General features: G+C 66.3%; 50 protein-coding genes, 2 tRNA genes and 1 pseudogene (2 of these 53 only partly in view). 40 read left to right on the top strand and 13 right to left on the bottom strand.

Going from position 1 to position 57,671, the window contains the following annotated elements:
• The 6 genes from CQ039_RS01365 to CQ039_RS01390 form a co-directional block, all read right to left on the bottom strand.
• Nucleotides 1-359, bottom strand: the beginning of a protein-coding gene (locus CQ039_RS01365) for a monovalent cation/H+ antiporter subunit D (RefSeq protein ID WP_105562091.1). The gene continues 1,237 nt to the left of window position 1, outside the view; only the first 359 of its 1,596 coding nucleotides appear in the window; it begins with the start codon at nt 357-359; its stop codon lies off the left edge, out of view.
• The gene (locus CQ039_RS01370) at nt 356-700 is read right to left on the bottom strand and encodes a Na+/H+ antiporter subunit C (RefSeq protein ID WP_105562092.1); all 345 of its coding nucleotides are present in this window, start codon (nt 698-700) and stop codon (nt 356-358) included. The genes CQ039_RS01365 and CQ039_RS01370 overlap by 4 nt, the downstream gene beginning before the upstream one ends.
• Nucleotides 700-3,615 carry a monovalent cation/H+ antiporter subunit A gene (locus CQ039_RS01375; protein WP_105562093.1) on the bottom strand — a complete coding sequence of 972 codons (2,916 nt, stop codon included), beginning with the start codon at nt 3,613-3,615 and terminating at the stop codon, nt 700-702. Before CQ039_RS01375 ends, CQ039_RS01370 begins: the two co-directional genes overlap by 1 nt.
• A gap of 414 nt (nt 3,616-4,029) precedes the next feature.
• Nucleotides 4,030-4,488, bottom strand: a complete 459-nt coding sequence (locus tag CQ039_RS01380) for an IPTL-CTERM sorting domain-containing protein (protein WP_199188035.1) — start codon at nt 4,486-4,488, stop codon at nt 4,030-4,032.
• A 90-nt stretch (nt 4,489-4,578) separates the two neighbouring features.
• Nucleotides 4,579-4,653, bottom strand: a tRNA-Val gene (locus CQ039_RS01385).
• 86 nt (nt 4,654-4,739) lie between these two features.
• Nucleotides 4,740-6,029, bottom strand: coding sequence for a dicarboxylate/amino acid:cation symporter (locus CQ039_RS01390; protein WP_105562094.1), 1,290 nt, complete (start codon nt 6,027-6,029; stop codon nt 4,740-4,742).
• 692 nt (nt 6,030-6,721) lie between these two features.
• On the opposite strand from CQ039_RS01390, the gene CQ039_RS01395 reads away from it, so the two are divergent.
• Nucleotides 6,722-7,258 (top strand): T6SS immunity protein Tdi1 domain-containing protein, encoded by a 537-nt coding sequence (locus CQ039_RS01395; protein ID WP_105562095.1) that lies wholly within the window; start codon nt 6,722-6,724, stop codon nt 7,256-7,258.
• A gap of 490 nt (nt 7,259-7,748) precedes the next feature.
• On the opposite strand, the gene CQ039_RS01400 is transcribed toward CQ039_RS01395, so the two are convergent.
• Nucleotides 7,749-8,435, bottom strand: a complete 687-nt coding sequence (locus CQ039_RS01400) for an HAD-IA family hydrolase (protein WP_105562096.1) — start codon at nt 8,433-8,435, stop codon at nt 7,749-7,751.
• A gap of 73 nt (nt 8,436-8,508) precedes the next feature.
• Here CQ039_RS01400 and glmU point away from each other — a divergent pair, with 73 nt between their 5' ends.
• Nucleotides 8,509-9,870, top strand: a complete 1,362-nt coding sequence (gene glmU / locus CQ039_RS01405; RefSeq protein ID WP_105562097.1) for a bifunctional UDP-N-acetylglucosamine diphosphorylase/glucosamine-1-phosphate N-acetyltransferase GlmU — start codon at nt 8,509-8,511, stop codon at nt 9,868-9,870.
• The gene (gene rpiA / locus CQ039_RS01410) at nt 9,867-10,550 is read left to right on the top strand and encodes a ribose-5-phosphate isomerase RpiA (protein ID WP_105562098.1); all 684 of its coding nucleotides are present in this window, start codon (nt 9,867-9,869) and stop codon (nt 10,548-10,550) included. The genes glmU and rpiA overlap by 4 nt, the downstream gene beginning before the upstream one ends.
• Here rpiA and CQ039_RS01415 read toward each other — a convergent pair.
• A complete protein-coding gene (locus CQ039_RS01415; RefSeq protein WP_105562099.1) occupies nt 10,540-11,493 on the bottom strand; it encodes a hypothetical protein in 954 nt (317 codons plus the stop codon). The genes rpiA and CQ039_RS01415 overlap by 11 nt on opposite strands.
• Before the next feature lie 254 nt (nt 11,494-11,747).
• Between CQ039_RS01415 and gor the strand changes: the two genes are divergently transcribed.
• The 5 genes from gor to CQ039_RS01440 all read left to right on the top strand — a co-directional run bounded on the left by gor (nt 11,748) and on the right by CQ039_RS01440 (nt 16,903).
• Nucleotides 11,748-13,130: a glutathione-disulfide reductase gene (gene gor, locus CQ039_RS01420; protein ID WP_105562100.1), complete on the top strand. Its 1,383-nt coding sequence runs from the start codon at nt 11,748-11,750 to the stop codon at nt 13,128-13,130.
• Between the two features lie 76 nt (nt 13,131-13,206).
• Nucleotides 13,207-13,953: a class I SAM-dependent methyltransferase gene (locus CQ039_RS01425; RefSeq protein ID WP_233190102.1), complete on the top strand. Its 747-nt coding sequence runs from the start codon at nt 13,207-13,209 to the stop codon at nt 13,951-13,953.
• 28 nt (nt 13,954-13,981) lie between these two features.
• Nucleotides 13,982-14,728 (top strand): class I SAM-dependent methyltransferase, encoded by a 747-nt coding sequence (locus CQ039_RS01430; protein WP_105562102.1) that lies wholly within the window; start codon nt 13,982-13,984, stop codon nt 14,726-14,728.
• Between the two features lie 82 nt (nt 14,729-14,810).
• The gene (gene mmsB / locus CQ039_RS01435) at nt 14,811-15,710 is read left to right on the top strand and encodes a 3-hydroxyisobutyrate dehydrogenase (protein ID WP_105562103.1); all 900 of its coding nucleotides are present in this window, start codon (nt 14,811-14,813) and stop codon (nt 15,708-15,710) included.
• 26 nt (nt 15,711-15,736) lie between these two features.
• On the top strand, nt 15,737-16,903 hold the full coding sequence (locus CQ039_RS01440) for a sialidase family protein (protein ID WP_233190108.1): 1,167 nt from the start codon (nt 15,737-15,739) through the stop codon (nt 16,901-16,903).
• On the opposite strand, the gene CQ039_RS01445 is transcribed toward CQ039_RS01440, so the two are convergent.
• The gene (locus tag CQ039_RS01445) at nt 16,900-17,988 is read right to left on the bottom strand and encodes an agmatine/peptidylarginine deiminase (RefSeq protein ID WP_105562105.1); all 1,089 of its coding nucleotides are present in this window, start codon (nt 17,986-17,988) and stop codon (nt 16,900-16,902) included. The two genes, CQ039_RS01440 and CQ039_RS01445, sit on opposite strands and share 4 nt — an antisense overlap.
• Before the next feature lie 180 nt (nt 17,989-18,168).
• On the opposite strand from CQ039_RS01445, the gene hemA reads away from it, so the two are divergent.
• Nucleotides 18,169-19,395, top strand: a complete 1,227-nt coding sequence (gene hemA, locus CQ039_RS01450) for a 5-aminolevulinate synthase (RefSeq protein ID WP_105562106.1) — start codon at nt 18,169-18,171, stop codon at nt 19,393-19,395.
• Complete coding sequence (locus tag CQ039_RS01455) at nt 19,392-19,580, top strand: hypothetical protein (RefSeq protein WP_105562107.1); 189 nt, start codon at nt 19,392-19,394, stop codon at nt 19,578-19,580. The genes hemA and CQ039_RS01455 overlap by 4 nt, the downstream gene beginning before the upstream one ends.
• Nucleotides 19,581-19,589: 9 nt before the next feature.
• Here CQ039_RS01455 and CQ039_RS01460 read toward each other — a convergent pair whose 3' ends face one another.
• Nucleotides 19,590-20,342 (bottom strand): IPTL-CTERM sorting domain-containing protein, encoded by a 753-nt coding sequence (locus CQ039_RS01460; protein ID WP_158255968.1) that lies wholly within the window; start codon nt 20,340-20,342, stop codon nt 19,590-19,592.
• A gap of 177 nt (nt 20,343-20,519) precedes the next feature.
• On the opposite strand from CQ039_RS01460, the gene glyA reads away from it, so the two are divergent.
• The 10 genes from glyA to CQ039_RS01510 all read left to right on the top strand — a co-directional run bounded on the left by glyA (nt 20,520) and on the right by CQ039_RS01510 (nt 29,475).
• Complete coding sequence (gene glyA / locus CQ039_RS01465; RefSeq protein ID WP_105562109.1) at nt 20,520-21,803, top strand: serine hydroxymethyltransferase; 1,284 nt, start codon at nt 20,520-20,522, stop codon at nt 21,801-21,803.
• Nucleotides 21,804-21,815: 12 nt separating this feature from the next.
• The gene (gene nrdR / locus CQ039_RS01470) at nt 21,816-22,292 is read left to right on the top strand and encodes a transcriptional regulator NrdR (RefSeq protein WP_105562110.1); all 477 of its coding nucleotides are present in this window, start codon (nt 21,816-21,818) and stop codon (nt 22,290-22,292) included.
• Nucleotides 22,292-22,924 carry a bifunctional diaminohydroxyphosphoribosylaminopyrimidine deaminase/5-amino-6-(5-phosphoribosylamino)uracil reductase RibD gene (ribD, locus tag CQ039_RS01475; RefSeq protein WP_105562111.1) on the top strand — a complete coding sequence of 211 codons (633 nt, stop codon included), beginning with the start codon at nt 22,292-22,294 and terminating at the stop codon, nt 22,922-22,924. The genes nrdR and ribD overlap by 1 nt, the downstream gene beginning before the upstream one ends.
• A gap of 60 nt (nt 22,925-22,984) precedes the next feature.
• Entirely contained in the window at nt 22,985-23,575 is a 591-nt protein-coding gene (locus CQ039_RS01480) for a riboflavin synthase (protein WP_105562112.1), read from the top strand.
• Nucleotides 23,575-24,708, top strand: a complete 1,134-nt coding sequence (ribB, locus tag CQ039_RS01485; protein ID WP_199183534.1) for a 3,4-dihydroxy-2-butanone-4-phosphate synthase — start codon at nt 23,575-23,577, stop codon at nt 24,706-24,708. Before CQ039_RS01480 ends, ribB begins: the two co-directional genes overlap by 1 nt.
• Nucleotides 24,702-25,166: a 6,7-dimethyl-8-ribityllumazine synthase gene (gene ribH, locus CQ039_RS01490; RefSeq protein ID WP_369831537.1), complete on the top strand. Its 465-nt coding sequence runs from the start codon at nt 24,702-24,704 to the stop codon at nt 25,164-25,166. Before ribB ends, ribH begins: the two co-directional genes overlap by 7 nt.
• A 41-nt stretch (nt 25,167-25,207) precedes the next feature.
• On the top strand, nt 25,208-25,702 hold the full coding sequence (nusB, locus tag CQ039_RS01495; protein ID WP_105562194.1) for a transcription antitermination factor NusB: 495 nt from the start codon (nt 25,208-25,210) through the stop codon (nt 25,700-25,702).
• Nucleotides 25,689-26,678 carry a thiamine-phosphate kinase gene (gene thiL / locus CQ039_RS01500; RefSeq protein WP_105562115.1) on the top strand — a complete coding sequence of 330 codons (990 nt, stop codon included), beginning with the start codon at nt 25,689-25,691 and terminating at the stop codon, nt 26,676-26,678. Before nusB ends, thiL begins: the two co-directional genes overlap by 14 nt.
• Before the next feature lie 39 nt (nt 26,679-26,717).
• Nucleotides 26,718-27,143, top strand: a complete 426-nt coding sequence (locus CQ039_RS01505) for a hypothetical protein (RefSeq protein ID WP_105562116.1) — start codon at nt 26,718-26,720, stop codon at nt 27,141-27,143.
• 181 nt (nt 27,144-27,324) lie between these two features.
• A complete protein-coding gene (locus CQ039_RS01510) occupies nt 27,325-29,475 on the top strand; it encodes a sodium-translocating pyrophosphatase (protein WP_105562117.1) in 2,151 nt (716 codons plus the stop codon).
• Between the two features lie 54 nt (nt 29,476-29,529).
• Here CQ039_RS01510 and CQ039_RS01515 read toward each other — a convergent pair whose 3' ends face one another.
• Nucleotides 29,530-30,009, bottom strand: a complete 480-nt coding sequence (locus CQ039_RS01515; protein ID WP_105562195.1) for an outer membrane protein assembly factor BamE — start codon at nt 30,007-30,009, stop codon at nt 29,530-29,532.
• A gap of 87 nt (nt 30,010-30,096) precedes the next feature.
• On the opposite strand from CQ039_RS01515, the gene CQ039_RS01520 reads away from it, so the two are divergent.
• From CQ039_RS01520 to CQ039_RS01560, 10 genes and pseudogenes are all read left to right on the top strand, one after another.
• On the top strand, nt 30,097-30,624 hold the full coding sequence (locus CQ039_RS01520) for a ubiquinol-cytochrome C chaperone family protein (RefSeq protein WP_105562118.1): 528 nt from the start codon (nt 30,097-30,099) through the stop codon (nt 30,622-30,624).
• The gene (locus CQ039_RS01525) at nt 30,621-31,154 is read left to right on the top strand and encodes a DUF177 domain-containing protein (protein WP_105562119.1); all 534 of its coding nucleotides are present in this window, start codon (nt 30,621-30,623) and stop codon (nt 31,152-31,154) included. Before CQ039_RS01520 ends, CQ039_RS01525 begins: the two co-directional genes overlap by 4 nt.
• Nucleotides 31,155-31,252: 98 nt before the next feature.
• Nucleotides 31,253-32,326 carry a phosphate acyltransferase PlsX gene (plsX, locus tag CQ039_RS01530; RefSeq protein WP_105562120.1) on the top strand — a complete coding sequence of 358 codons (1,074 nt, stop codon included), beginning with the start codon at nt 31,253-31,255 and terminating at the stop codon, nt 32,324-32,326.
• Complete coding sequence (locus CQ039_RS01535; protein ID WP_105562121.1) at nt 32,323-33,300, top strand: beta-ketoacyl-ACP synthase III; 978 nt, start codon at nt 32,323-32,325, stop codon at nt 33,298-33,300. The genes plsX and CQ039_RS01535 overlap by 4 nt, the downstream gene beginning before the upstream one ends.
• A 71-nt stretch (nt 33,301-33,371) precedes the next feature.
• Nucleotides 33,372-33,680 (top strand): integration host factor subunit alpha, encoded by a 309-nt coding sequence (locus tag CQ039_RS01540; protein ID WP_105562122.1) that lies wholly within the window; start codon nt 33,372-33,374, stop codon nt 33,678-33,680.
• 6 nt (nt 33,681-33,686) lie between these two features.
• Complete coding sequence (locus CQ039_RS01545; protein WP_105562123.1) at nt 33,687-34,103, top strand: MerR family transcriptional regulator; 417 nt, start codon at nt 33,687-33,689, stop codon at nt 34,101-34,103.
• A gap of 71 nt (nt 34,104-34,174) precedes the next feature.
• A tRNA-Pro gene (locus tag CQ039_RS01550) sits at nt 34,175-34,251 on the top strand.
• Nucleotides 34,252-34,955: 704 nt separating this feature from the next.
• A pseudogene (locus CQ039_RS16940) lies at nt 34,956-35,081 on the top strand (helix-turn-helix domain-containing protein); the annotation flags it as partial.
• A gap of 3 nt (nt 35,082-35,084) precedes the next feature.
• Nucleotides 35,085-35,552: a hypothetical protein gene (locus tag CQ039_RS16750; protein ID WP_233190103.1), complete on the top strand. Its 468-nt coding sequence runs from the start codon at nt 35,085-35,087 to the stop codon at nt 35,550-35,552.
• A gap of 259 nt (nt 35,553-35,811) precedes the next feature.
• A complete protein-coding gene (locus tag CQ039_RS01560; RefSeq protein ID WP_158255969.1) occupies nt 35,812-36,918 on the top strand; it encodes an alpha/beta hydrolase in 1,107 nt (368 codons plus the stop codon).
• Between the two features lie 254 nt (nt 36,919-37,172).
• Here CQ039_RS01560 and CQ039_RS01565 read toward each other — a convergent pair whose 3' ends face one another.
• Both CQ039_RS01565 and CQ039_RS01570 read right to left on the bottom strand, forming a co-directional pair.
• Nucleotides 37,173-37,400, bottom strand: a complete 228-nt coding sequence (locus tag CQ039_RS01565; protein ID WP_105562126.1) for a hypothetical protein — start codon at nt 37,398-37,400, stop codon at nt 37,173-37,175.
• 217 nt (nt 37,401-37,617) lie between these two features.
• On the bottom strand, nt 37,618-38,667 hold the full coding sequence (locus CQ039_RS01570) for a LacI family DNA-binding transcriptional regulator (protein ID WP_105562127.1): 1,050 nt from the start codon (nt 38,665-38,667) through the stop codon (nt 37,618-37,620).
• A 118-nt stretch (nt 38,668-38,785) separates the two neighbouring features.
• On the opposite strand from CQ039_RS01570, the gene CQ039_RS01575 reads away from it, so the two are divergent.
• The 10 genes from CQ039_RS01575 to CQ039_RS01620 form a co-directional block, all read left to right on the top strand.
• Nucleotides 38,786-39,727 carry a LacI family DNA-binding transcriptional regulator gene (locus CQ039_RS01575; RefSeq protein WP_105562128.1) on the top strand — a complete coding sequence of 314 codons (942 nt, stop codon included), beginning with the start codon at nt 38,786-38,788 and terminating at the stop codon, nt 39,725-39,727.
• A gap of 1,132 nt (nt 39,728-40,859) precedes the next feature.
• The gene (locus tag CQ039_RS01580; RefSeq protein WP_199183535.1) at nt 40,860-42,938 is read left to right on the top strand and encodes a glycoside hydrolase family 3 protein; all 2,079 of its coding nucleotides are present in this window, start codon (nt 40,860-40,862) and stop codon (nt 42,936-42,938) included.
• A gap of 61 nt (nt 42,939-42,999) precedes the next feature.
• A complete protein-coding gene (locus CQ039_RS01585; RefSeq protein ID WP_105562130.1) occupies nt 43,000-45,174 on the top strand; it encodes a glycoside hydrolase family 3 protein in 2,175 nt (724 codons plus the stop codon).
• 97 nt (nt 45,175-45,271) lie between these two features.
• Entirely contained in the window at nt 45,272-46,960 is a 1,689-nt protein-coding gene (gene dld, locus CQ039_RS01590; protein ID WP_105562131.1) for a D-lactate dehydrogenase, read from the top strand.
• A 222-nt stretch (nt 46,961-47,182) separates the two neighbouring features.
• Entirely contained in the window at nt 47,183-48,973 is a 1,791-nt protein-coding gene (locus CQ039_RS01595) for an IlvD/Edd family dehydratase (RefSeq protein WP_105562132.1), read from the top strand.
• Nucleotides 48,970-49,905 carry a Gfo/Idh/MocA family protein gene (locus CQ039_RS01600; RefSeq protein ID WP_105562133.1) on the top strand — a complete coding sequence of 312 codons (936 nt, stop codon included), beginning with the start codon at nt 48,970-48,972 and terminating at the stop codon, nt 49,903-49,905. Before CQ039_RS01595 ends, CQ039_RS01600 begins: the two co-directional genes overlap by 4 nt.
• Before the next feature lie 84 nt (nt 49,906-49,989).
• The gene (locus tag CQ039_RS01605; RefSeq protein ID WP_105562134.1) at nt 49,990-51,396 is read left to right on the top strand and encodes an MFS transporter; all 1,407 of its coding nucleotides are present in this window, start codon (nt 49,990-49,992) and stop codon (nt 51,394-51,396) included.
• An 81-nt stretch (nt 51,397-51,477) separates the two neighbouring features.
• Nucleotides 51,478-53,562 (top strand): beta-galactosidase, encoded by a 2,085-nt coding sequence (locus CQ039_RS01610; protein ID WP_105562135.1) that lies wholly within the window; start codon nt 51,478-51,480, stop codon nt 53,560-53,562.
• 267 nt (nt 53,563-53,829) lie between these two features.
• Nucleotides 53,830-56,133: a TonB-dependent receptor gene (locus tag CQ039_RS01615; RefSeq protein WP_158255970.1), complete on the top strand. Its 2,304-nt coding sequence runs from the start codon at nt 53,830-53,832 to the stop codon at nt 56,131-56,133.
• Between the two features lie 120 nt (nt 56,134-56,253).
• Nucleotides 56,254-57,671, top strand: partial view of an acyl-CoA dehydrogenase gene (locus CQ039_RS01620; RefSeq protein WP_105562137.1) — the 5' portion only. It continues 385 nt past the right edge of the window; only the first 1,418 of its 1,803 coding nucleotides appear in the window; the start codon lies at nt 56,254-56,256; its stop codon lies beyond the right edge, outside the window.

The raw sequence follows: 57,671 nt of genomic DNA on the forward strand, positions 1-57,671 counted from the left end.
GCGTGGAAGCGCGGCCCGGCCCGGTCCCAGCGGGCATAGGAGAACATCAGCCCCCCCGCCGCCAGCGTGGCCGTCAGCGCCAGCATCAGGGTCGACAGTCGGTCCGCAACGAGGGTGATGCCGAAAGGCGCGGCCCAGGCGCCGAGGTTGTAGATGCGCGCCGTGTCGTCGCCCGCCGGTCCGCCGACCGCCGCTTCGTGGAGCAGGGCATAGGCCACGCCGACCAGGGCGATCAGGGTGCACAGGCTGATCAGGGCCTTCAGGCCATAGCGCTGCTCCTTGAGCAGCAGCATGCTGGCCGCCGCGATCAGCGGCAGCACCACAGGCACGACGATGAGATGGTCTTGCCAGTCGGTCATTCGCCCGGCTCCCGTCCGTCGATGTGGTCGCTGCCGGTGATGCCTCGGCTGGTCAGCAGCACCACCAGGAACAGGGCCGTCAGGGCGAAACTGATGACGATGGCGGTCAGGACCAGGGCCTGGGGCACAGGGTCGGCGTAGGCGGGGGGATCAACCGGACCCTCGCCCTTCAGCACCGGCGGCGCCCCCGCGCGCAGACGGCCCATGGCGAAGATGAACAGGTTGACGGCATAGCCGAGCAGGGACAGCCCGATAATGACCTGGAAGGTGCGCGGGCGCAGCAGCAGCCAGACGCCGGCGGCGGTCAGCACGCCGATGCCGAGAGCGAGAACCAGTTCCATCAGACGGTCTCCTCTTCGGTGGTCGCAGGCGCGACCGTCCGCGACTTGCGCAAGGACTGGTGGGCGATAGCAACCAGCATCAGGACCGTCGCCCCGACCACCAGCAGGGCCACGCCCGCGTCGAACACGACCGCCGACGCCAATGGCGTCTTGCCGATCAGCGGTAGGTCGACATAGCGGAACCACGAGGTCAGCAGGGGATAGCCGAACAGCCACGAGGCGACGCCCGACAGGGTCGCGATCAACAGCCCCCCGCCGATCCAGACCAGGGGCCGAATCTCCAGCCGCTCTTCGACCCAGCGGGCGCCCGAGGCCATGTATTGCAGGATGAAGGCGATCGACAGGGTCACGCCCGCCGCGAAACCGCCGCCGGGCAGGTCGTGCCCGCGCAGGAAGAGGTGCAGCGCCAACAGCACGATGAAGGGGAAGAGCCAGCGCATGACCACGCGCGGGATCAGCATGGTCTCGGACAGGGTGTCGCCCAGCTTGCGGTCTTCACGGCGGTCGTCGCTGTCGTCCTGAATGCGCTTCTGTTCGGTATGGCCGAGACTGTCGGAGGCCGGACGGAAGCGACGCAGCAGGGCCCATATCGTCAGGCCGACAATGCCCAGGACCGTGATCTCGCCCAGGGTGTCGAAGGCGCGGAAGTCGACCAGCAGCACGTTCACCACATTGCGCCCGCCGCCCTCGGAATAGGCATGATCGAGGAAGTATTGCGCCAGCGGCGACGCTGACGGCCGGGTCATGACGGCGAAGGCGATCAGGGCTACGCCGGCGCCGGCGATGATCGCGATGGCGAGGTCCGTCACGCGCCGTCGGCGGGCCTTGGCCTCCTGCCTGGGCGAGGCCAGGTCGGGCAGGCGTTTGGGCAGCCAACGCAGGCCCAGCAACAGCAGGACCGTGGTGACGATCTCGACCAGCATCTGGGTCGTGGCGAGATCGGGGGCCGAGAACCAGACGAAGGTCAGGCAACTGACCAGTCCGGCCCCTCCGACCAGAACGACGGCGGCCAGACGGTGATACTTGGCCTGCCAGGCGGCGGCGACGGCGCAGGACCCGCCGATGATCCACAGCAGGGTGAAGCCCAGGCCGGGACGCTGAACCGTCAGACCCGCCTCTTCAAAGCCCAGACCAGCCATGCCGCTGGCCAGCACACCCGCGAGCATACAGGTCAGGATAATGGCCCGCAGACGCGCCTGCTGCCGTGAGGCGCCGAGGCGTCGCACGATCCATGCGGCGCCGTTGTGGAAGGCTCGCATGACCCGATCATAGGCGCGGGCGCCGTTGAAACGACCGACCACCCAGGGCCGCTCGCTGGCATTGATGCGCGGGCCCAGCAGCTTGTAGGCGATGACGCCGCCCACAAGGGCGATCGCGCTCATCACCAGCGGCAGGTTGAAGCCGTGCCAGACCGCCAGACTGTAATAGGGGACGTCGTCGCCCAGCACCGAGCGAACGGCGACGGCCAGCACTGGCCCGATGGTGACGCCCGGCAGGACGCCGACCAGGATGCACAGGCCGACCAGGACCTCGATGGGGAAGCGCATCCAGCGCGGCGGCTCATGCGGGGTCTTGGGCAGATCGACGGGCGGCGGGCCAAAGAAGGTCTGGTGGATGAAGCGCACCGAATAGAGCACGCTCAGCAGGCTGGCGACCGTGGCCAGGACGGGCAGGGCCAGGTTCAGGTGCCGCCCACCCGATTGGGCGACCGCCTCCGCCAGGAACATCTCCTTGGACAGGAAGCCGTTCAGCAGGGGCACCCCTGCCATCGCTGCGGCGGCGACGATAGCCAGGGCCGCCGTGACCGGCATGGAGCGTCTAAGGCCGCTGAGCTTACGCATGTCGCGCGTGCCGGTCTCGTGGTCGATGACCCCGGCGGCCATGAAGAGTGAGGCCTTGAAGGTGGCGTGGTTCACGGTGTGGAAGATGGCCGCCACCGCCGCCAGCGGGCTGCCCAGCCCCAGCAGGAGCGTGATCAGGCCCAGATGGCTGATGGTGGAATAGGCCAGCAAGCCCTTGAGATCATTCTGAAAGACCGCGCTCCAGGCGCCAAACAACAGGGTGGCCATCCCCGCCGTGCTGACAATGACGTACCAGGCGTCGGTGCCCGCCAGCACGGGCCACAGGCGGATCATCAGAAAGACGCCGGCCTTCACCATGGTCGCCGAATGCAGATAGGCGCTCACCGGCGTCGGGGCGGCCATGGCGCGGGGCAGCCAGAAGTGGAAGGGGAACTGCGCGCTCTTGGTCAGGGCGCCGGCCAGGATCAGGATCAGGGCCGTCAGATACCAGGGGCTGTTCTTGATGACGTCGCCCGACGCCAGCACGACGTCCAGGTCGAAACTGCCGACGATGCGGCCCAGCACCACGACCCCGGCCAATAGGCATAGCCCGCCCGCCGCCGTCACCGTCAGCGCCATCCGCGCGCCGTCGCGCGCCGCCGCATTGTGGTGCCAATAGCCAATCAGCAGGAAGGAGAAGAGGCTGGTCAGCTCCCAGAAAATGGCCAGCTGGATCAGGTCGCCGGCCATGACCATGCCGGTCATCGCCCCCATGAAGGCCAGCAGGAAGGCGAAGAAGCGCGGGACTGGATCGTCCGCCGACATGTAGTAGCGGGCGTAGAGCACCACGAGGGCGCCGATGCCCTGGACCATGACCGCGAACAGCCAGGCCAGACCGTCCAGCCGCAGGGTGAAGTTGACGCCGAGCGTGGGCAGCCAGGCCATCGACCAGCGCACAGGTTCTGCGCTGGCGACGGCGGGGAACAGGGCCACCAGGCAGAGCAGACCCGCCAGCGACGTCAACCATGCCAGTGCTGCTGCGGCGTTCCGCGCGCGTGATGGCAGGAAGAGAGCCATCATGGCCGCCACAAAGGGCGCCCCGAAGGGAATGAGCAGCAGCAGGGTATGGGACATGCGTGGCGGAGATCCTGTCGCTGCGGCGCTTCAGCGCCACCCTAGACAAGGGATCACGCCAGAACCATAGGCGGTGCTAGCCTGCGGCCATCCGACCCAAGCCCTATCCGTCGCTCGAGGTCACTCCCACAGGGGCAGAACACGGCCCGCAACCGGGGGCGATTCAATGCCGATGACGGGCAGGCGTCGGTGGTCCTTGTCGACGACGATCAGGCCGCTGGACCCGGAAAGAACCAGGCCTTCAGGGCCTCGTCGTCAACCATGCCTGTGTCATCCCGCCAAGCCCGGCCGGATCGGCGCGCAGCACATGTTCAGACAGTCCTGAACCGAATTTCCCCTACACGAGCCGGATCGGATTGTGAGTGAGAAATCTGACCCAGCCTCGCGCTGGGCTGGGCGAAACGAAATCGAAGGCTAGGCGAGACGTTTGCGTCTCTGCAGCAAAAGCGCGGCGCCGCCCGCCAGGCTCGCTCCGAACAGGATCATGGCCCACTCGGACAAGGTCGGGACCGCCTCGGGCCGCAGGACGAGATGCAGCGTGCTTTCCTTCTGGATGCTGTAGTCGGCCAGGGTTCGCCCGTCCTCAAGCTGTTTTCCAGCGAAGATCAGTCGTTGTCGTTCCGGAGGAATGCCCTCCTTGTCCTGGATCTTCTCTTTCACCTGCTGGATCGAATCGCTTCCCTCGACCTCCAGCGTGATCGTCTTGCCCGCCAGGGTCTTGACGAAGATCTGCATGGCGAACGCCGGCGGGGCCAGGCTGAGGCTCAAAAACATCGCCAGAAGCATCGGGGCGAACTTGGGCAAAGCTGAACTCCGGCGCTGGCGAGAATGAGGGGGCGGGGTCTCACTATACGAACCAAAGAACGGCGTCATTCGATTTTGCCAGCGATCACAACGTCGCGCGAAAGGGCGCGGCGATAGCCGGGAATGCGGTCGCTGGCAGAGGTTGAGTTTTGAAAAGGATGGTGGACGCGACAGGGATTGAACCTGTGACCCCCTCGGTGTGAACGAGGTGCTCTCCCGCTGAGCTACGCGTCCAGCGCAGTAACGGCCAAATCAGAAAGGCTTGGGCCGTCGGGAGGCGCGATGTAGCCCGCGATTCCGACGACGGCAAGCCTCTTTGATCAAATACCGGCGGTGCGGACCCCTTCGGGCGTTTCCGCCTCGGGATCGCCGGGCAGCCAGGCGACGTGACCGTTATAGATGTCCTCGTTCAGGATGCCTTCCTCCTTGGCGACCAGGACGGGCACCAGCATCTGCCCCGTGACGTTGGTGGCGGTGCGCATCATGTCGATGATGCGGTCGATGGCGACGATATAGCCGATGCCTTCCAGCGGCAGGCCCGCCGTCGACAGGGTCAGGGTCAGCATGACGATGCTGGTGCCGGGCACCCCCGCCGTGCCCAGCGACCCCAGCACCGCCGTCAGGCCGATCAGGATGTATTGGGTCAGGCTCAGGTCGATGCTGAAATACTGGGCGATGAAGATCGAGGCGATGGCCGGATAGATGGCGCCGCAGCCGTCCATCTTCACATTGGCCCCCAGAGGCACGGCGAAGGCGGCATAGGCCTGCGGCACGCCCAGACGCTCGACCGTCTGGCGCAGGGTGATCGGCAGGGTGCCCAGCGACGAAGAGGTGGCGAAGGCCGTCTGCTGGGCCGCAAAGGCCCCGCGGAAGAAGCTGCGGATCTTGAGGCCGTGCAGCTTCAGCAGACCCGAATAGACGATCAGGATGTGGAACAGGCAGGCCGCATAGATGGCGAAGATGAACTTGCCCAGCGGCAGCAGCGCCTCCCAGCCATAGCCGCCGACGACCGAGCCGATCAGGCCGAACACCCCGAACGGCGTCAGCTGGATCACCCAGCGGGTGATGCGAAACACCAGGGCCGCGCCTTCGTCCACCAGCCGGCGCGCCGTCTGCGCCCGGTCGCCCAGCGCCACCAGCGCCGCGCCCATCAGGGCCGAGAAGAAGATGATCTGCAGCACCTTGCCTTCGCTCAGCGCCGCAAAGGGGTTGGTCGGCACAATGCCCAGCAGAACATCCAGCGGCGTCGGGATCACCCGCTCGCGCACCTCGCCCAGCGGCAGGTTGGACAGACCGACGCCCGGATTGATCAGGTGCCCGAAGGCAAACCCGACCAGCACCGCCAGCAAGGACGTGATGGCGAACCACACTAGGGTCCGCACTCCCAGCCGCACCGCACCCACGCCTTCGCCCAGCTTGGCGATGGAACTGGCGATGGTGAACAGCACCAGGGGCGCCACCACCATGCGGATCAGGTTCAGATAGACGTCGCCGATCGGCTGCAGCCAGACCGTCGCCTGCTCGCGCAGGATCAGGCCGGCGATGATGCCCAGGGCGAAACCGGCGGCGGTGCGCTGCCAGAGCGGGATAGCGAAGAAGCGACGAAGCATGACGACCTTTGGGGAGGAGCAGTCGTCCTATGTGTTTGGCGCAAGCGGTGACGGCAACCGCAACGGGAGCGATTGAGGGTTAGAAGTTCTGGCCGGTCGTTTAGTTTTTCTGCATCACCCCAACCCGCTCATCCCGGCGAAGGCCGGGATCCAGATTGTAGGGCGCTGCGTCAGAACACCGTCGCAGTTCAGCGATTTCAAAGCCGCCGGTTTGAGGCTCCTTCTGCCGTCTGGCGAACATCTGGAAGGGGCGCGGAGAGCGAGGACCGCTCACGACCCGTTGCTGACGCCTACTTGCTCCCATTAAAAGTTTAAGGCGGGAGAGATGACAATGCGCGCGCATATTGAATGGATGAGATCCGACGAGGGCGGAAGGGATAGGCCACCGTCAGGCGAAGGATCATCGCCCTACACCACAGTCGTTAGGTTTGACGGGGAAAGTGACACCTGGCCGTCTACCAATGCCTGGTCCTTGGTCGTGGAAAAGATAGAAGCGCCCGCCCCCTACACATGGACAGCTGACGTCAGGTATCTCGTAGACGAAGCCCCCAAAGAGCTTCTGACGTCTGGACGTCGATTTGAGCTTTACGAAGGGAAGAGGCTTGTAGCTGTGGGCACCCTTGAATAAGCGCTGGGTCCGCTTCCCACCCTTAGCGGACATTGACGGCGGCCGCTTTCGAGCCGGAGGGCCAATGTCCGCTTTCGGCGCCGAAACCCAGGACCGCAATCGACCCATTGCAGACGTCAACGTCGTAGGCCAGCCTGCTCCTATGAGCGCCTCCGACTACTTTCTGCCTGACCTAGCCAACGAGGCTGACCTCTCTTCGTGGTCGCCGATCATGCCTAGCCCCGTTCATGTTTTGAGGACGAACCTGTTCGGCGACGCATTTGTGCTCACTGGTGATGGCGCAGTGCGGATGCTCGAGCGAGCGGCTCATTCGGCCGAGCTCATAGCTTCGTCTGAGGAGGAGTTTTGGCGGGAAGTGGAAGGCGACGCCCACGGCTGGCAGCTACGTCGCCTTGCCGACGAGTGCCGTAGCGCTGGGAAATTCTTGGGTGAAGGTGAGTGCTACGCCTTCACCACATTGCCCATCCTGGGTGGTGCCTACACGCTAGAGAACGTCTGGATCGCCTCATGGGAAGAGTGGTTCTCATTCACGGCCGACGTATTCCATAAGATTAGCGATCTCCCCGACGGAACGACGATGCGTTTAAGCGTGAGGGAATAGAATGTCCTCGAAAGCGAAACGTATGGAAATTCGGCGCGAGATTGGGAGCCGGGTCATCCCGACGCCTTACGTGCCTCAGCGACATCGAGGTGCAGACTGCCTCTGGCCCCATGCCTGTTTCGGATGTCGAAAGTCCTGGAAACTAGCCGATGGTTCCACAGCCAAGTGCCCCGAATGCGGCGAGCCCCTTAAGTGGATGGGCCGAAACTTCAAAGTTCCAAGGAAAGCTGACAACGAACAGTGGGACAAGGTCCATGCCCTGTGGTCAGCTGGCTTTCGCTTTTTCAACTCGCCTACTCGGAAAGGCGCCGCTGAGCCGTTTCCTGAGCGCCTACGAGACGTCGATGATTTTGTACGGCGAAATCCCGAACACCCATTTCGCGTGAAAAGCTAAAGGCCGCCTTCCACCTCCAGCCGACTTCAGAGCGTCCGCTTCCGGGGCGCACGCGGCCTTCGCCGGGATGAGCGATGGAGGGGCGGGCGAGGGGCCTTAGCCCATCACCTCGGCCAGCGCCGCCTCGAACCCGTCGTAGTGGTCGATCACCACATCCCCGCCCAGCTCATCCCGCGGCACGTCGTTGTAGCCAAAGCCGACGACGATGCAGGCCACGCCCGCGTCTTTCGCCGCCTTCGTATCTGTCGTGCTGTCGCCGACCATGACGCAGCGCGCCGGATCACCGCCGGCCTCCTGCACCGCCTCATGGATATGCGCCCCGCTCGGCTTGCGGGCCGAAACCGCGTCCGGCCCGGCGATGAAGGCGAAGTGCCGGGTCAGGTCCAGCGCCTCGATCAGGGCCACCGACAGGTCGGTGCGCTTGTTGGTGGCGACACACAGGATGGCGCCGCGCGCGGCCAGCCGCTCCAGCGCCGGGACCACGCCGTCAAACACGACGCTCTCGTCGGCGATGTGGGCCAGATAGTCCTCGATAAAGCGCTCGAACAGGCCGGGCGCATGGGCCTCGTCCCAGGCCGCGCCCGCCTCCATGAAACCGTGACGCAGCAGGGCCATGGCCCCATGCCCGACCAGATGCCGGGCCGAGGACATGGGCACGGGCGGCAGGTCGTACTGGGCCAGCATCCGGTTCAGCGTGCCGATCAGGTCGGGCGCCGAGTCCACCAGGGTCCCGTCCAGGTCAAAGGCGATGGTCCAGCCTTCCAGGTCGCGTTCGATGCTCACTCTTGTCTCCCGGCTCGCGCAGACCCCGGCAATGGGCTAGATCGCGCAGGACGACAAGCCGCCGGATCGATTCATGACCGCACCACATCCCCAGTCTCATCCCAGGGCAGCCATCATCCTTGCCGCAGGCCAGGGGACGCGGATGAAGTCGCCGCTGCCCAAGGTTCTGCACCCGGTGGGCCAGCGCGCCATGCTGGATCATGCCATCGACGCCGCCGAGGCCCTGGGCTGCGAACGTATCGTCGTTGTCGTCGGCAGCCATTCGCCCGAGGTCCGCGACCACGTCGTGCGCCGTCTGGGCGAAGACTCCATCGCTGTTCAGGACCCGCCGCTCGGCACCGGCCACGCCGTGCGCGCCGCCGAGGCCGTTCTAGGCGACTTCATCGGCCATGTGGTCGTCACCTATGGCGACGTGCCCCTGCTGAAGGCCGCCGACATCGAGCCGGTCTTCGCCGACCACCATGAAGGCGTCACCGTCATCGGCTTCGAGGCCCGCGATCCCGGCGCCTATGGCCGCCTGATCCTGCAGGGCGACGACCTGCTGGCCATCACCGAGGCCAAGGAGGCTTCGGCCGAGGTTTTGGCCGTCACCGCCTGCAACTCCGGCGTCATGGCGGCCCCGGTCGGCCTGCTGTTCGACCTCCTGGCTCAGGTGAAGAACGACAACGCCAAGGGCGAATACTACCTGACCGACGTGGTCGAGCTGGCCCGCAAGCGCGGCGCCCCGACCCGCGCCGTCTTCGCCGCCGAGGACTCGGTCATGGGCGTCAACGCGCAGTCCGAACTGGCCCAGGCCGAGGCCCTGTTCCAAGCGACCCAGCGTGAGCACTTCCTGGCGGCGGGCGTGACCATGAGCGCCCCCGATACCGTCCACTTCGCCTGGGACACAGACATCGGCGCCGGCACGACCATCGAGCCCTTCGTCGTCTTCGGCCCCGGCGCGGTCGTGGCCGAGGGCGCGCGCATCCGCAGCTTCAGCCATGTGGAGGGCGCCAAGGTCGCCGCCAAGGCCGAGGTCGGCCCCTACGCCCGCCTGCGCCCCGGCGCGGACCTGGGCGAGGGCGTCAAGGTCGGCAACTTCGTCGAGGTCAAGAACGTCCGCATGGACGCCGGCGCAAAGGCCAACCATCTGGCCTACCTCGGCGACGGGCATGTCGGCGCGAAAGCCAACATCGGCGCCGGGACGATCTTCTGTAACTACGACGGCTTCTTCAAACACCGCACCACGGTGGGCGAGGGGGCCTTCGTCGGCTCGAACAGTGCGCTGGTCGCCCCCGTGACCATCGGCGCGGGCGCCATGGTCGGCTCCGGCTCGGTGGTGACGAAAGATGTCGCACCCGGCGATCTGGCGCTCGGCCGCGCCGAACAGACGACCAAGCCGGGCTGGGCCGCCCGCTTCATGGCCACCATGCGCGCAAAGAAGGCAGCGAAATGAGCGACCTGCAAAAGAAGAACGCCGGCGAAGCTGCCGCCGCCTATGTCGAGGCCGGCATGGTGGTCGGTCTGGGCACCGGCTCCACCGCCGCCTGGTTCGTCAAGGCGTTGGCGGCGCGCAACCTGCCGGACCTGCGCTGCGTCCCGACGTCGGAGCGCACCGCCGATCTGGCCCGCGAGCTAGGTCTGACCCTGTCGACGCTGGAAGACACCCCCCGCATCGACCTGACCGTTGACGGCGCCGACGAGATCGGCCCGGGCCTCGCCCTGATCAAGGGCGGCGGCGCGGCCCTGCTGCGCGAGAAGCTGGTGTGGGAGGCGTCTGAGCGCTGCATCTGCATCGCCGACGCGGCCAAGGTTGTGCCCGCTCTGGGGACCTTCCCCCTGCCGATCGAGGTCGTCGCCTTTGGTCACAAGACGACCGCCAACCGCATCGCCGACGTCCTGGCCGACCACGACATCCCGATGCCCGCCCGCGTCCGTCAGGCCGAGCGCGGTCTGGTCCGCACCGACGGCGGCAACCTGATCTACGACGCGGCCTGCAAGCTGATCGCGGACCCGGCCCGCCTCGCCGCCGACCTGAAGAGCCTGACCGGCGTGGTCGAACACGGCCTCTTCCTCGACCTCACCGACCTGGCCGTCATCGGCACGGATGCCGGGTTCGAGACGATTAATCCGTAGTCGTCTCGGCTTCAGCGGCCAGACGGGAATGCGCCCGGCGGATGGAGGATTCGATCTCTGTCGTGCCGGCGCGCAGGTTCTTTTGGGTGCGTTGCGCGTCGTACAGGCCTTCGAGATAGGCCTTGTCCCACTCGGTCAGAAAGGCGGCGCTGTTCGGCTCGCTGAACACGTTGAGGATCGACGCATAGGCGCTGGTGTCCGCCGTCGGGTCGATCTGCGCCAGCGACACCATGGCGATGTAGTCCGCCAGTTGGGCTGAGTTGACGTCGCCTGTCTTGGTCACATCCACGACGACGATGGCGCGGAAGATGTTGTCGATGACCTGGGTAGCCAGTCGCGACGCCGAGGCCACATTGAACGCCGGGGCGTAGTCCATCGGTCCCGAGCATGCGTTGGTGCACTCGCCCGGAAGTCGGATCGCGCGCTGACCTGTCTCAGAGTCTGTCGGCATGCTGACCTGCCACCAGCGAACGGGGCGGCTGGCGTCCTGGAAATCTTTCAATGCCGTGGAGCCGCGGTCCATGCCTGTGCCGCCCATGCGCAGCGCGCGACGACGTTTTTCGACCAACTCCCGCGCAAAAGCGTCTCCGTCGGCGGTCGCGACGATAAGCAGATTGGGCGTGCAGCCCGGATCGCCGGCGTTCAGGCCCAGATCTTCGGCCACGGTCGAGACGCGATCGACCAGGTATTGCGCAACGTCGCGGCGAAGGTTGACGGCTCCCACGCAGACGCTGCGATCCCACCGCGCAATGCCGCGTCCTCGATTGGGCGCTGCGACTTCATCGACAAAACTCTCGATAAGGCTGTCAAGGCGTCGCCCGGTGACCTGGATGTCCTCAAGGCGGACCGCCTGATCCTCCTGGGGCGGCGGGGCGGGCTGCGTCGACGCCTGATCTGACGGCGCGCTGACGCCAAGTGCAAGAGCGAGAATGGCGGCGATCATCGACGTGCCTCACGACATAGGTATGGACTGATGCAAGGTATCATCGAACGGCGTCCTCTAAAAGGTTCGCCAGGCTTCGGCGAGACCTCATGTCCGCCTGCCGTTCCGGCTTCCTTCGTCGGAGGGCGGTCTGTCGCCTTGCCCCCTCGCGCCCAGGCGCCTAAGTCGGGTCAGCGCTGCGGTTCAGCCGCACGGATTTCAGACGATTCAGACGAATTGGACTCATCTTTTCGAGTCCATTCCCGGAGACCCCGATGACCCAGTACGACTACGACCTCTTCGTCATCGGCGCCGGTTCCGGCGGGGTGCGCGCCGCGCGCCTGACCGCTCTGGGCGGCAAGAAGGTGGCCGTGGCCGAGGAGTATCGCGTCGGCGGCACCTGCGTCATTCGCGGCTGCGTGCCCAAGAAGTTCATGGTCATGGCCTCGGAAGTCAGCCACGCCCTGGAGATCGCCGAGGGCTACGGCTGGTCCTTCGACAATGCCAAGTTCGACTGGCCGACCTTCCTTCAGGCCAAGGACGTCGAGATCGCCCGCCTGTCGGGCATCTACGCCGCCAACCTGGGCAAGGCGGGCGTCGATCTGGTCCACGGCCGCGCCGTGATGAAGGACGCCCACACCGTCGAGATTGTCGGCAAGAACCAGACCTTCACCGCCGAGAAGATCCTGATCGCCACCGGCGGCCGACCGTGGAAGCCCGAGGACCTGCCGGGCGTCGAACACGCCATCACTTCGGAAGAAGCCTTCCACCTGCCGGAACTGCCCAAGCGCATCCTGATCGCGGGCGGCGGCTATATCGCGGTCGAGTTCGCGGGCATCTTCGCCGGGCTCGGCGTCGACACCACCCTGATCTATCGCGGCCCCAACATCCTGCGCGGCTTTGACGACGACGTGCGCGCCCACCTGGCGGGCGAGATTGAGAAGCGCGGGATCAAGGTCATCCTGGGCTGCCAGCACACCTCGATCGAGAAGACCGAGACCGGTCTGGTCAGCCACCTCGGCAACGGCATGACGATGGAGCATGACGCCATCATGTTCGCCACCGGCCGCGTCCCCTACGTCAAGGGACTGGGGCTGGAGAACGCCGGCGTCGAACTGAACGACGAGGGCGCCATCGCCGTTGATCCCTACTCGAAGACCTCGGCGGACAACATCTGGGCCATCGGCGACGTCACCGACCGCATGAACCTGACCCCGGTGGCCATCCGCGAGGCCGTCGCCTTCCATGAGACGGTTTACAAGAACAACCCGCAGCACTTCGACTACGAAGCCGTCGCCACCGCCGTCTTCAGCCAGCCGCCGGTCGGTGTCGTCGGCCTGACCGAGGCCGAGGCCCGCCGCGCCTGTCCGGGCGAGGTCGATGTCTATGTCACCCGCTTCCGCCCGATGAAATACGCCTTCACCGGCTCGGAGGAGCGGGTGCTGATGAAGCTGGTGGTCGACGCCGACAGCCAGCGTGTCGTCGGCGTCCACATCGTCGGCCCGGAAAGCCCCGAGATGATCCAGCTGGCCGCCATCGCCGTGAAGGCGGGCCTGACCAAGGCCCAGTGGGACGCTACCTGCGCCGTCCACCCGACCATGGCCGAGGAACTGGTCACGCTGAAGGAGAAGCAGTCGCCGTCCGCGATGGCCGGCTGATCCTGCTGTCCGGGGCCGCTTGCCAGCGGCTCCGGACGCGCGCCTTATGCGGCCCAGCTGTTTCGGAGGTCGTCTTATGAAGTCCCGCCTGCTCGCCGCCGCCCTGTCCGCCCTGCTGGTCGCCGCCGCCTCGCCGGTCCTGGCCCAGAACGCCCCTTCGGCCCTGGTGCAAAGCGCCGTCGCCGACACCTTGCGCCCCGCCGACGAGGTCGCCCGCGACCCCCTGCGTCACCCCGCCGAAATCCTCGCCTTCGCCCAGCTTCAACCCGGCCAGCGCGTCGCCGACATCCGCCCCGGCGCCGGTTATTTCACCCGCCTCTTCTCCCGCGTGGTGGGCGAGGGCGGCCACGTCTACGCCTTCGTGCCGAACAAGACCGCAGAGCGTGAAAACCCGCGCGCCGACGCCCTGGTCGCCGCCTATCCCAACGTCAGCCGCGTCAACGGCGACCTGGACGCCATGACTTTCGACCAGCCCCTGGACGTGGTCTTCATGAGCCAGGAATACCATGACTTCCACATCCCCCGTTTCGGTGTGGATGTGACCAAGATGAACGCCGACATCTTCAAGGCGCTGAAGCCCGGCGGTCTGTTCGTGGTCATCGACCATCAGGCCGCGCCCGGCGCCGGCAACACCGCCGTCGAGACCCTGCACCGCATCGAGGGGGCCCAACTGCGCAAGGAAGTCGAGGCCGCCGGCTTTGTCTTCGACGGCGAGACTACCGTCGTTGCGAACCCCGCCGACGACCACACGTTGAACGTCTTTGACGAGGCCATTCGCGGCAAGACCGACCAGTTCGTCTATCGCTTCAGAAAGCCGCGCTGAACCGGCTGAAATCAAAGGAGGAGTAGCTGTGCGTCCCTTCCTCGCCCTCGTTGTCGCCGCCTCGCTGGCGGCCACCGCGCCGGTCGTCTCGGCCCAGACGGCGCCCGCCTATGAAGCCGCTTTGGCCAGTCCCATCCGCACGACCGAGGACCGGGCGCGCGACACGACCCGCCACGCCGCCGACACCCTGGCCTTCGCCGAGGTGAAGCCGGGTCAGAAGATCGCCGACATGATCATCGGCGGCGGCTACTTTACCCGCCTGTTCTCCGCCGCTGTCGGACCCGAGGGCCATGTCACTGCCTGGCAACCGGCCGAGTTCATCGGCTTCCAGGCCAGCTATGGCGAGGCCCTGGCCGCCGCCGCCACGCTCGACAACGCCGACGGCATCAACTCGCCCATCGGCGCGCCGGAATGGCCCGAAGGTCTGGACCTGATCTTCACCGCCCAGAACTACCACGACCTGCACCTCAAACCCTTCGCGGCGGACACGGCGGCCAGGGTCAACGCCGCAGCCTTCAAGGCCCTGAAGCCGGGCGGCCTCTATGTCATCATCGACCATGAGGCGGCGGCGGGCGCCGGGCCGGAGGCCCCCGACAGCCTGCACCGCATCGAGGTCGATCAGGTCAGGCGCGAGGTCGAGGCGGCGGGCTTTGTCCTGGACGGCTCCAGCGACCTTCTGGCCCGCGCTGACGACCCGCGCACGGCCAATGTCTTCGACCCGTCCATTCGCGGCAAGACCAGCCAGTTCATGCTGCGGTTCAGAAAACCCGCCTGAACCGAAACTGTCGAACAGGTGACTGGCGAAGCGGGCGGGGAGGGGCTAACCCTGCCCCAAAATCCATAAGGGAAACGCTCAGATGACTCGCATCGCCTTCATCGGTCTCGGCAACATGGGCGGCGGCATGGCCGCCAATCAGGCCAAGGCAGGGCATGACGTCGCCGCCTTCGACCTGTCGCCCGCCGCGCTGGAACGCGCCGCCGAGGCCGGTTGCCGCACGGTCGCCTCGGTCGCCGAGGCCGTGAAGGACGCCGAGATCGTCATCACCATGCTGCCCGCCGGTCCCCACGTCCTCAGCGTCTATTCCGAACAGATCATCGGCGCCGCCCCGTCCAGCGCCCTGCTGCTGGACTGCTCGACCATCGACGTGGAGACGGCGCGCAAGGTCGCCGGCCTGGCCAAGGACGCCGGCTACGCCTTCGCCGACGCCCCCGTCTCGGGCGGCACCGCCGCCGCCGACGCCGGGACTCTGGCTTTCATGGTCGGCTGCGACGAGGGTGACTTCGCCCGCGTCGAACCGGCGCTGGACCCGATGAGCCGCATCACCATCCGCGCGGGCGACCACGGCGCCGGTCAGGCGGCCAAGATCTGCAACAACATGCTTCTGGGCATCTCCATGGTCGGCACCTGCGAGGCCATCGCCCTGGCCGAGAAGCTGGGTCTGGAGCCGGAACGCTTCTTCGAGATCGCGTCCAAGTCCTCGGGCCAGTGCTGGTCGGTCAGCAACTACTACCCCTGGGCCGGTCCGGTCCCGACCGCTCCGTCGAACCGCGACTACGAAGGCGGCTTCGCCACCGCCATGATGCTGAAGGACCTGAAGCTGGCCCAGGACGCCGCCGCCAAGGCCGGCGCCACCACCCCGCTCGGCGCTCAGGCCGAGGCCCTCTACGCCCTGTTCAACGGCCTCGGCTACGGCGGCAAGGACTTCTCAGCCATGGTCCAGATGCTGCGCGGGCGGCTGGACACGCTGTCGCAGTGAAGGGGCCGGGGGGGCTTTCTTTGCTGGTGTGCCTGGCGGCGGTCGGTCTGATCGCCGCTGCTCCGGCTGATCCGCCCTATCGCGCGGCGGTGGGCCTATTTCAGGCGGGGGAGCCTGATCTGGGCCTGACGCCCGCGCCGGGAACCCAGACCTTCACCGTCTTCGCTCCGGGCGAGACGACGGACCGGTTCAGCAACGGCGTGGTGCTGACGCCCTTCAAGGGGCGGCTCTACGCCCAGTGGCAGAGCTCGGCGCGCGACGAGGATGCGCCCGACACCTGGGTCGCCTACAGCGTCAGCGACGACGGCGAGACTTGGCGCGCCCCCGTCGCCCTGGCCCATGCGGGCGAGGGCGGGGTGATGCGTTCCAGCGGCGGGTGGTGGACGGATGGCGAAACCCTGGTCGCCTATGTCAACGTCTGGCCCGACGGTTTCCAGTCGGGCGCAGGCGGTTACGCCGAATACCGGCTGAGCCAGGACGGCGAGACCTGGAGCGAGCCGCGCCGCGTCATGGGCGCCGATGGCCGCGCGGTCGAGGGCGTCATCGAACAGGACCCGCATCTGATCCGCGGGCGGCTGATGACGGGCTTCCATCTGCGGCCGGGCATGATCGCCAAGCCCTTCTACACCGACGATCCTCTGGGCCTGACGGGTTGGGCGCAGGGGCGAATGCAGAACCTGCCGCGCGACGCCAGCGGTGCAGCGGCCGAGCATGAAAAGCGCCTCAGCCGCGAGATCGAGCCCAGCCTGTTCCAGCGCGGCGACTGCGCCGTCATGGTCTTCCGCGACGAGGAGCTGAGCTTCCGCCAACTGGCGTCCGAGAGCTGCGACCGGGGCGTCAACTGGACCAACCCGGTCCTGACCGACATGCCTGATGCCCGCGCCAAGCAGAGCGCGGGCAATCTGCCCGACGGAACCGCCTATCTGGTCAATGCGCCCAATACCGACCGTCCCCGCATGCCGCTGGCCGTGACGCTGAGCGACGACGGGCGGGTGTTCGACCGTAGCTTCCTCTTGCGCGGGGCGGGGGACCTGCAACCCCTGCGTTACGAAGGCCAGTACAAGCGGCCCGGCTATCACTACCCCAAGAGCATCGTCTGGAACGGCGCGCTCTACGTCGGCTACGCGACCAACAAGGAGGACGTGCAGGTGACGCGCGTTCCCCTGTCAGCCTTGAGCAGCGATCGGCCCTAGGCTGGCTGCTGCTGCGTGGCGCAGTGAATGCCGCCGCCCGAGGCGCCCAGGGCGTCGATGTTGAGCTGCACCACCTCGCGTCCCGGATAGAGGGCGGCCAGGATCTCGCGCGCCTCGGCGTCGGCGCGGCGGTCGCCGAACTGGGGCGCGATCACCGCCCCGTTGCAGACGTAGTAGTTGACGTAGCTGGAGACGAAATCGTCGCCCGTCGCGCGAATGTCGATCGGCTCCGGCAGACGGGTGATGTCCAGCGGACGCCCGCGCGCATCCGTCGCCTGTTGCAGGATGCCCAGGGTTTCATGGGCGGCGACCGACCAGGGGTCCTCGGGGTCCAACTCGTCGTCGATCTGGATCAGCACCTGTCCCGGCCCGGTGAAGCGGGCCAGCGAGTCGATGTGATAGTCGGTGATGTCGGCGTCCTTGACCCCCGGCGCCCAGATCATCTTGCTCGCGCCGATGGCGGCGCCCAGGCGTTCTGCGATCTGATCCGCGCTCAGGCCCGGATTTCGGTTGTCGTTCACCCAGCAACTGGCGTGGGCCATCATGGTCCCGGCGCCGTCGTGCTCCAGCCCGCCCTGTTCCCCGATCACCCCGCTGTCGATCAGCGACAGGCCCAGCCGCGCCGCAACCCGCTCAGCGATCAGGCCGTCATTGCCGTGGCGCTGCTTGTCGCCCCAGCCGTTGAAGCGGATGTGGGCTATGGCCAGTTCGCCGTCCGCATCCTTGACGAAGGTCGGACCGCTGTCGCGGCACCACAGGTCGTCGGTCGGAATGTCCCAGAACTCGACCCCCTCGCCGAAGCGATCGCGGTTCAGACCGCGCGCGCCGGGGGCGGCCATCATGGCCACGGGCTCATGTTCACTGATGGCGTTGGCGATGGCGAGGATGTTGGCCTGAACCGCCGCCAGATCGCGCGCGCCATAGACATCGACGCTGACCGGCCACTGCATCAGGGTTCGGGTGTGGCGCTCGCTTTCCATCGGCATTTCATAGCGCGGGGCCGAGGCGAGGGTGGGGGCGGCGCAGCCGGCGGCTCCCACGCCAAGAGCGGCGATTCCAGTCTGGATGGCGTGTCGTCTGTTCATGACGCCCGAGCCTAGGCGGGGCTGTCAGACGGTCAAGTCGCAAGCCTGTGTGAAATGCGTGAGGTGAGAATCGTTATCAATTAAGGGGTTGGGACGTTTTGTCCGGCTCAGAACATGGACAACGCTGAGCGGCGAGCGCAATTAGGCGCACAAAGCTGTATAAGCGAAAGAACTACCGTCTTGTTCGACTATAAAGCCGCCTTTCAGAACTCGGTGGAGCAGGTCCGCAACGAAGGGCGTTATCGCGTCTTCGCTGACCTGAAACGCGTGCGCGGTCAGTTCCCGCAAGCGGTGCGCCGCCGCGAGGACGGCTCCGAGCAGGACGTCGTGGTCTGGTGCTCCAACGACTATCTGGGCATGGGCCAGCATCCGATGGTGCTGGACGCCATGACCGCCGAGATCGAGTCCGTGGGCGCCGGCGCTGGCGGCACGCGCAACATTTCCGGCACCACCCGTTCGGCGGTCGATCTGGAAGCCGAGCTGGCCAGCTGGCACCAGAAGGAAGCGGCCCTGCTGTTCACCTCGGGCTATGTGGCCAACGAGGCGACTCTGTCGACCCTGCAGAAGATCCTGCCGGGCCTGATCATCTTCTCCGACGCCCTGAACCACGCCTCGATGATCGAGGGCATCCGCCACGGCGGCGGTCCGCGCCACATCTTCCGCCACAACGACCTTGAACACCTCGAAGAACTGCTGGCCGCCGCGCCGGTTGATGCGCCCAAGCTGGTCGCCTTCGAGAGCGTCTATTCGATGGACGGCGACATCGCCGACATCGCCGGGACCATCGCCCTGGCCAGGAAATACGGCGCCATGACCTATCTGGACGAGGTCCACGCGGTCGGCCTCTACGGCGAAACCGGCGCGGGCGTGGCCGAGCGCGACGGCGTGCTGGACGGCATCGACATCGTCGAATGCACCCTGGGCAAGGCCATTGGCGTCATGGGCGGCTACATCGCCGCCGACGCGGTGATCGTGGACGCGGTGCGCAGTTGGGCCTCGGGCTTCATCTTCACCACCAGCCTGCCGCCCGCCCTGACCGCCGGCGCCCTGGCCTCGGTGCGCCACCTCAAGGCCCACCCGGAACTGCGCGTCGCCCATCAGGAACGCGCCGAGACCCTGAAGCGCCGCCTGCTGGAAGCCGGCATCCCGGTCCTGCCCAGCGTCAGCCACATCGTCCCGGTCCACGTCGGCAACCCGGTCCACTGCAAGCTGATCTCGGACATGCTGCTGGAAGAGCACGGCATCTACGTTCAGCCGATCAACTACCCGACTGTGCCCAAGGGCACCGAGCGCCTGCGTTTCACCCCGTCGCCGAACCATGACGACGGCATGATCGACAAGCTGGTCGATGCGATGGACAAGCTGTTCTCGCACTGCAACGTCGCGCGTCGCCCGGTCGCCGCATGACGACCGATGCCGAACTCGGCGAAGTCATCGTCGAGTTCGTCCGCAACGGAACCTATGTGAAGTGCTCGGCCGTTCACACGGCCACAGGCGTCGAGGTCTCGGCTATGGGCCCGGCGCTGGAACCGCGCGCGGTCGAACGGGTCGCCATCGCCAAGCTGAAACGCGCCCTGGCGACCCGTCGCTGATCTCGGGCGTCAGGCGGTCTGACGACGACGGTGCAGGTTCAGCGCCGCGCCGCCGGCCAGCAGGACGCCCAGCAGGATCATCGCCCATTCCGACAGGGTCGGCACCGGCGCGGGCGGCGAGGGCGGGGTGAGCGACATGGTCACGGCGCTGGCCTGAGCCTGAGACGCCCCCTCGGCAGGAGTGACTGTTGTCTGCAAGCATCCGGCGCCCGGCGTATTGGTGGGCGCATTGCTGACGGTGTGTCGCGTCAGGCATCGCGCATTGTTGTCGACCGAAACCGCCGGGTGGACCGAGGTGAAATAGATCGTCGCGACACGGGCCTGCACATCGTTCGACGGCACAGCCGAGACATTGAACGGCGCGCCGTTCGTCTTGTCGAACTTGAACTCAAAGGCCGTAATGACGCCGTTGGCGTCGGTGCTGACATTGGCGAAGTTGATGACCATGTCCGGGTCGGGAATGCCGGCGTTCAGCAGGGTGTAGGTGTTCTGGCCGTCGCTGAGCTGGAAATCGTCGATCATGTGGCCGACGTCGTCAGTCTGGACGTTGAGGTCAGGGTCCAGCGAGCCGAAGAAGGTGATCGTCCCGCTCAGACGTTGCCCAGACGCATAGGTCTTGCACACGCCCACCGGGCAGGCCGTGGGGTCGATGGTCGAGGTATAGGGCGCGCTTTGCACATAATAGACGACGGGGCCTGCCGCTGCCGCCTGGGTCGCCCAAAGGCTCAACGCCGCGACGGCGCATCCGATCAACTGCTTCATGGTTCTTCCCCCTGGTTTGGCGGCCACCATAAAGCTTGACGTTATCTGACGCACTCAAATTGTAACATTGGTATCTTGAAGCGGGCGTCCAGTGGCCGGCCACTAGATGTTGTGGTGTTCGGCGGCGCGGCCTAGATAGGGGCGCCGTTTTCGCTCCAGCCTTCGGGATGCCCGCCAGTGACCGCCTTCACCCACGACGCATACTTCTCCAAGAGCCTCGCCGACGCCGATCCGGCGATCTTCAAGGGCATCCAGGGCGAACTGGGCCGCCAGAAGGAGCAGATCGAGCTGATCGCTTCTGAAAACATCGTCTCGCAGGCGGTGCTGGACGCGCAGGGTTCGGTGCTGACCAACAAATACGCCGAGGGCTATCCCGGCCGTCGCTATTACGGCGGTTGCGAGTTCGTGGACGTCACCGAGGACCTGGCCCGCGAACGCGCCAAGGAGCTGTTCGGCGCCGCCTTCGCCAACGTCCAGCCCCACTCGGGCGCCCAGGCCAACCAGGCCGTCTTCTTCACCCTGCTGCAGCCCGGCGACACCTTCCTGGGCATGGACCTGGCCTGCGGCGGTCACCTGACGCACGGCTCCCCGGCCAACCAGTCGGGCAAGTGGTTCCGCCCCGTGACCTACAAGGTGTCGGAAGACACCCACCTGATCGACTATGACCACGTCGCCGAAATGGCCCAGAAGGAGAAGCCCAAGCTGATCCTGGCCGGCGCCTCGGCCTATTCGCGTCACATCGACTTTGCGCGCTTCCGCGAAATCGCTGACAGCGTCGGCGCCTATCTGATGGTCGACATGGCTCACTACGCCGGTCTGATCGCCGGCGGCGTCTATCCCGACCCGATCCCGCACGCCCACGTCGTCACCACCACGACGCACAAGACCCTGCGCGGTCCGCGCGGCGGCATGATCCTGTCCAACGACGCGGACCTGGGCAAGAAGATCAACTCGGCCGTCTTCCCCGGCCTGCAGGGCGGCCCGCTGGAACATGTCATCGCCGCCAAGGCCGTGGCCTTCGGTGAAGCCCTGAAGCCCGAGTTCAAGGGCTATGCCCAACAGGTCGTCAAGAACGCCCAGGCCCTGTCGGGCGTCCTGATCGAGCGCGGCCTGGCCATCGTCTCGGGCGGCACCGACAGCCACCTGATGCTGGTCGATCTGCGTCCCAAGGGCGTGACCGGCAAGGCCACCGAGCATGAGCTCGAAAAGGCGCTGATGACCTGCAACAAGAACGGCGTGCCGTTCGACACCGCGCCCTTCACCGTCACCTCGGGCGTCCGTCTGGGCACCCCGGCCGGCACCACGCGCGGCTTCGGCGAGGAAGAGTTCAAGCAGATCGGCCACTGGATCGCCGACGTCGTCTCGTCGATGAACGGCGGCGACGAAGCCGATCCGGCCGTCGTCGCGGGCGTCGCCGCCCAGGTGCGCGAACTGACCGCGCGCTTCCCGATCTACCGCTAAGGGACCGACTGGATGAAGTGCCCCTTCTGCGGAAACGCCGACACCCAGGTCAAGGACAGCCGCCCGTCTGACGACGGCGCGGCCATCCGCCGCCGTCGGTCCTGCCCGCAGTGCAACGGGCGCTTCACCACCTTCGAGCGGGTGCAGCTGCGCGAACTGGTCATCCTGAAACGGAACGGTCGCCGCACCCCCTTCGACCGCGACAAGCTGGAACGCTCGCTGGGCATCGCCCTGCGGAAACGCCCGGTCCAGCCCGATCAGGTCGAACTGCTGGTCAGCCGCATCGTGCGCCAGCTGGAAAGCCTGGGCGAGACGGAAATCCCGTCCAGCATCGTCGGCGACTTCATCATGAAGGCGCTGAAGTCGGTCGATGAGGTCGCCTACGTCCGCTACGCCTCGGTCTACAAGGACTTCCGCCACACCGGCGACTTCGCCAAATTCCTCGGCGACGAAGGCTTCGACGAGACCAAGCCCGACGACCCTCGCTGATGCGCCCGCGCGTCACGCTGAAGCTGGCGACGTCGCTGGACGGCCGCATCGCCACGGCGTCCGGCGAAAGCCAGTGGATCACCGGACCCGAAGCGCGCCAGCAGGGGCATCGGCTGCGCGCCAGCCATGACGCCATCCTGGTCGGCGTCGAGACGGTGCTGGCCGATGATCCCGAACTGACCGTGCGTCTGCCTGACCATGCCGGGCCGCATCCGCTGCGCGTTGTCCTCGACAGCCGTCTGCGCACCCCTGCGACGGCCAAGGTCGCGACCGGGAACGCCCTGATCCTGACGACCGCCGCGCCCCATGCCATCGGCCATGCCGAGGTGATCAACGTCGCCGCCGACGACGGCCGCCCCGCCATCGCCGCCGTTCTGGACGCCCTGACCGCGCGGGGCATCGGCTCCGTCCTGATCGAAGGCGGCGGTCGCGTCGCCGCCTCCTTCATCCAGGCGGGCGCGGTGGACGCCATCGAATGGTTCCGCGCCCCGATCCTGCTGGGCGGGGAGGGCAGGCCCTGCGTCGCCTCCCTGGCGCTTGCAAAGCTGGCCGACGCCCCCAAGTTCCGTCGTCTGGGCGTTGAGCCTGTCGGAGACGACCTGTGGGAACGCTACGCGCGTTTCGACGGCTGATTTCAGACGAATTAGACTAATTAGACTCTGTTTTTTGGGTCCGAAGGGACCGGAGTATCCATGTTCACCGGCATCGTCACCGACATCGGCCGCGTCCGCAGCGTCCGCCAAACCGACCGCGACCGTCGCTATGAGGTCGAGACCGTGTGGGACACGGCAAGCATCGACCTGGGCGCCTCCATCAGCCACGCGGGCTGCTGCCTGACCGTGACGGAGAAGGGCGAGGGCTGGTTCGCCGTCGAGGTCTCGGGCGAGACCCTGTCCAAGACCAAGCTGGGCGACTGGGCCGAGAACACCCGCGTCAACCTGGAGCGCGCGGCCAGGCTGGGCGACGAACTGGGCGGCCACATCGTCTCGGGCCACGTCGATGGTCTGGGCGAGGTCGTGTCGATCACCCCCGAGGGCGGATCGCACCGCATCGTGATCGAGGCGCCGGCGCCTCTGCACCGTTTTATCGCGCCCAAGGGCTCAATCACCGTCGATGGGGTTTCCCTGACCGTGAATGGGGTGCAAGAGCGCCGCTTCGACTTGAACATCATTCCGCATACGTGGGATGCGACCACGCTCGGCGGCCTGACGGTCGGCGACAAGGTCAACCTGGAGATCGACATGCTGGCGCGCTACCTCGCGCGGTGGCAGGAGACGGCGTGATGCAGCTTGCAGTGAATCATAACGATAGCCCGATCAGCCCGATCGAGGACATTCTCGAGGACGCCCGCAACGGCCGTCCCTACATCCTGGTGGACGCCGAGGATCGCGAGAACGAGGGCGACATCATCATTCCGGCCCAGTTCGCGACGCCGGATCAGATCAACTTCATGATCAAGCACGCGCGCGGTCTGGTCTGCCTGGCCATGACGGCGGATCGCGCCAAGGCCCTGCGCCTGCCGCCGATGGCCGCTGAAAACCGTGAAAGCATGGGCACGGCCTTCACCATCTCGATCGAGGCCAAGGAGGGCGTCACCACCGGCATTTCCGCCGCCGACCGCGCCCATACGGTCCAGGTCGCCGCCGACCCGTCGCGCGGCGCCGACGACATCGTCTCGCCGGGCCACATCTTCCCCCTGGTCGCGCGCGACGGCGGGGTTCTGGTCCGCACCGGCCACACCGAAGCCGCCGTCGACATCAGCCGCATGGCGGGCCTGATCCCGGCCGGGGTGATCTGCGAGATCATCAAGGACGACGGCACCATGGCGCGGATGCCCGACCTGATCGCCTTCGCCCAGCTGCATGGCCTGAAGATCGGCACCATCGCCGACCTGATCGCCTATCGCCGCCGTACCGAACGCTTCGTCGAGCGCGTGCTGGATACGCCGTTCGAGAGCGTCCACGGGGGTCCGTTCCGCATGGTCGTCTACAAGGACACCATCGAGGGCGCCGAGCATGTGGCCCTGATCCACGGCGACATCGACCCGACCAAGCCGACCGTTGTGCGGATGCACCAGATCGACTTCGCCGCCGACCTGCTGGGCCATATTGAGGCCCGTCAGGACTATATCCCCCGCGCGCTCAAGGCGCTCAGCGCCGACAAGGAACCCGGCGTGGCCGTCTTCCTGCGCGATCCGGGCCTGCATCGCCTGTCGGAACGTCTGGTCGGCGGCGACAAGCCCGCTGCGGCGGACCGCGCCCTGAAAGCCTATGGCGTCGGCGCCCAGATCCTGCTGGATCTCGGCGTGCGCGACATGATCATCATGAGTTCGACCCGCCCCAATCCGACGGCGCTAGAAGGCTACGGCCTGCGCATCGCCGGCTGGCGCGACATGGACGGAGAAGACCAATCCTGAACGACCCCACCCGCGTCCTGATCGTCGAGGCGCGTTACTACGACGATCTGGCTGACGCCCTTCTGGAAGGGGCCAAGGACGCCCTGCGCGCGCAAGGCGTGCAGTTCGACCTAGTCACCGTGCCCGGCGCCCTGGAGGTTCCGACCGCCATCGCCCTGGCCGAAGAGGCCGGTCGCTATCCGACGGCGCCCCGCTATGACGGCTATGTGGCCCTGGGCTGCATCATCCGCGGCGAGACCTACCACTTCGAGATCGTCTCGGATCAGTCGGCCGCTGGCTTGATGCACCTGGGCCTCAAGGGCCTGGCCATCGGCAACGGCATCCTGACGACCGAGGACGAAGAGCAAACCTGGGCGCGCGCCCGGATGAGCGAAGGCGACAAGGGCGGCGGCGCCGCTCGCGCCTGCCTGGACCTGATTGCGCTGCGCAAGCGCCTGCGCGGAGGACTGGCCTCGTGACCGAGCCGACCAACACCACCCCGGCCACCGTCGCCGAAGTCATGGCTCAACTGGCTGAGGCCGAGAAAGTCCGCGCCGAGCCGCAACTGACCAGCCGTCAGCGTCGCGCCCGCACGGTCGCCCGTCTGGCCGCCGTTCAGGCCCTGTATCAGATGGAACTGGCGGGCGAGGGCGTGGACGTCGTCGTCAGGGAGTTCCGCAATCACCGTTTCGACGCCGACATCGACGGCGCGCCCTTGGCCGAGGCTGACGAGCAGTGGTTCTCCGACATCGTCCACGGCGTGGTCGAGGATCAGCGGGCCATCGACGAGGCCGTCAAGGCGCGTCTGGCCTCCAACTGGCGGATGGAACGTCTGGACGCCACGCTTCGCGCCCTGCTGCGTTGCGGCGCCTGGGAACTGAAGTCCAAGCCCGACGTGCCGCGTGAAATCGTGATCGACGAGTATGTCGAGCTGGCCAAGGCCTTCTTCGATGAAGCAGAGGCGAAGTTCGTGAACGCGGCGCTCGACGGCGTGGCGCGCGATGCCCGCGATTGATGTCGCTGGCGAATTCGAGACGATCCAGCGGCTGCTGAAGCCGCTGGCGCACCCGGAATGGGCGAGGGGGCTGGCCGACGACGTGGCCGTGCTGCCCTCGCGTCCGGGGCATGATCTGGTCCTGACCAAGGACGCCATCATCGAGGGCGTCCACTTCCTGCCTGACGACCCTCTGGATACGGTGGCGCAGAAGCTGCTGCGCGTGAACCTGTCCGATCTGGCCGCCAAGGGGGCCGAGCCCTTCGGCTACCTGCTGGCCTGCCATTGGTCCGAGCGTTGCGGCTGGCCCGAGCGCGAGGCTTTCGTCGCCGGGCTGCGGCGCGATCAGGCCATCTTCGACATCGCCCTGCTGGGCGGCGACACGGTCAAGACGCCGGGGCCGGCCAGTTTCTCCGCGACCATGATGGGCTGGGCCCCGTCGTCCTCGACCGTCAGCCGGTCGGGGGCGCGGCCCGGGGACCTGGTCTTTGTCACCGGCACGATTGGCGACGGCTGGCTGGGCCTGCAGGCCGTGCAAGGCGCCTTGTCGCTGGAGCCTGAGCGCATGGACGCGCTGGAGGCCGCCTATCGCACCCCCATGCCGCGCGTCGAGTTCGCCTCGGTCGTGCGCGGCCTGGCCACCGCCAGCGCCGACGTGTCTGACGGCTTGCTGGCCGACGTCGGCCACATCGCGGAGGCCAGCAAGGTCGGCGTCGAGCTGGATCTGGAGGTCCTGCCCCTGTCGGCGGCGGCCCAGGCCTGGCTGGACAGCCGCGTCGATCCGCAAGGCGCGCTGGAGCTTCTGGCGACCGGCGGCGACGACTACGAGGTCGTCCTGACCGTCCCGGCCGGAGCCGAGAACGCCCTGCGCCGCGAAGCAGAACGCCGGCACCTGCGCCTGACCCGCATCGGCCGTGTGATCGACGGCAAGGGCGTGATCGTGCGTCACCTCGGCCAGGCCATCACGCCCACCCGCTCAGGCTGGACCCACGACTAGGCAACGGAATCCTAACCGGGGCAGGGCAGGGTAGAGCCCATGCAACGTCGCGCCCTGATCCAGGCTGGAGCCCTTCTGACCGCCTCGGCGGTCGCCGGAACCGTGCAGGCCAGCGACAAGGCCGCGCCCGCCGCCGCCGTGGTCAATATGACGGGGGTGGGGCTGCCGATCATCACCGACGGCCGGGTGCGCAACTATGTCTTCATCGTCCTGAAGCTGCATCTGGGGCCGGGCCACACCGTCGAGGCGGTGCGGGCCAAGGAAGCCTGGCTGCGTGACGCCCTGATCAAGGCCGGGCATCGCACGCCCTTTGTCCTGCCGGACACCTGGCTGGCCCTGGACACGGCGGCGCTGAGCGCCAGCCTGATCCGCTCGGCCTCATCCCTGATCGGGCGCGGCGCGGTGACCCGCGTCGAGGTCGTCAGCCAGACCCCGCGTCGCCGCACGGGCATGCAGGGCGTCTAAAGCACAGCTTGAGAAACCGCTGTTGCTTCACGTCGAACCTTTTGCCACTGTTAAGCCGCAATTCCCGGGGGACGTGAGGTTGCGTCCGTAGGCGCACGGGGGGACCGGAAGGCGGTGAGAGGCGCAAAGCCCGCCCGCGCCAAGGATCCGTGTGCTTGTTGCACAAGGGCTTGGAAACGCCATGACGAACTATCTATGGCTGGTCATCGCGGCCGGCGCGCTGGGGGTGCTTTACGGCGCCGTCCAGACCGCCGCCCTGATGAAGGCCGGCACTGGTAACGACAGGATGCGAGAAATCGCGGCGGCGATTCAGGAAGGGGCCTCGGCCTATCTGAAGCGTCAGTACACAACGATTGGTATGGTGGGGGTCGTGATCTTGGTCGCGGCCTTTTTGCTTATCGGGCCCTGGGCTGCACTCGGGTTCCTGATCGGGGCGGTGCTGTCCGGCGCGGCCGGCTTCGCCGGGATGCTGATCTCGGTGCGGGCCAATGTGCGCACGGCCCAGGCGGCGTCTGAAAGCCTGGCCAAGGGGTTGGACCTGGCCTTCCGCTCGGGCGCCATCACCGGCATGTTCGTGGCGGGCGGCGCGCTTCTGGGCGTGTCGGGCTACTACGCCTTCATGACCCAGGGCATGGGCTTTGAGCCCACCAGCCGCACGGTCGTCGATGGCCTGGTGGCGCTCGGCTTCGGCGCCTCGCTGATCTCCATCTTCGCGCGACTGGGCGGCGGCATCTTCACCAAGGGCGCCGACGTGGGCGGCGATATGGTGGGCAAGGTCGAGGCCGGCATCCCCGAGGATGATCCCCGCAACGCGGCCACCATCGCCGACAACGTGGGCGACAATGTCGGCGACTGCGCCGGCATGGCCGCCGACCTGTTCGAGACCTATGCGGTCACGACCGTCGCCACCATGGTTCTGGCGGCCATCTTCTTCCGCAACCAGCCCTATGTCGAAGTGATGATGCTGCTGCCGCTGGCGATCTGCGGCATCTGCATCGTGACCTCGATCATCGGCTCCTTCTTCGTCCGACTGGGCAAGAGCGGCAACATCATGGGGGCCCTGTATCAGGGCCTGATCGTCACCGGCGTCCTGTCGGTCGTCGCGGTCTGGTGGGTCATCAGCCAACTGGTGCCCGGCGCGGTCGAGACGTCTGGCGGCCTCTTGATCCAGCCGATGAACCTGTTCTGGTCCGGCGTCGTCGGCCTCCTGGTCACAGCGGCCATTGTGGTGATCACCGAGTTCTACACCGGCACCGGCTTCCGTCCGGTCAAGTCGGTGGCCAACGCCTCGGTCTCGGGTCACGGCACCAATGTGATCCAGGGTCTGGCGGTCTCGCTGGAGTCCACGGCCCTGCCGGCCTTGACCATCATCGTCGGCATCGTCGCGGCCTTCCAATTGGCGGGCCTGTTCGGCATCGCCATCGCCACCACGACCATGCTGGGTGTGGCGGGGATGATTGTGGCCCTGGACGCCTTTGGTCCGGTTACTGACAACGCGGGCGGCATCGCCGAGATGGCGGGCCTGCCGCCGGAAGTGCGCGTCTCGACCGACGCCCTGGACGCCGTGGGCAACACGACCAAGGCCGTGACCAAGGGCTACGCTATCGGTTCGGCGGGTCTGGGGGCGCTGGTCCTGTTCGCCGCCTATGTAGAAGACCTGAAGCACTTCTCGGCCGAAGCGACGCCGGGCAGTTTCTTCCACGGGATGGGTGCGGTCGCCTTTGACCTGTCCAATCCCTACGTCGTCGTGGGCCTGCTGTTCGGCGGGGCCTTGCCCTTCCTGTTCGGCGGCATGTCGATGACGGCGGTGGGTCGCGCCGCCGAGGCCGTGGTGGCCGAGGTGCGCCGTCAGTTCCGTGAGAACCCGGGCATCATGACCTTCCAGACCAAGCCGGAATACGGCAAGGCCGTGGATATTCTGACCAGTGCGGCCATCCGCGAGATGATCGTGCCCAGCCTGTTGCCGGTGCTGTCGCCGATCGTCCTGTTCGTGGTGGTCCTGTTCATCCAGCCGGACAAGGCCAACGCCTTTGCGGCACTGGGGGCCATGCTGATGGGCGTGATCGTGACCGGCCTGTTCGTGGCCATCTCGATGACCTCGGGCGGCGGGGCCTGGGACAACGCCAAGAAGCTGATCGAGGAAGGCTTCACCGACAAGAACGGTGTGGTCCACGGCAAGGGCTCGGAGGCGCACAAGGCCGCCGTCACCGGTGACACTGTGGGCGATCCCTACAAGGACACCTCCGGTCCGGCGGTGAACCCGATGATCAAGATCACCAACATCGTGGCGCTGCTGCTGCTGGCGGTGTTGGCCAGCGGGAAGATCGTCTGACGAAAAAGGCCCCGAGGATCGCTCCTCGGGGCCTGATTTTTCTAACCAGGAGGCCTAGTCCGGGCGGCGCTGGCCGGGGACGTCTTCTTCGGTGCGCGGCAGCTGGCCGCGGCCGACGTTGCCCAGCAGTTGTTCCAGGATGGTCAGCTGGCGGCCGCGGGTCGGCGTCTCGCGCCGTTCCATGGTGATGTCGCGGCCATCGGCGAGGCTGAGGGTGCGAACGGCGGCGACCTTGTCGTCGGCCTTGTTGAAGGTGATTTCGGTCACCGTGCGCTGCGACACCTCAGGTTTGTTGTAGGTGTACCGCTCGGTCATCTGGGTCATGTAGTACCAGACGGTGTCGGGCTCGAACGTCGAAGTCGTCGAGGGCGAGCCGAGACGCGCCAGGACGGTTTCCTTGGTATCGGCGCCAACCTCCACGTCCTGGGGCTTGGCGTCGATCGCCTGGAAGCCCTGGGTGGCGACAACGGGCGCGCAGGCGCCAGCAGCGGCGGCCAGGGCGACGGCGGCGAAGATCGGTGTAAATCGGGGCATCAGCGTCCGCCTCAGCATAACAAGGTCTTTGACCTAACCGGCGCTGCGTCCTAGTGCAACGGCGCGGCGAAAAAGGGGCTGTTGCTCATGCTTAGAAATCTCTTCCGACAACGACCCGACGAACGTCAGGGCGACGCCCTGTATGCCCTGGCGGTCGAACAGGCCCGCCAGCCGGCCTTTTACACCGCCCTGGGCGTGGCCGACCGGATCGATGCGCGGTTCGAGCTCTATACCCTGCACGTGCTGATTCTTTTCCTGCGCTTGAAGCAGGACGGCGAGCGGGGCGAGGTTGCGGCCCAGAAGCTGTTCGACACCTATATCTCGTCGCTGGACCACACCCTGCGCGAACTAGGCGTGGGCGACGTCTCGGTCGGCAAGAAGATGCGCAAGCTGGGCGAGTCCCTCTATGGCCGCATGAGCGCCTATGAAGCCCCGCTGCGCGCCGAGGATGTCGATGCTCTGGCGGCGTCGCTGGCCAAGAACGTCTATGAAAGCACCGACGCCGACACCGGACTGGCCCTGGCGCGTTACGCCGTGGCCTCGCGCCAGAACCTGACGCCACAATCATTTGAAGCTGTGTCCAAGGCTCCGGCCTGGGCGGAGATCGCTGCATGACCGACCTGCCTCCCTTGCCCTACAGCGAACCGCTGCGCCTGCATCAGATCGGTGCGGGCCTGGAGCGCAGGCTGACGCCCGACGTCGAGGCGTGCAAGCGGATCGCTCGCGCCCTGGACCTGCAGGCGCTGAACGCCTTCGAGGCCGACATCAAGCTGGTCCCCACCGTCTCGGGGTGGCGGATGGAGGGGCGGGTCGTCGCCGACGCGGTCCAGACCTGCGGCCTGACGCTGGAGCCCTTGCCGGTTCATGTTGATCGCAAGTTCTCGGTGCAGATGGTCGAGGCGACCGAGCGCGAGCCCGACGAAGAGGGGGAAATCGACCTCGAGATGGACGACGATTCGCCCGATCAGATCGAAGACGGCCGCCTGGACCTGGGTCAGTACGCCGTCGAACAACTGGCGCTGAGCCTGGACCCGTTTCCGCGCAAGCCCGGCGCAGTCTTTGAACAGCCCAAGGAACCGGGCGAAATCTCGCCTTTCGCGGTGCTGAAGGCCCTGCAATCCAAGGACGATAACGGCGAAGGTTGACCTGACGTCGGGCTGGTAGCATCCCAAGGGTGCGACATTTGCGTCCTGCATCCCTATATGAAGCGCCGCGACAAGACGGCGACGGAGTCCATTTCCACTTGGCATCCCCAACACTGATCTCGCTTGACGCCATGGGGGGAGACCACGGTCCCTCGGTCGTGGTCGGCGGCGTGAAGGACTATCTCTCGCGGCATGACGGCGAGGGCGTGCGTTTCCTGCTGCATGGCGACGAGACGGCGATTCGCGCCGAGATGGCGCGCTGCGCCCTGACCGACGCCGTTTGCGATGTGCGCCACACCGACAAGGTCGTGGCCATGGACGAAAAGCCGGCTCAGGCCATGCGCCGGGGCAAGGGCTCCAGCCTATGGAACGCCATCGAAGCCGTGAAGACGGGCGAGGCCGGCGCTGCTGTTTCCGCGGGCAACACCGGCGCCTTGATGGCCATTTCCAAGCTGTTGCTGCGCATGGCGGCGCCGGGGCTGGAGCGCCCGGCCATCGTCGCCAGTTGGCCGACGACGCGCGGCTACACCGCGGTTCTGGACGTTGGCGCCAATATCGGCAGCGACGCCAAGCAACTGATCGAGTTCGCCATCATGGGCGAGGCCTTCCAGTCGGCGGTGCACGGCGTGGCCAAGCCCACGGTCGGCCTGCTCAACGTCGGCTCCGAGGACATGAAGGGCCACGACGAGGTGCGCGAGGCCCACGCCATCCTGCGCGAGGGCGGCATTCCGCTGAACTATCATGGCTTCGTCGAGGGCGACGATATCGCCAAGGGCACGGTGGACGTCATCGTCACCGACGGTTTCACCGGCAATATCGCCCTGAAGACGGCCGAAGGCACGGCGCGCTTTATCTCGGGCCTGCTGAAAGAGGCCCTGACCTCGGGTCCGGTCGCCAAGCTGGGCGCCCTGATCGCCATGCCGGCGCTGAAGCGCATGGCAGCCAAGATCGACCCCAACGCCATCAACGGCGGTCCTCTGCTGGGTCTGAACGGAATTGTCGTGAAAAGCCATGGCGGCGCCACGCCCCAGGGTTATGGAAACGCCATCCGCATTGCCGTTGACCTGGCGCGCAGCGACTACATGGCCAAGGTCGGGGCCAACCTGGGGCGGCTTGCCGCCCTGGAGCAGCCCGCGCCCGTCGCCGAAACCCTCGGGGAGACCCACCAGTGAGCGTCATCCGCAGCGCCGTGACCGGCGTCGGCTCCTTCCTGCCGGAAAAAATCGTCACCAACGCCGACCTGGCCAAGTTCGTCGATACGTCCGATGAGTGGATCGTCGAGCGCACCGGCATAAAACAACGCCATCAGGCCCGCGATGACGAGCCGACCAGCGACCTGGCGGTCGAGGCCGCGCGCCGCGCCCTGGCCGACGCGGGCAAGACGGCGGCGGATGTGGACCTGATCATCGTCGCCACCACCACGCCGGACCAGACCTTCCCCGCTACCGCCGCCATCGTGCAGCGCAAGCTGGGCGCGCCGGTTGGCATCGCTTTCGACGTTCAGGCCGTCTGCTCGGGCTTCGTTTACGCCATGAGCGTGGCTGACGGCTTTGTCGCGCGCGGCATGGCCAAGTGCGCCCTGGTCATCGGCGCCGAGGAAATGACCCGGTTGATGGACTGGTCCGACCGGACCACCTGCGTCCTGTTTGGCGACGGCGCCGGCGCCTTTGTGCTGGAGCCGCGTGAAGGGCAGGGGACCAAGGCTGATCAGGGCGTTCTAGGCTTTGCCCTGCGCTGTGACGGCTCCAAGGGCGACATGCTCTATGTCGACGGCGGTCCGGCTACGACCGGCACGGTCGGCCACCTCAAGATGCTGGGCAACCAGGTCTTCCGCCATGCCGTGGTCAATATCGCTGAAGCCATTGTCGGCGCGACCGAGGCGGCAGGCGTCGAGATCCCGGAGATCGACTGGTTCGTGCCGCACCAGGCCAACCAGCGCATCATTCGCGGGGTTGGCGAGCGTCTGGGGCTGGACGAAAACAAGGTCGTCTCGACCGTCGCGATGCACGCCAACACCTCTGCGGCCTCCATCCCCCTGGCCATGGATGCGGCCATCAAGGATGGGCGCATCAAGCGAGGGGACCTGGTGGTGATCGAGGCCATGGGCGGCGGTCTGACCTGGGGGGCCTGCGCCTTCCGTCTCTGATTTGCATTCAGGGCTTTGATTCGGGCCGACTTTGCCCTTCTATGCGTGCGGATTGATAGCGGAGAGACGCAGTGACGGGACAAGACACCCTGACCCGGGCGGATTTGTGCGAGGCGGTGCATGAAGAGGTGGGCCTATCCCGCCAGGAATGCTCTGGCCTGGTCGAGCGCACGCTCGAACTGGTCGTCGAATCGCTTGAGCGCGGCGAGACGGTGAAGCTATCCGGCTTCGGCGTCTTCCAGGTGCGCGAGAAGCGCGCGCGTATGGGACGTAACCCCAAGACGGGCGAACCGGCGGCGATCAATCCGCGCCGGGTCATCAGTTTCCGCGCTTCGCAGATCATGAAGAGCCGGGTCCACGACGCGGTCGTCGAGGACTAGTCTGACGTGGCCAAAAGCCCGAACGCCTTTCGCACTATTTCCGAAGCCGCTGACGAAGTCGGCGCGCCCCAGCACGTCTTGCGCTTCTGGGAGACGAAGTTCGACTTCATCGCCCCGGTGAAACGCGCGGGCGGCCGCCGCTTCTATCGGCCCGAGGACGTCACCGTCCTGAAAGGCGTGCGGCGGCTGCTGCATGATGAGGGGCTGACCATTCGGGGCGTCCAGCGCCTGCACAAGGAGCAGGGCCTGGCCCGTCTGGCCGCCTATGGCGATCCGGCGACGGCGCTGGAGATCGACGCCGACGTGGAGCGCGAACCGACGACTTCCGTGACTGCTGCGCCGTTTGAAGCCGCGCGTCTGGGTGCGATTTTGGCCGACCTGGAGTCGGCGAAGGCGCGTCTGGACGCCGTTCTGCGCCGCTGAGGCGAACTTGTTGTTCAAAGAGCATTTTAGCGTTTGCGGACTGCGGAATCGCCGTCTATACGGAGCGCCTTCGGAGCGTGGCGCAGCCTGGTAGCGCACTTGACTGGGGGTCAAGGGGTCGCAGGTTCGAATCCTGTCGCTCCGACCATCTAACCTTTTGGTTTTATGGCGGATTTTAGGGGTCGCTTTCGGGCGGCCCCTTTCCAATTCTGCGCTGGGGCACATATGGGGAGCAGGATGATTTTGGCGCCCTGATTCGTTCGCCTACCCCGTGCATTCCGTGTCAGACCGTTGCAGGGCTTTTCAGGGCGTCTGACCCCAAGCGCCGTAGCTGGGCGGGCTGCCATGGGGATGCCCGGTCAACACGACACACCGACGGCTCCCTGCTCTGCGGGCGAGGGCCGCTGCGGGCCTGGGGGACGGCCGCGGCGACGATGGGAGCGCCGGACGACGCTAGACAGCCCCTAACGACCCGCTGCGCTTGGCGCGGAGTGAGGGCCATGTCGTCCATGCTGCGCCTGACCGGCGGCTCAGCGGCGAAGTGGAGGCTGAAGACCACGCGCCCGCGCTCGCAGTCTCGACTTCGGTTTTGCGTCCGGTGTAGTCTTTCGGCGTCGCCGCCCACACGGCCTGCCAGACCCGTGGGTATCGGGACCAGCAGCACGCCGATGGTGCGGGCTTGCGTCTGGGCAGCCTCCGAACGCTCGTCATGGTCCGGGTTCGACGTCCAGGAAAAGGGGTTACGCCATCTCCAAGACTGATTTCGTATCAGACGCCTTAGCGGTCTCGGACAAAACCGCGCGACCGCAGCGCAGGACCCAGGCCGCACGCAGCGCAACGACACGCCGCGTACTGCTCCAAGCGGCGGTCCAATGCCTGTTCGAGCATGGCTATGCTGCGACGACGACGATGTTGGTTGCGAAGACGGCGGGCGTCAGTCGGGGTGCGATGCTCCATCAGTTTCCCACGAAACATGATCTCATGGCTTACGTCGTCGAGGCCGTTTTCGAGGACGAACTGGACCTTTACGCCGACCTCCTGAAAGGGACGGAAGGGCCCGCCGAGCGCCTGATCGCTTACCCCGAAGCCGCCTGGAAGGTCCTAAGCCAGCCCTCCGCGGTCGCCGTACAGGAAATCCTGCAGGGGTCCCGGGGCGATGCGGTTCTTGTCGAGCGGCTGAAGACCATCCAGGCCAATGTGGAGGCAGCGGCGCGCGAAAGGCTAAAATCGGAATTTCCGGGCGGGATCGCGAGCGATTTGTTTCGACTGATCGTCAGCGCCGCCCGTGGTTTGGCGATCAGTCAGGTGCTGAACGAGGGCGTCGATGTCAGCGGCGCCATTCGAATGCTGCAAGCCCTAATTCGGGCGGGGATCGACGCTGAAGCCTTCTCCGGCAGCGCAAACCTCAAGATTTCTGGCCCCGCTCCGCAAACGAAACAGCCGAGCTGATGTGACCAAAGGCTGGTGACGAGGAGCGCTCAGGAGGGCAGGGCGCTCCCACCTCGAGGCGCATCGACGGGCGCCGGGGTCGCGCGACGGCGGCCGATGTTCCGATAGCGGCAGCGACCTGTTCGACCATTCAGGTTGCGGAAATCCTCGACGTCCGTCCATCAGTCGAGCGAGCAAGAGTATAGAAATCGTTGTCTATCAACGTGCGGCGGGGCATATGGGGGCTCCCGGCGCCGGTGCGCCGCGCTGGAGGACGATCATGGTCACTGCTCGAAAGCGTCGAGGGTTCGTCACGATCCTCAAGTGGACGGCGATCACACTGCTGGGCCTGGTGGTCGTTCTCAGCGCCACGGCGTTCTTCGTGGCGACGAGCCAAACCGGCATGGTGCGGGTCATTCAGCTCCTCGTGAACAAGGGGGAACCGGTTAACAGCTTCGCGCCCCGGGGGCCGCAGGCGGTGAAGCGCCTGACTTCCGGACAAAGGGTGCGGACCAATATTCGCTATGGCGAGAGCTTGCCCAACAGCTTCGCCGACATTTGGTACCCGGCCGGTGACGGCCGAGCGTCGCATCCGACGATCTTCTATCTCCACGGTGGCGGATGGGCTTTCGGGGACAAGGACTCCGGAGATCCTATCGCCGCATCCGGACAGGCGTCTGGCAGCATGCTGGCCCGGGTCACGGGTGAAGGCTTTAACGTGGTCAATCTCGACTACGTTCAGTCGCCTGAGTACCACTTTCCGACGCCTGCGAAACAGTTGAACGAGGCCATCGCCTACTTCACCGCTCATGCGGCGGACTATGGTTTGGACATGGACAACGTCATCGTCATGGGCGGCAGCGGGGGCGCACACATCACCGCGCAGTATGGATTGATTGTCACCAATCCGTCCTACGCTGCGGAGATCGGCGTGACCCCGGCCCTAACGCCAGAGCGGCTCAAGGCGCTCGGCGTCATCGTCGCGCCTTTGCGGTTCTCGGACCTCCCCTGGAATCCGAGCTTCATGATGTGGTCCTATCTGGGAACCAAGGATGTGAACGGCCCGCTGGCTCGGCAAGCCGACATCCTGGCTCATCTGGGCGCCGACTATCCGGCCACCTACCTCACCGATGGAAACGGCGACGACACCTTTCCGGCCCACGCCCAGGAAATGGCGCGGCGTCTGACCGACCTGGGCGTCGATCACGACTTCTACTTCGTTGGACGCGACGTGGCGCTGCTCGGACACGGCTACACTGATGATATGAGCACGCCTTACGCCCGCGAGAATTTCACCCGGATGATCGCCTTCTATCGCAGCCATACAGGCGGGACGACGCCGGCAGACCAGCCTCAGCGACGGCCGCCATCTTCGCCCGCCGACTGACGCCACAGTCCTGAGGCGACGCGAGCGGGCGCAGGGGGCATTAGTGAAAGGGCTTGGAAGAGGCTATCGCGGCGCGCTGAAGTCCGTTTCGATCCGCGAACGTCCGGCCGTCGCAGCCAGCACTAAGGGCTGTGACGCGAGCCGGTGATCAGCCCTGATCGCTGGGAGGCGTGGTGTTCGCCGGCGGCGCCGAGGTGTCGCGGGATCGGAGGGCGCATGCCTTCGCAGTGCACGCCCCGGTCACAATCAGAGGATCAATGACCTGACGTCACAACCACGCTGTTTGACGCCTGTATGGCTTCGCGGGCGAGTTGCTCCGCCGGACCAGCCAGCCAGTGGTCGTACGCAAGTCGAGCCGTCGCCAGAATGAGCAGCATGACCACGAGGGCCATCAATCCGCCCACGATGGTCGGAAGGCCGCTGAGAGGCGCATTCCGGTCGCTATGGCCATGGGAAGTGTAGTCAACGGGCGCGTGCGCCATGATTTATTCCTCCGTTTCCGTCTCCGCGGAATGAAGGAAGCCTATCATTGAAAACGTTGTCTTCAACCCCTCTTCGAAAACACGCCTAGGCCCGCCAATCGGCGAGCCGCCTGTCGCCCCTGTCGTCAGCCATGCGGCTGGCGGATTCGATCAATGAGGATTTGGCCTGCGCGCCAGTCGCGGTCTGTACGGCCGCCGAGGCGCGCAAATCTCCGCCCTAGCTGCGGGAGCGCGGCTTGATGACGGTTGCGCCAGGCACCAGTTCGCACGGCAGCACGATCCCGACGTCAGGCTTCCCGTCGAGGCGGGCGACGGCCGCGTCGATACACGCCGCGCCGACGTCTCCGACCGGCTGACGTATGGTCGTCAGGTCCGGCCAGGCGCCGACGATGGCGTCGATATTGTCGAAGCCGGCAATGGAAAGATCTTCGGGCACCTTGAGGCCGCGCGCTTCTGCGGCTCTCCGGACACCGAAGGCCATCATGTCGTTCGCGGCGAAGATCGCAGTCGGCGGCTTGGCGAGGGCGAGAAGCGACGCTCCGGCGCGTTCACCGGATCTCACCGTGTAGCTGCCCGGCGCGATCAAGGTTTCCTCGGCCGCCACGCCAGCCTCCTCCAACGCCCGCAGATAGCCGCGGCGGCGTGCCTTTGCGGAACCCGCTTCGGGGCCCTCGACAAAGCCTATGCGCGTGTGGCCGTGCGAAAGGATGTACCGGGTCAGCTCATAGGCTGCGCCCTCGTCGTCGATCGTGACATAGGGCGTGCGACCGAAATCGGCCGCAGGTCCGTATCGGACGAGAGGCTTTCCGGATTGCTGGACGACAGCCAGGACGGAAGGATCATCACACAGCGGCGGAGCCAGGATGATCGCATCCGTTTCGAGGCCCCTCAGCACGCTCACCATTTCGGAAGCGGCGTTCGAGCCCGCATCAACCATCTCGATCGCCAGACTGTAGCCGAGCGCCTGGCATCTGGCGATCATGCCCGCTTCCAGGGCCATGACGAAGCCGTCGTTGTCTCGCGTCGCATCCGTCATCGTGAAAACGATGAAGGAGATCAGGTTCGAGCGACCCCCTCCCATCCGCCGCGCGGCGAGGTTCGGTCTATAGCCCAAGGTGCTGATCGCCTGATCGACCTTCGCCTTGAGCGATGCGCCGACGGCCTCGCCGTTCGTGACCCGGGAAACCGTCTTGAATGAGACACCGGCTGCTAGAGCAACGTCCTTTATGGTAGGACGACGACGAGGCGCATGCGATGGATCTGGCATTGTGTGACGCTAGACCAAGTTCCGACTTTCCGCCAGATTGCTCCAGGTCCCCGCCCATGGTCGGCATGGAGCGGATGGTGCGGTGTCGCCGGGCTTCTGTGTGTTTGTGAGGTAATCTTTGGCTCGACCGACGATCAAGGACGTCGCTGCGCTCGCAGGGGTTTCCGCGCCGACCGCCTCGCGGGCGATCAACGGCATACGAGTCAACGCGGATGCCGCCCGCAGGGTCGAGCACGCTGTCGAGGCGCTCGGATTTCAGCGAAATGCATTCGCTAGGGGGCTTCTCCTCGATCGGTCATCCATCATCGCCATGGTGATGGGAGAGACGGGGTCGGACGTGTCTGGTGAATTCCAGAGACACGCTGTGGAGGCGTGCCGGAGGCGATCCTACCATCTGATCGCCGACCAGGTCTTGAAGACCTCGTCCGCACAGAGGCTGGTCGATGCCCTGGTGAACCGCCTTCGCCCCGACGGCCTGATCCTATGGAGTCCTGCGGCTGACGATCTTCACCTGATCGCATCGCTTATCGAGGCCAAGGTGCCCTACGTGCGCATACTGGGCGACCCGCGGAAGGGAGCGACCATCGGCGTCGATGCGTCCGCCGCGGCCGACGCCGCTTTCGAGATCGCACGCGGGTCGCAAGCGAAGCGGATTATCTATGCGCGCGGCGGGGAGCCTGCCTGGGCCAGCGCCGCGCGAAGCCGGTCGCTGTCTTCGGTCGTGAAGCGATCTGGCGCCGCGGTGGTGCTTGAGACCATCTCCGCTCAGGACTTCGAGGCGGGCCTCAGCTTGGGCGCGGCAGAGGCCGCGCCGGATCGCACCGCCTTTATCTGCGATTCGAGCGGAGCCGCTCTCGGCGTGAACGAGGCCTTGAGGCGGAGAGGGGTGGAAGCCTCGGCCATCATCTGCTTCCAGGATACCGCCGCCCTGCGCCTGACGAGCGGCCACATCCGCCGACAGGTGCTTCCGGTGCGAGAGATGGCTGAGGCCGCGATCTCCCAGATCGTGGGCGGCGATCGTCCGCCGACCCCGCAAAGCTTCGCATCGCGGTTCCTCTGATAGCCGCTTGCGCCGCCGGGACCTCCGTCAACGGCCTTGGCCCGGCGGGCTCCGCCTGAATCTCCTCCGTGCAGCTCGCCGACGGCAAGGCCGCTCGCGCTCGTCATGCGGGCGCTGGTGCTCTTTGGGCCGAACACTGTCTCCCCAGGCAATTCTCAAGGCCTCCAGGCGGTGTTCGGCGGGCTCGTGGATCAGAGCCTTATGGCGCCCTTGGTGACCGATAGCGCGCCGCTGCGCTCGTCTCGATTGCAAACGGTCGCGGCGGGCTGAGCCATCAGCCTCGCCAGTCGCTCTCGCAGCAAGGCCGGTCCACGCCCGAACGCGGCCTTGATCGGTGCGTTTGGCAATCGTTGTCTCGAGTTGTGGTCGGAGTTCTTTCCCGGGAACCTGCGACAATAGGCCGATATAGAGTCTGATCACGCCGAACTGGACATGAAGAGGAAAACGTTGTCTTACGGCTTCAAGCCAGCAGTGACTGGCAGGGGGAATGGGAAGACCGACGCCGCCCGGGACGTCCGGACAGTCGGGGCTGACTCCCATTGGAGGATAGGACGATCAGCATGGCGCAATATCCGATCGGACGCCCAGCGGCTGTGGCGCGCGCGGGCGCGACGGTATCGGCGACTGTCCTCGCTCCAGCCCTCGCCGCTGCGACCACGGCCAGTCTCTGGAAGTCGTCGGGTCCCGTCTCGTGTCTTCCCGGCGCGGCCCAACAGAAGAGCGGGAAGAGCGGCAAGACGTCCGCCGACGGGCTCGGAAACGTTTGTGTCGCCGATGTGACCTGTGGCGCGCAAACCGGCTTTGTCGCATCGGCCAGGCGCCGCATGCACAAGGGCTGCAGCCCGAGGTCGGCTTGGGGGCTGCAGGTCTCGATCAGCGACGACAGGCTGGAGAAGCCCCGAGCCTGGATGAGTTCGCGCGGTCCCATCAAACGGAGCGCGCCCGGCCAGAAATTTCAAACTGCACAAGAGGCTCGAGCATGACCCCGTTCGTCATTCGCCTGCTGGCGTCCAGCGCCCTTCTGACCGCTGCGGCCTGCGCCACGATTGAGCCGCCGGTCCAATCACCGTCGGTCGCCGCAGCCTCTGCAGCCGTCGACGTTGATCGGCGCGCCGCTGAGATCGTGGACGCAATGACCCTCGACGAGCAGGTGCAATTGCTGCGGACCCGACAGGCGACGGACTCCCAGATCACCGCCGGTCCCTCACGGTTCGAGGCCACGCCGCCTGTGACCACCGATGGGACCATCCGGTCTGCGGGATATGTGGCGGGTGTTCCTCGATTGAACTGGCCGCAGCTTCAGCTCTCGGACGGTCCGCTCGGCGTGGCGAATATGAAGGGCTGGATCCGGGGTATCGAGGACCAGGCGACAAACTTCCCGGCCAGCTTGGCCTGGGCGGCCACCTTTGATCCGGATCTGATCGAGCGGGTGGGCGAGACCATCGGCGCCGAGGCGCATGCCAAGGGCTTCAATGTGATGTTGGCCGGCGGTCTGAACCTGGCGCGAGAGCCGCGAAACGGGCGGAATTTCGAATACGCCGGTGAAGATCCGCTGCTCGCGGGGCGCGTGGTCGGGGCGAACATCGCCGGGATCCAGAGCCAGCATGTGGTGTCGACCGTCAAACATTTCGCGTTCAACGATCAGGAGAGCGGCCGCGGCGTCATCGACGTGAGAGTCGACGAAGCAGGGGCCCGCGAATCCGACCTGCTGGCGTTCGAGATCGCCATCGATCGCGGCCAGCCGGGTTCGGTGATGTGCGCCTACAATCGGTTGAACGGCGACTACACATGCCAGAACGACTGGCTTCTCAATCAGGTGCTCAAGGGAGACTGGGGCTACCGCGGCTGGGTGATGTCAGACTGGGGCGGGGTCCACGATTTCGAAAAAGCTGTCGAGGGCGGGCTCGACCAGCACTCGCCTCAGGAGACGGACTATTTCGCCGACCTGGCGGGAGCGGTCGCTCGCGGCCAGTTGCCCGCCAGCGCGGTCCGGGATCGGGCCTTCCGGATCGTCCGGTCGATGATCGCCGTCGGCGCGCTGGAACATCCGGCGACGCCTGGCGGCGCGATCGATCGCGAGGCGAACTCCAGACTGGCGCAGCACGTGGCCGAGACCGGCGCGGTGCTCCTGAAGAACGACGGTGGACTGCTTCCGCTCGAAGGGCGCCGTCGCATCGTTGTGATCGGCGGCGAGGCAGACCGGGGCGTTCTGGTCGGCGGGGGCGGCTCGATGGTCAATCCTTGGGGCGGGATCCGTCATGAAGGCGACGCCGCCGGCCTCGCCTCTCTCGGGAAGTACGCCTTTGTGCCGTCGTCCCCGGTCGCGGCGCTCCAGGCTCTGCGATCTGATATGGAAATTCTCTACGACGACGGGTCCGACCCGGCCCGCGCCGCGACCGCCGCAGCTCAGGCGGATGTCGCCATTGTCATTGCTCTGAAGCAGGGCACCGAGGCCTTCGACTCGCCGGATCTATCCCTGCCGAGAGGCCAGGATGATCTGATCGCTGCCGTGGCCGCCGCCAATCCGCGCACCGTCGTCGTCCTTGAAACCGGCAATCCGGTCCTCATGCCCTGGCTCGAGTCCGTGCCGGCGGTCTTGCAGGCCTGGTATCCGGGGCAACGCGGCGGAGAGGCCATTGCTCGGTTGCTGACCGGCGTCGTCTCGCCCTCGGGCCGGCTGCCGATGACTTTCCCGCGCGGGGTGGAGCAACTGCCCCGCGTCGCCGTCGACGGCTATGATCCCAAGGCGACGCTGTTCTCGCCTGAGCCCGCGCCCTTCTCGACGGACTACCACGAGGGCAGCGACGTCGGTTATCGCTGGTTCGAGCGCACCCGCGCCCTGCCGCTGTTCCCCTTCGGTTTCGGTCTGACGTACACCGACTTCGTCCATTCGGACCTGCGGGTCGAGGATGGCGACCGTCTGAAAGTCACCTTCACGGTGAAGAACACCGGTCAGCGATCCGGCGTCGACACCCCCCAGCTCTATGTCGCGCCGCCGGGCAGGACCCACCGTCTGGCGGGCTGGGCGAGGGTGGCGCTGGAGCCCGGGGAGAGCCGGCGCGTGACGATCGAGGCCGACCCGTGGGTTCTGGCCTCCTACGAGAACAACGCCTGGCGCCGGGACGCAGGATCCTACGGCGTCCGGGTGTCCATGTCGGCGGGCGCTTCTGGCCTGCAGGGCGCGGCGCAACTGACGCAAGGGGGTCGGTAGTCCGCTGCCGACGCGCGGTCATCGACCGCGACGCAGCGACTGCCGCAGAGAGTGATTGACGATGACCCAACTTCTGGCGCGGACCGCGCGCTCTGAGTCCAACGCCGCCCGGGTACGGGCCGATGCGTTCGTGGCGCAGATGTCCCTGGATGAGAAGGTCGCAATGGCGTCCAGCTTTTTCCCGTTCATTTCGCCCCAGGCCAAAGCCCTCGAAATGCCGATGGCGGCGGGGTTCACGCCGGGGATTCCGCGCCTGGGGATCCCGGCGATGCGGATCACGGACTCGGGCATGGGCGTGGCCAATGTCCTCAACATGCGGCCCGGAGACGTGGCTACGGCGATGCCGTCGTATCTGGCGACAGCGGCGACTTTTGATCCCGGCTTCGCCTTTGCGGGCGGGCGCCTCGTTGGGGCGGAGGCCCGCGCCAAGGGCTTCAACGTCGTGCTGGGCGGGGCCTGCAACATCACCCGCGACCCTTGGGCCGGTCGCAATTTCGAATATCTGGGAGAAGATCCTGTCCTGTCCGGCCGCCTGGCGGGGGCCGGCGTCGATGGCGTCCAGTCCAACCACGTCGCCTGTACGCTCAAGCATCTGGCCCTGAATTCCCAGGAAACCGGCAGGATGGTTCTGGACGCCCGGATTGAACCGGTCGCCCTGCGAGAGAGCGACCTTCTCGCCTTCGAGATCGCCCTTGACGTCGCCAAGCCCGCCTCGGTCATGACGGCCTACAATCGGGTGAACGGCGAGCATGCGGGCGAACATGGATGGCTCATCAACCAGGTGCTCAAAGGCGAATGGGGTTTCGACGGCTGGGTCATGTCGGATTGGGGCGGGGTCCATTCGACCGAGAAGGCGGCGCTCGCGGGGCTGGACCAGGAGTCCGGCCTTGAGCTTGATCTGGTGCTGAACGGAGCGGTCTTCTTCACCGATCGTCTGAAGGCGGCCGTCGACGAGGGGCGGGTCCCTCTCGCCCGGCTGGACGACATGGCTGCGCGCATCCTGACGGGCATGATCCGGACCGGGCTGCTGGACCATCCGGCCGAAGGCTCTGAGACCGCGATTGACTATGCGGTCGGGGCCGCCGTCGCCCAGCGCACGACCGAGGCGGGTGCGGTGCTGCTCAAGAATCGGGACGGAGCGCTTCCCCTGGCCAGGACCGGCCGGCTTCTCCTGGTCGGCGGCGACGCCGACATCGGCGTCCTGTCCGGCGGCGGTTCGTCCCAGGTCCGGTCTGTCGGCGGCGCTCCTCTTGAGACGCAGGCGCCGGGGGCGGACAGTGAATGGTTTTGCCGCCGCACGCTGCACGCCTCGTCGCCGGTCGCGGCGATTCGCGGCCTTGCTCCGGATGCGACGGTCGAGTTCCTCTCCGGCGAGGATTTGGACGCGACCCTCGCGGCGGCCGCCCGCGCGGACGCCGTCGTGGTCTTCGCGACCCAGTGGCGGACCGAGGCGACCGACCTGGTGTCCCTGGCCCTGCCCGACGGGCAGGACGCGCTGATCGCTTCGCTCGCGCAGGCCAACCCCCGCACCGTCGTCGTGCTGCAGAGCGGCGGAGCCGTGCTCATGCCCTGGGTCGCGGAGGTCGGGGCCGTGCTTGCCGTCTGGTACCCCGGGCAGCGTGGCGGCGAGGCGATCGCGCGCCTTCTGTTCGGGGACGTCAACCCCTCCGGCCGTCTGCCGCTGACCTTCCCGGCCTCGGACGATCAGGCGCCACGTCCCCAACCCGTCGGCCTCGACGCCGTGGAGAAGCGCGATCGTCGCAAGGCCGAGGGAGAGGCGCGGCCCGCGATCGAGGATTTTGCGGTCGACTACATCGAGGGCGCCAATGTCGGCTATCGCTGGTTCGAGGCTTCGGGGCGAACGGCCTTGTTCGCCTTCGGCCACGGCCTCAGCTTCACCCGGTTCGACTACGGCGATGTCGAGATTTCGGGAGGCGCCCGGCCCGCCGTCTGGTTGACCGTCACCAATGCCGGAGAGCGCAGCGGCGCCGATGTCCCGCAAGTCTATGTAAGGGCGCCAGACGCGGACGGGGTCTGGACATGGCGTCTCGCAGGGTACACGCGCGTGGAACTTGATGCGGGGCGGAGCGTCCGCGTCCGACTCGACCTGGAGCCGCGCGCCTATGGACGCTGGGACGAGGACGCCGGCGTCTGGGCCTGCCAAACCGTCGCCCTCGACCTGGCGATCGGACGTTCAGCCGTCGATCATTCCGTGATCGGTCAGTTGCCGGCGTGATCCCTAGGCTGCGAATTTTACACGGGGAGGGGGCGCGCGGCCGCTTCGGGGTCGCGCCCGCCGTCGCGGCGCCGGGCGATCCGGTCGGGGGCCTTCGGTGAGCGACGCCAGAACACAGACGCTGGCGGCTCTCGCGGCCATCGTCGGACGGGCCCATGTCCTCACCGGCGCCTCCGCCGAGCCCTACTGTACGGGGTACCGGACGGGCGGCGCGCCGATCCTGGCGGCCGTTCGACCCGCGACGCTGGTGGAGATGTGGCGGATCGCCGAGCTTTGCGCGGCCTATGATCTGATCGTCATCGTCCAGGCGGCCAATACAGGCCTCACGGGGGGATCAACGCCTGACGGCCAGTATGACCGCCTTGTCGTGGTCGTCAGCACCCTGCGGATCGGCGGCGTTCATGTCCTGGGCGGGGGCGAGCAGGTGGTCTGTCTGGCCGGTTCGACCCTGTCGACCCTGGAACGGGTCCTGGCGCCCCTGGGACGCGAGCCCCATTCGGTCATCGGGTCGTCGTGCATCGGGGCGTCGGTCGTCGGCGGGGTCTGCAACAACTCCGGCGGCGCGCTCATCCAGCGCGGACCGGCCTATACGGAATACGCCCTCTATGCCCAGTCGGAGCCCGACGGGCGGCTGGTCCTGCGCAACCGTCTGGGCATCCGGCTGGACGGAGATCCCGAAACCATCCTTTCGCGCCTGGAACGGGGCCAGTTCGCGCCGGACGACGTCGTCCACGACGGCCGGGCGGCCTCCGCCGCCGACGACTATGCCGAGGCCGTCCGCCAGGTGGACGCCACGACCCCCGCACGGTTCAACGCCGATCCCAGCCGGCTTTTCGAAGCGTCCGGCAGCGCGGGTCATGTGATGGTGTTCGCCGTGAGGCTGGACACCTTCCCGGCGAGCGCGGGCGCATCCGTCTTCTACATCGGCGTCAACGATCCTTCCGAACTGACCGTCCTGCGTCGCCGCGCCCTGAGCGAGGCTCCGGAGCTGGCGATCTCGGCGGAGTACATCCATCGCGAGGCCTTCGATCTCGCCGACGCCTATGGTCGCGATACGGTCTTCGCCATCCGCGCGCTTGGAGCCGGCCGGCTGCCGCTCCTGTTCCGCGCAAAGACCTGGTTGGACCGGGTCGCCGGCCGGGTGGTTCCGGGCCGCAGGATTTCCGACCGGTTGCTTCAGGCCGTCGGCCGATGGCTGCCGGACCCGGTGCCGCCGCGCTTGCGGGCCTTCCGGCGGCGCTATGAGCACCACCTCATCCTCAAGGTTTCAGCGTCCGCCCGTGACTATCACCGCGCCCTGCTGGACGAATTATTCCCCTCCGGGAGCGGCGCGATGTTCGAGTGCGAGCCGGGCGAGGCGGAGCTGGCGATGCTGCACCGGTTCGCGGTCGCCGGGGCTGCGGTCCGACGCCGCGCGGTCGATCCCGACCACGTCGGCGAGATCGTCGCGCTCGACGTCGCCTTGCCGCGCAACGCCACCCAATGGTTCGAAGCCCTGCCGCCCGATATCGAGGCTGCTCTGGTCGGCAAGCTCTACTACGGACATTTCTTCTGTCACGTCTTCCATCAGGATTATCTGGTCAGGCCCGGAGTTGATCCGGTCGCTCTCGAGCATCGGCTGCTTGCGCTGCTCGATGCGCGGGGCGCGGAATACCCTGCCGAGCACAATGTCGGCCACCTCTACGAGGCCAAGCCCGCCCTGGCCGAGCACTATCGCCGTCTGGATCCGCGCAACGCCTACAATCCGGGGCTCGGCGGCACGAACAGGAGCCGAAATTGGATCTAGCGACCTGCGGCGGGCGGCCGCTGCGTCGGCGGGAAGGGGGGTTGTGAGGGGCTGCGACCCCCTGCCGTCGATTGACGCGGCTGCTCGTAAGAAGCAGGATGGACTGCTTGTAACTTCCGGAGAAGAAGTTCGGGGACGGGAGAAGGACACTATGTCGGCTATACACGTCATCCGCTGTGAGATCGGCGACCGCGTCGGCCAAGCGATGAGAGCGGAACGCTCATGACCGTCGGTCGCCGCCTGCGCTCGCAAGCCTGGTTCGACAATCCGTCGAACCCCGACATGACCGCTCTGTATCTCGGCTGGTATCTCAACTACGGCCTAACCCCGGAGGAACTCCAGTCGGGCCGGCCGATCATCGGCATCGCCCAGACGGGCAGCGATCTTGCGCCCTGCAATCGTCACCACATCGAACTGGCCAAGCGGGTTCGGGACGGCATCCGACAGGCTGGCGGCGTGCCGATCGAGTTCCCGATCCATCCCGTCCAGGAAACGGGCAAGCGGCCGACGGCCGGCCTCGACAGGAACCTGGCCTATCTCTCCCTGACGGAGTGTCTTTACGGCTATCCGCTGGACGGGGTCGTCCTCACCATAGGATGCGACAAGACCACGCCCGCCGCCCTGATGGCGGCCGCCACCGTGGATATCCCCGCCATCGCGCTTTCCGTCGGACCGATGCTGAACGGATGGTTCCAGGGCGAGCGGACCGGATCTGGCACCATCGTGTGGCGTGCACGTCAGATGTTGGCCGCAGGCGAAATCGACTTCCCGCGGTTCCTCGAACTGGTCGCGAGTTCAGCGCCGTCGCCGGGATTCTGCAACACGATGGGTACAGCGACGACCATGAATTCGCTGGCCGAGGTGCTGGGCATGCAGTTGCCGGGATCGGCCGCGATACCAGCCCCTTATCGCGAGCGCAGTCAAATGGCGTTCAGAACGGGCGCGCGCATCGTCGAGATGGTGCAGGAGGATCTGAGGCCCTCCCAAATCCTGACGCTAGACGCCTTCCACAACGCCATCGTCGTCAACTCCGCCCTGGGCGGTTCCAGCAACGCGCCTATCCATCTGGCCGCCATCGCGCGGCATGCCGGTGTCGATCTGCCCCTCGAGACCTGGCAGTCTGTCGGATACGACGTGCCCTTGCTGGTCAACATGCAGCCCGCAGGCGCCTATCTGGGCGAGGACTTTCATCAGGCGGGCGGCGTTCCCGCAGTGGTGTCTGAGCTGATGCGGGCCGGTTTGATCCGGGAAGACGCGCTGACGGCGAACGGTCGGAGCCTGGGCGACAACTGCCGCGGCGTGTCGGTCGCCCTGCCAGACGTGATCCGCACCGTCGACGCCCCGCTCAAGGACCGGGCCGGTTTCCTTGTCCTTTCCGGGAACCTGTTTGACAGCGCGATCATGAAGACGAGCGTGATTTCTCCCGAGTTTCAGGACCGTTATCTCTCTGATCCTGAGAATCCCGGAGCCTTCGAAGGGCGGGCCTTCGTCTTCGACGGGCCGGAGGATTATCACGGCCGGATCAATGATCCTGCGCTCGGCATCACCGACAGGGACATCCTGGTCATGCGCGGCGCCGGTCCCATCGGCTTCCCCGGCGCAGCCGAGGTGGTGAACATGCAGCCGCCCGACTATCTCATCCGTGCCGGCGTCCATGCCATGCCCTGCATCGGGGATGGTCGTCAGTCGGGCACATCGGGCTCGCCCTCCATCCTGAATGCCTCGCCCGAAGCTGCGGCGGGCGGCGGCCTCGCCTTGTTGCGCGATGGCGATCGCATCCGCGTTGATCTCACGCTCGGCCGGGTCGACGTCCTCCTTTCGACGGACGAACTGGCGGTGCGCCGCTCCAGGCTGGAAAGCGAAGGCGGATATGCCTATCCCGCTTCCCAGACGCCATGGCAGGCCCTCCACCGGTCGCATGTCGGCCCGCTGAGCACCGGAGCCATTCTCGAAGGGGCCGAGAGTTTTCAGAAGGTCGATCAGACCTTCGGCGTCCCGAGGGACAACCATTGACCGCCGCTCCCTCGAGCCCCGTGCGGCTAGGCCTCGTCGGTCTTGGAAAGATCTCCGCCGACGAGCATGTTCCGGCCATCCGAAGGGATCCCGGGTTCGCCCTCGTCGGCGGCGTGTCGCCTCACAGCCGGATGGCCGAGGTGCGCCGCTTCGAAAGTCTCGACGCGCTTCTGGAAGCCGGCGTCGACGCCGTATCGATCAACACGCCGCCGCAAGTCCGGTTCTCACTGGCCGCGCAGGCGCTCCGCGCAGGCAAGCATGTCCTGCTTGAGAAGCCGCCGGGAGCCACGGTTCAAGAGGTCGAGGCCCTGCGCCGGCTCGCCATGGAATCTGGCGTCACCCTCTTCGCCGCCTGGCACTCGCAGTTCGCCGCCGGTGTCGCCCCAGCCGCCGAATGGTTGGCGGACAGGCGGATCACGAGCGTCGATGTGGTCTGGCGAGAAGACGTTCGCCGCTGGCATCCTGGTCAGGACTGGATCTGGCGCCCGGGCGGGCTGGGGGTCTTCGATCCGGGCGTCAATGCGCTTTCCATCCTGTCCCGCATCCTGCCTCATCCCCTGGTCGTGACCGCCGCGCGACTGTCAATTCCTGGCAACCGCCAGACGCCGATCGCCGCGAGCCTCACGGGTGCGGCCGGGGACATGACGCGATGGACCGCTGATTTCGACTTTCTTCAGACCGGGGTCCAGACCTGGACCATCGAGGCGGCGACCGATCTTGGCCGGCTCACGCTGGAGCAGGGCGGCGCAGTCCTGACCATTGACGGTCTCAACCAGAATCTCGCGCCGGTGCGCGAATATGAGGCAGTCTACCGGAGGTTCGCGGAACTGATCGCGACGAGAATGTCCGACGTCGATCTCTCACCGCTTGCTCTTACCGCTGACGCCTTTCTCATCGGCGAGCAAAGCAAGGCGGCCGATTTTGTCGAGTGATCAACCGCCAGGGTTCTTGTCCATGATCGAGCCCCTCTGGAAGAGCCGCATCCCTTCGATCTCCAGTCCTCAGGAGTCCTGACCATGTCCAAACAGACACCCGGAAAGCTCGGCCTTGGCAGGGTCATAGGCTATGGGGCCGGCGATTTCGCCTTCAACCTGAGCTTCACCTTCTGCTCGCTGTTCCTGCTCTATTTCTACACCGACGTGCTCGAGATCCATCCGGGCACGGCGGGGCTGATCATCATGGCCGCCTTGATCTGGGAGGGGATCTCCGATCCGATCATCGGCATCCTCGCCAATCGGTCACGCTCTCGCTGGGGACGTTACCGGCCGTTCCTTCTCTTCGGCGCGGTGCCCCTGGGGCTTTCGGTCATCGCGATGTTCATGCCGGTCGGCCTGACGGGCGCGGCGCTGGTCGCCTACTGCTTCATCACCCATCTGATCTACCGAACCCTCTTCACCGTGGTGAACATCCCCTACATCGCCTTGTCGGCGCAGATGACGCGGGACACGAACCAGCGGGGCGCGCTCGCGGCCACCCGAATGCTGTTCGCCATCGCCTGCGGCGTTGTCCTGGCCGCCTTGACCTTGCCTCTTTCGGCGGCCTTTGGCGGTGGCCAGACCGGGTTCTTCATCCTCAGCATTGTCTATTCGGTCGTCGCTGCGGCGGTGCTTCTCATCTGTTTCGCCTCTACCCGGGAAGAGGTTGTCGAAGCTGAGCATGCCCCTATCCGGTTCCGGGACATGTTCGCCGCCATGGCCGTCAACAGGCCCTTCCTGCTTCTGTTCGCCGCCACAGCCCTGGGCGCGACCGGCTACACAATGGCCGGCAAGGCCGTGATCTATTACATCAAATACTGGGTGGGCTCGGAAGCCGCCGTGACCCTCGCCCTCGTTGTCGGGCTGGGGGCGGCGGCCCTGGCGATGATCCCTTGGATGTTGGTCGCCCGGCGCTTCAGCAAGCGAGCCGTCTGGCTCGCCGGGGCCATGATCAATGTCGTCGCCTTCGGCGTGATCCTCGCCTTTGCCCCGCGCGGGGGCGTGCTGTTGTGGGGCGCGCTCGTTGCGATCGGGGTGGGCAACTCCGCCTTCATCCTCACCTTCTGGTCCATGATCCCCGACACGGTCGAGTTCGGGGAATGGCGGACCGGGACACGCGCCGAAGGTCCGTTGTTCGGGCTGATCGCCTTTTCACAGAAGGTCGCGCTGGGGCTGGGGACGGGCCTGATCGGCGTGCTTCTTGACGTCGTGGGCTATACTCCGAACCAGGCGCAGACCCCTGAGACCTTGCGCGGCATCGTGCTGCTGTATGGCCTGGGTCCGATGCTGCTCTTCCTCGGAAGCATAGCCGTCATCTGGGCCTATCCGCTCACGGGCTCGGTTCACGGCCGCATCGTTCGCGTCATCGACTGGCGCAAGTCCAGACTTTCGGACCCCCGTCCGCGCGGCGGACGCGTCCCGTCATCGAGCGATCAGCCTCTGGGCTGACGCGCCGACGTCCCTCTTTCACCTCCAGGACCGCAGCGAGACTCGCGCGGCCCGAGCCCACGCCCGTTCGCGGAGACCTCAGTGACCGACACCTCCATTCCCTGGCGACCGCTCGCCCTCGACCGCTTCCTCATCGGCGTCTGCCACTATCCCGAGCAGGAACCCCGGGACGTCTGGCCGGAGGACGCGGACCTGATGGCGCAGGCCGGCATCGAGACCATCCGGGTGGGCGAGTTCGCCTGGAATGTGATCGAACCGTCGGAAGGTCGCTTTGACTTCACCCTGTTCGACGACGCGATCGCCGTCTTCGCCGCCCGGGGCATTGATACGATCTTCTGCACCCCGACGGCCACGCCGCCGCGCTGGCTGACCGAACGTCACCCGGAGATCCTCAGGGCGGACGCCGCCGGCGTCCCGCTTCGACACGGGTCGCGCCAGCATTGCGACGTCACCCATCCAGTCTATCGGGACTATAGTCGACGGATCACCCAGGCCCTCGCGGACCACTACAGGGACCATCCCCACGTCGTCGGCTGGCAGACCGACAACGAGCTGAACACTCATTTTTCTGAAACCCATTCGGTGGCCGCCCAGGCCGCGTTCCGCACCTGGTTGAGGCGTCGCTACGGGGACGATATCGGCGCGCTTAACGAAGCCTGGGGCAGTGTTTTCTGGAACCGGACCTATAATCATTTTGAACAGATCGAGACGCCGGTCGACAACAGGCCGGCGGCTGCGGACCCCTCGCACATGCTCGACTACCGGCGTTTCCTCGCCGATGCGACGCGTGACTTCCAGATAGACCAGGTCGAGATTCTGCGAGCGGCGACGCCCCGATGGTTCATCTTCCACAACATCGGTCGCCTCAATGACATCGACCTGCGGGCGTTCGGCTCCGACGTCGATTTCATGGGGACGGACCTCTACCCTCTGCTGCGCGATGAGTTCACCAAGATCGGTCTCGGCTATACCCAGGCCATGCAACTCGACGCCTTCAGGGGATGGTGCGGCAACTTCATTATTCCCGAGCTCCAGCAGGGCGGAGGCGCGCATCCCGGCCTGGCGACGTCTGTCCCTGAGCCCGGCGAACTACGGCGGTTCACTCTCTCATCGGTCGCCCGCGGCGCCGATGGCGTGATCTGGTTCCGATGGACCACAGCGAGGTTCGGCGCCGAGGCCTACTGGATGGGGGTCCTCGATCACGACCGCAAGCCGCGCCGACGCTATCACGAACTGGTGGAGACGATCGCTGAACTGAAGTCGATCCGAAGAGATGTGCTGGGAACGAGCGTTGATCAGGACGTCGTCATCCTGGCGGCGGACTGGGAAAACGAACTCGCCCAGTCCACTTTTTCTCTGGGACTTCCGAGCCTGATCGAGCTGGCCCTGCCGCTTCATCACTACGCCTATTCGCGGAATATCCGGTGCGGCTTTGCGGCTCCGGGCGACGACCTGTCGCGCGCCAAGGTCGCCTTCATTCCCCATCTGGCCGTCTGGGACGAGCGCTGGACGGCGTCCCTCAACCGGTTCGTGGAAAAGGGCGGCGTCCTTGTGATCGGCGCCCGCAGCGCAACGCGGGACCGGCGCAACCACGTCCTGACGACCACGGCGCCGGGGGGGCTGGCGGAACTTGCGGGCCTGACCGTCTCGGAGTTCGGGCGGCTTCCGGCGCCTGGAGCCAAATCCATCCTCTCGGGACCCGTATTCCAGATCGAAAAGGTCAGCGAAGGCCTGGCGGCCGAATCCACCCGGCGGGTCCACGGGCTGCGTTTCGCTGAAGGGGAGCCGGTGGTGGCGACCCATGGCTATGAGGTTCTGGAGCCGGGACCCGACACGGAGGTCATCGCCCATTGGGATACGCGGTTCCTTCAGGGCAAGCCGGCGGTGACCCGGCGTCGGGTCGGGGAAGGGGCTGTGATCTACGTGGGCACCTACCTGACCCATCCGCTGGTCGATCGTCTCTTTGCCCCCCTCTTCAAGAGCGTGGGCGTCCATCCGGTCACCGCCCGTCCGACCCCCGGCGTGGAAATCACGACGCGCAGCGGGCCGGGCCGGGTGCTGACCTTCATCGAGAACACGACCGCCGAAAGCGCAGAGGTTGAGGTGAATGGGGAAGTGGTGACGCTTGCCCCCTTCGGCGGGCGAATGCTCAGGACCCAAGCCTAGCCGGGACCGCCCGGCGCAACCCTGGGCGGTCGACCAAGGGCTTGGTTGGCCGGGAAACTGCGGAAACTCGTGGCCGCCCGGGGGAGGGGTGGAGTCATGAAAACGTTGTCGAAATGCCTCACCCGCGGTTCTGCGACGCCAGTACAGGCGGCTGTCGCTATCTTCCAAGCTGTGTTGCTTGTAAGTGAATCGGGCTCCCGGCTCAGGCCAAGAGGAGACGCGGCCTCCACCTTGGCGGTCGACGATCAAAAAGATGGGAGTGAGACGATGAGGACGCCTATTCGCCTGCTTTTGACGACCTGCAGCCTGGCCGCGATCGCCATGCCTGCCGCCGCGCAAACCGCACCCGCCCAGGAGCCGTCCAAGGAGGCGACGAGCTTGGGAGACGTGATCGTCACCGCCCAGCGTCGGGAGCAACGGATCCTGGACGTGCCTGTTTCCGTCAATGTCGTGAGTTCGGAGCAACTCGATCGGCAGAACATCACGACCCTTGCGGACCTGTCCCGCGCCGTGCCGGCGCTCAACGGGGCCGGCGGCGCCCTGTCCGTCCGCGGCGTTCAGACAACGGGCGTGTCGCGGTCTTCCGAGGCGGCTGTGTCGGTCGTGGTCGATGGCGTGGTCATGGGCCGCGCCGCGATCGGGAACCTGTTCGATATCCAGCGCGTCGAGGTCCTGAGCGGCCCCCAGGGCATGCTCTTCGGCAAAAACGCCTCCGCTGGCGTGGTCAACATCACGACTGCGGCGCCCGATCCCGCGGCGTTCGAGGTGATCGGCCACATCGATTACGGTGAGAACAACTACGAGCGTGAGCGCCTGACCGTGAACGTCCCGATCGCCAGCACTGCGGCGGTTCGCGTCGGCCTTCACAACGGCCGCCAGGACACGCTTCTGCGGAACTCCTTGACGGGCGCGCGGAACTATACGGAAGCCTATGGCGGTCGGGCGCGGCTCCTCTGGGAGCCGACCGACGCCCTCAGCATCAACCTGTCAGGGGACTGGGAATATTCGGGCAATGGCGGCGTCCTGAACGCCGCCTTCAACCGCGTCGGCCCCGGCACCCCTCTCGAAGGTCGTCTCGCGGCCTGCGGGATTGTCGCCAGCCCGTCCAACATTCTCAATTGTTCGGAAGCCGTATCGAGGCAGGCTCTGGAATCGACCCGCTATGGTTACGCCGGCCAGGTGGACTACCGCTTCGCCAATGGCTTCACGGTCTCGTCGATCACCGCCCAGCGTAACCTCGAGATCGGCGATTTCGGTCTGAAAGGCCCCGGGGGCGACAGCGACTTCATCAATCTGGACATCCTCAGCACCAACATCTCCTCGACCGACTATTCGAGCTTCACCCAGGAGTTCAAGCTGGTGTCGCCGGCCGGAGAGCGGCTCGAATATGTCGCGGGTCTGTTCTACTCCGACTCCGATTCCCGCGATCAGGTCGTCCAGGCGGGGACGCTGGGCCTGTTGCCGCCTCCGCTGAAGACGGGACGCGTCATCCGGGTCGGCTACACCCAGGAATCCTACGCCGCCTACGGCCAGGCGACCTACCATCTGACGGACCGGTTCTCCTTGATCGGGGGCGCCCGTTACACCAACGAAACCCTCGACGCCGACGTTGAATCTGCCGGAGCCGCCGAGCTGGCGAGCACCTACGGGTTCCTGTTCGTCCCGGGCTTCTCCAACGCCATCACCGCGCTCGACGAGACCGTGGAAACGAAGAACTGGTCCTGGCGAGTGGGGGCCCAGTACGACTGGTCCGACACCCTGATGACCTATCTCAGCGTGGCGCGCGGCTACAAGGGCGCCGCCGTGAATGATCAGGGCGCGCCGTCGGGACTGTCGGCGGTGATCCGGCCGGAAATCCCGCTCAACGTCGAGGCTGGACTGAAGGGCGCCTTCCTCGATGGTCGAGTGCTCGCCACGGTCTCCGCCTTCCACACCAAGGTCGATGACTTTCAGACGCCCGTCTATCAGCCGCCAACCGCGACCAACCCCGTGGCCGGCTTCTTCCAGGGCAATGCGCCGCACATCATCACCAAGGGCGTCGACGTCAACCTCTACACGCGTCCCCTGGACGGGCTCACCCTCAACGTCGGCCTGATATACAACGACGCCTCCTATGCCTCGGATTTCGTCGTGGCGTGCAACCAGCGTCAGAGCCCGGGCGTCGGCGCCTGCTCAGCCGCGGGGACCACCGCCCCGACGGACCAGTTGGCCAACACACCCAAATGGCGCGGCCTTGTGAACGGCGAATACACCCGGTCGATCGGAGGGGGTTGGGAAGGTTTCGTCCAGGCGGATCTGACTTATCAGTCGTCCTTTGATCACAGTTCCACGCCGGACGCGTTCACCCGGACACGCGATTCCTATCTCCTGGGCGGGCGGATCGGCGTGCGTACGGAAGATGGCCGCTATGGCCTGAGCGTCTACGGACGCAACCTGCTGGACAATACCTATCCCTACACCGTCGCCGACGCCGTCAGCGTCTTCAATGGCGGAGCCCGACAGTCCTACTATGCTGCGCCAAGCATCGATTGGCGTCGCAATATCGGCCTGTCCTTCGACGCTCGCTTCTAGGTCCGTACGGCCTATCGATGCACAGACGCGGCGGTCGACCCCAAGGTCGGCCGTCGCTTCATGATCCTGGTCGCGCGGGCTCGGCTCCGAGCCCGCCTGGCCCTGAATGGAATTTGACTGATGGCGAGCCTGGAAACTTCGCGCCTGCTCTCGAAACGCGACCTCGATTTCGTGCTCTATGAGTGGTTGAATGTGGAGGCCATCTTGTCTCGGCCGCGGTTCGCCGATCTGGACCGGGCCACGCTCGATGGCGTCCTCGATACCGCAGCGAGGATCGCGGCAGATCATTTCGCACCGCACAATCGCAAGGCGGATATGTCGGAGCCGACCTTCGAGGACGGTCGGGTCAAGATGATCCCCGAGGTCGCCGCGGCCCTGGACGTGTTCAGCGACGCCGGCTTTTTCTCCGGAGCCCAGGACTACGCGCTGGGCGGGTTGCAGCTTCCGAACGTCATTGAGCGCGCCGCCTTCGCCTGGTTCCAGGCGGCCAACATCGCCACAACCGCCTATCCGTTCCTGACGCTGGGAGCGGCCAACCTTCTGAAGGCGCACGGCACGCCCGACCAGATCGACGCCTTCGTTCGACCCATGCTTGAGGGACGCTTCTTCGGCACCATGTGTCTGTCGGAGCCCCAGGCAGGATCGTCGCTCGGGGACATCCGTACCCGCGCGGAGCTCCAGGACGATGGAAGCTACCGCCTGTACGGAACCAAGATGTGGATTTCCGGCGGCGATCACGACCTTTCGGAAACCATCGTCCACATGGTGCTGGCGCGAATGGACGGGGCTCCTGCGGGCGTGCGCGGGATTTCCCTGTTCGTCGTCCCCAAGCACCTCCTGAATGAGAATGGCGATCCCGATGCGCGCAACGACGTCGTCCTGGCGGGGCTCAATCACAAGATGGGCTACAGGGGCACGACGAACACGCTGCTGAACTTCGGAGAAGGGGCCTACCGGCCCGGCGACCGGGCAGGAGCCGTCGGCTGGCTGGTCGGCGAAGCCAACCAGGGCCTCGCCGCCATGTTCCACATGATGAATGAGGCGCGGATCGGCGTGGGTCTCAGTGCGGCGGCGCTCGGCGTCACCGGCTATCTCCACGCCCTTGATTACGCCCGCCACCGTCCGCAAGGGCGGCCGGCGTCGGCCAAGGCGCCGGAGACGCCTCAGGCGCCGATCATCGCCCACGCGGATGTCCGCAGGATGCTGCTGGCGCAGAAGGCCTATGCGGAAGGCGCCTTGGCGCTGAACCTGTACTGCGCGCGCCTGACCGACGACGAGGCCACGGGCGTGGACCCGGAGGCCCGGGCCGACGCCCGCCTTCTGCTCGACATGCTCACGCCGATCGCCAAGAGCTGGCCGTCGCAATGGTGCCTTGAAGCCAACAGCCTGGCCATTCAGGTTCTGGGCGGCTCCGGCTACACCCGCGACTACCCGGTCGAACAGTTCTACCGCGACAACCGATTGAACCCGATCCACGAGGGCACCCATGGGGTTCAGGGACTCGACCTTCTCGGTCGCAAGGTCGTCATGCAGGACGG

This window comes from Brevundimonas sp. MYb52 (assembly GCF_002979535.1).
Taxonomy (GTDB): domain Bacteria; phylum Pseudomonadota; class Alphaproteobacteria; order Caulobacterales; family Caulobacteraceae; genus Brevundimonas.

Excerpts from the sequence above, each read along its gene's own strand:
- CQ039_RS01570 (WP_105562127.1), bottom strand. The coding sequence starts at position 38,667 with ATGCCAGATCCATCGCATGCGCCTCGTCGTCGTCCTACCATAAAGGAC.
- thiL (WP_105562115.1), top strand. The coding sequence starts at position 25,689 with ATGCCCGCGATTGATGTCGCTGGCGAATTCGAGACGATCCAGCGGCTG.
- CQ039_RS01395 (WP_105562095.1), top strand. The coding sequence starts at position 6,722 with ATGTCCGCTTTCGGCGCCGAAACCCAGGACCGCAATCGACCCATTGCA.
- CQ039_RS01460 (WP_158255968.1), bottom strand. The coding sequence starts at position 20,342 with ATGAAGCAGTTGATCGGATGCGCCGTCGCGGCGTTGAGCCTTTGGGCG.
- glmU (WP_105562097.1), top strand. The coding sequence starts at position 8,509 with ATGACCGCACCACATCCCCAGTCTCATCCCAGGGCAGCCATCATCCTT.
- nusB (WP_105562194.1), top strand. The coding sequence starts at position 25,208 with ATGGCTCAACTGGCTGAGGCCGAGAAAGTCCGCGCCGAGCCGCAACTG.
- gor (WP_105562100.1), top strand. The coding sequence starts at position 11,748 with ATGACCCAGTACGACTACGACCTCTTCGTCATCGGCGCCGGTTCCGGC.
- rpiA (WP_105562098.1), top strand. The coding sequence starts at position 9,867 with ATGAGCGACCTGCAAAAGAAGAACGCCGGCGAAGCTGCCGCCGCCTAT.
- ribD (WP_105562111.1), top strand. The coding sequence starts at position 22,292 with ATGCGCCCGCGCGTCACGCTGAAGCTGGCGACGTCGCTGGACGGCCGC.
- CQ039_RS01585 (WP_105562130.1), top strand. The coding sequence starts at position 43,000 with ATGACCCAACTTCTGGCGCGGACCGCGCGCTCTGAGTCCAACGCCGCC.
- CQ039_RS01560 (WP_158255969.1), top strand. The coding sequence starts at position 35,812 with ATGGTCACTGCTCGAAAGCGTCGAGGGTTCGTCACGATCCTCAAGTGG.
- CQ039_RS01455 (WP_105562107.1), top strand. The coding sequence starts at position 19,392 with ATGACGACCGATGCCGAACTCGGCGAAGTCATCGTCGAGTTCGTCCGC.
- CQ039_RS01445 (WP_105562105.1), bottom strand. The coding sequence starts at position 17,988 with ATGAACAGACGACACGCCATCCAGACTGGAATCGCCGCTCTTGGCGTG.
- CQ039_RS01375 (WP_105562093.1), bottom strand. The coding sequence starts at position 3,615 with ATGTCCCATACCCTGCTGCTGCTCATTCCCTTCGGGGCGCCCTTTGTG.
- CQ039_RS01380 (WP_199188035.1), bottom strand. The coding sequence starts at position 4,488 with ATGACGCCGTTCTTTGGTTCGTATAGTGAGACCCCGCCCCCTCATTCT.
- CQ039_RS01580 (WP_199183535.1), top strand. The coding sequence starts at position 40,860 with ATGACCCTCGACGAGCAGGTGCAATTGCTGCGGACCCGACAGGCGACG.
- nrdR (WP_105562110.1), top strand. The coding sequence starts at position 21,816 with ATGAAGTGCCCCTTCTGCGGAAACGCCGACACCCAGGTCAAGGACAGC.
- CQ039_RS01520 (WP_105562118.1), top strand. The coding sequence starts at position 30,097 with ATGCTTAGAAATCTCTTCCGACAACGACCCGACGAACGTCAGGGCGAC.
- CQ039_RS01525 (WP_105562119.1), top strand. The coding sequence starts at position 30,621 with ATGACCGACCTGCCTCCCTTGCCCTACAGCGAACCGCTGCGCCTGCAT.
- CQ039_RS01515 (WP_105562195.1), bottom strand. The coding sequence starts at position 30,009 with ATGCCCCGATTTACACCGATCTTCGCCGCCGTCGCCCTGGCCGCCGCT.
- CQ039_RS01565 (WP_105562126.1), bottom strand. The coding sequence starts at position 37,400 with ATGGCGCACGCGCCCGTTGACTACACTTCCCATGGCCATAGCGACCGG.
- mmsB (WP_105562103.1), top strand. The coding sequence starts at position 14,811 with ATGACTCGCATCGCCTTCATCGGTCTCGGCAACATGGGCGGCGGCATG.
- CQ039_RS01510 (WP_105562117.1), top strand. The coding sequence starts at position 27,325 with ATGACGAACTATCTATGGCTGGTCATCGCGGCCGGCGCGCTGGGGGTG.
- CQ039_RS01505 (WP_105562116.1), top strand. The coding sequence starts at position 26,718 with ATGCAACGTCGCGCCCTGATCCAGGCTGGAGCCCTTCTGACCGCCTCG.
- CQ039_RS01480 (WP_105562112.1), top strand. The coding sequence starts at position 22,985 with ATGTTCACCGGCATCGTCACCGACATCGGCCGCGTCCGCAGCGTCCGC.
- ribB (WP_199183534.1), top strand. The coding sequence starts at position 23,575 with ATGCAGCTTGCAGTGAATCATAACGATAGCCCGATCAGCCCGATCGAG.
- CQ039_RS01415 (WP_105562099.1), bottom strand. The coding sequence starts at position 11,493 with ATGATCGCCGCCATTCTCGCTCTTGCACTTGGCGTCAGCGCGCCGTCA.
- CQ039_RS01370 (WP_105562092.1), bottom strand. The coding sequence starts at position 700 with ATGGAACTGGTTCTCGCTCTCGGCATCGGCGTGCTGACCGCCGCCGGC.
- CQ039_RS16750 (WP_233190103.1), top strand. The coding sequence starts at position 35,085 with ATGGCTTACGTCGTCGAGGCCGTTTTCGAGGACGAACTGGACCTTTAC.
- CQ039_RS01425 (WP_233190102.1), top strand. The coding sequence starts at position 13,207 with ATGAAGTCCCGCCTGCTCGCCGCCGCCCTGTCCGCCCTGCTGGTCGCC.
- CQ039_RS01390 (WP_105562094.1), bottom strand. The coding sequence starts at position 6,029 with ATGCTTCGTCGCTTCTTCGCTATCCCGCTCTGGCAGCGCACCGCCGCC.
- CQ039_RS01595 (WP_105562132.1), top strand. The coding sequence starts at position 47,183 with ATGACCGTCGGTCGCCGCCTGCGCTCGCAAGCCTGGTTCGACAATCCG.
- CQ039_RS01615 (WP_158255970.1), top strand. The coding sequence starts at position 53,830 with ATGAGGACGCCTATTCGCCTGCTTTTGACGACCTGCAGCCTGGCCGCG.
- CQ039_RS01605 (WP_105562134.1), top strand. The coding sequence starts at position 49,990 with ATGTCCAAACAGACACCCGGAAAGCTCGGCCTTGGCAGGGTCATAGGC.